This is a genomic window from Niallia yueguangensis (genome assembly GCF_052663115.1).
This window is the reverse complement of sequence record NZ_JBQTCX010000011.1, coordinates 1-57671: the sequence shown is the minus strand read 5'-3', so window position 1 is coordinate 57671 and position 57671 is coordinate 1. Positions and strand designations below refer to the sequence as shown.

Annotated in this window: 55 protein-coding genes and 2 pseudogenes (1 of these 57 running past the window's edge); 21 read left to right on the top strand and 36 right to left on the bottom strand. The window is 34.5% G+C overall.

The annotated features are described in order from the left end of the window. The 3 genes from ACTYA4_RS11985 to ACTYA4_RS11975 all read right to left on the bottom strand — a co-directional run. A protein-coding gene (locus ACTYA4_RS11985) for a sensor histidine kinase (protein WP_443481784.1) crosses the window boundary here: on the bottom strand, positions 1 to 158 show its beginning. It extends 949 nt beyond the left edge of the window; the window shows 158 of its 1107 coding nt (coding positions 1-158); it begins with the start codon at positions 156 to 158; the stop codon falls past the left edge of the window. Between the two features lie 253 nt (positions 159 to 411). Beyond that, a complete protein-coding gene (locus ACTYA4_RS11980) occupies positions 412 to 768 on the bottom strand; it encodes a YisL family protein (RefSeq protein WP_443481783.1) in 357 nt (118 codons plus the stop codon). A gap of 218 nt (positions 769 to 986) precedes the next feature. Then, on the bottom strand, positions 987 to 1301 hold the full coding sequence (locus ACTYA4_RS11975) for a hypothetical protein (RefSeq protein WP_443481782.1): 315 nt from the start codon (positions 1299 to 1301) through the stop codon (positions 987 to 989). Positions 1302 to 1642: 341 nt separating this feature from the next. On the opposite strand from ACTYA4_RS11975, the gene ACTYA4_RS11970 reads away from it, so the two are divergent. After that, positions 1643 to 2347 carry a YoaK family protein gene (locus tag ACTYA4_RS11970; protein ID WP_443481781.1) on the top strand — a complete coding sequence of 235 codons (705 nt, stop codon included), beginning with the start codon at positions 1643 to 1645 and terminating at the stop codon, positions 2345 to 2347. Between the two features lie 14 nt (positions 2348 to 2361). On the opposite strand, the gene ACTYA4_RS11965 is transcribed toward ACTYA4_RS11970, so the two are convergent. Then, on the bottom strand, positions 2362 to 3234 hold the full coding sequence (locus tag ACTYA4_RS11965) for a LysR family transcriptional regulator (protein ID WP_443481780.1): 873 nt from the start codon (positions 3232 to 3234) through the stop codon (positions 2362 to 2364). Between the two features lie 90 nt (positions 3235 to 3324). Between ACTYA4_RS11965 and ACTYA4_RS11960 the strand changes: the two genes are divergently transcribed. Next, the gene (locus tag ACTYA4_RS11960) at positions 3325 to 4236 is read left to right on the top strand and encodes a DMT family transporter (RefSeq protein ID WP_443481779.1); all 912 of its coding nucleotides are present in this window, start codon (positions 3325 to 3327) and stop codon (positions 4234 to 4236) included. A 94-nt stretch (positions 4237 to 4330) separates the two neighbouring features. On the opposite strand, the gene ACTYA4_RS11955 is transcribed toward ACTYA4_RS11960, so the two are convergent. Together ACTYA4_RS11955 and ACTYA4_RS11950 are read right to left on the bottom strand one after the other, a co-directional pair. Further along, a complete protein-coding gene (locus tag ACTYA4_RS11955) occupies positions 4331 to 5701 on the bottom strand; it encodes a DUF4179 domain-containing protein (protein ID WP_443481778.1) in 1371 nt (456 codons plus the stop codon). After that, the gene (locus ACTYA4_RS11950) at positions 5670 to 6215 is read right to left on the bottom strand and encodes a sigma-70 family RNA polymerase sigma factor (RefSeq protein ID WP_443481777.1); all 546 of its coding nucleotides are present in this window, start codon (positions 6213 to 6215) and stop codon (positions 5670 to 5672) included. Before ACTYA4_RS11950 ends, ACTYA4_RS11955 begins: the two co-directional genes overlap by 32 nt. A 270-nt stretch (positions 6216 to 6485) precedes the next feature. Here ACTYA4_RS11950 and ACTYA4_RS11945 point away from each other — a divergent pair, with 270 nt between their 5' ends. Next, the gene (locus ACTYA4_RS11945; protein ID WP_443481776.1) at positions 6486 to 7358 is read left to right on the top strand and encodes an AraC family transcriptional regulator; all 873 of its coding nucleotides are present in this window, start codon (positions 6486 to 6488) and stop codon (positions 7356 to 7358) included. A gap of 491 nt (positions 7359 to 7849) precedes the next feature. Here the strand turns inward: ACTYA4_RS11945 and ACTYA4_RS11940 are convergent, their stop codons facing one another. The 3 genes from ACTYA4_RS11940 to ACTYA4_RS11930 are packed head-to-tail and all read right to left on the bottom strand — an operon-like array spanning position 7850 to position 9428. Next, complete coding sequence (locus tag ACTYA4_RS11940) at positions 7850 to 8098, bottom strand: hypothetical protein (RefSeq protein ID WP_445505663.1); 249 nt, start codon at positions 8096 to 8098, stop codon at positions 7850 to 7852. Further along, positions 8095 to 8838: a TPM domain-containing protein gene (locus ACTYA4_RS11935; protein ID WP_443481774.1), complete on the bottom strand. Its 744-nt coding sequence runs from the start codon at positions 8836 to 8838 to the stop codon at positions 8095 to 8097. Before ACTYA4_RS11935 ends, ACTYA4_RS11940 begins: the two co-directional genes overlap by 4 nt. Further along, positions 8838 to 9428 (bottom strand): LemA family protein, encoded by a 591-nt coding sequence (locus tag ACTYA4_RS11930; RefSeq protein ID WP_443481773.1) that lies wholly within the window; start codon positions 9426 to 9428, stop codon positions 8838 to 8840. The genes ACTYA4_RS11935 and ACTYA4_RS11930 overlap by 1 nt, the downstream gene beginning before the upstream one ends. 521 nt (positions 9429 to 9949) lie before the next feature. Between ACTYA4_RS11930 and ACTYA4_RS11925 the strand changes: the two genes are divergently transcribed. The 6 genes from ACTYA4_RS11925 to ACTYA4_RS11900 all read left to right on the top strand — a co-directional run bounded on the left by ACTYA4_RS11925 (position 9950) and on the right by ACTYA4_RS11900 (position 11992). Next, a complete protein-coding gene (locus ACTYA4_RS11925; RefSeq protein WP_443481772.1) occupies positions 9950 to 10171 on the top strand; it encodes a spore germination protein in 222 nt (73 codons plus the stop codon). A gap of 112 nt (positions 10172 to 10283) precedes the next feature. Further along, positions 10284 to 10511: a spore germination protein GerPB gene (locus ACTYA4_RS11920; RefSeq protein WP_443481771.1), complete on the top strand. Its 228-nt coding sequence runs from the start codon at positions 10284 to 10286 to the stop codon at positions 10509 to 10511. A 17-nt stretch (positions 10512 to 10528) separates the two neighbouring features. Continuing rightward, complete coding sequence (gene gerPC, locus ACTYA4_RS11915) at positions 10529 to 11134, top strand: spore germination protein GerPC (RefSeq protein WP_443481770.1); 606 nt, start codon at positions 10529 to 10531, stop codon at positions 11132 to 11134. A gap of 5 nt (positions 11135 to 11139) precedes the next feature. Further along, positions 11140 to 11319, top strand: a complete 180-nt coding sequence (locus tag ACTYA4_RS11910) for a spore germination protein GerPD (protein ID WP_443481769.1) — start codon at positions 11140 to 11142, stop codon at positions 11317 to 11319. Between the two features lie 2 nt (positions 11320 to 11321). Next, complete coding sequence (locus tag ACTYA4_RS11905) at positions 11322 to 11750, top strand: spore germination protein GerPE (protein ID WP_443481768.1); 429 nt, start codon at positions 11322 to 11324, stop codon at positions 11748 to 11750. Between the two features lie 23 nt (positions 11751 to 11773). Beyond that, positions 11774 to 11992: a spore germination protein gene (locus ACTYA4_RS11900; RefSeq protein WP_443481767.1), complete on the top strand. Its 219-nt coding sequence runs from the start codon at positions 11774 to 11776 to the stop codon at positions 11990 to 11992. A 301-nt stretch (positions 11993 to 12293) separates the two neighbouring features. Here the strand turns inward: ACTYA4_RS11900 and ACTYA4_RS11895 are convergent, their stop codons facing one another. Beyond that, positions 12294 to 12761 (bottom strand): hypothetical protein, encoded by a 468-nt coding sequence (locus tag ACTYA4_RS11895; RefSeq protein ID WP_443481766.1) that lies wholly within the window; start codon positions 12759 to 12761, stop codon positions 12294 to 12296. 116 nt (positions 12762 to 12877) lie between these two features. Between ACTYA4_RS11895 and ACTYA4_RS11890 the strand changes: the two genes are divergently transcribed. Then, on the top strand, positions 12878 to 13507 hold the full coding sequence (locus ACTYA4_RS11890; RefSeq protein ID WP_443481765.1) for a YqxI family protein: 630 nt from the start codon (positions 12878 to 12880) through the stop codon (positions 13505 to 13507). Positions 13508 to 13890: 383 nt separating this feature from the next. Beyond that, positions 13891 to 14727, top strand: a complete 837-nt coding sequence (locus tag ACTYA4_RS11885) for a S8 family peptidase (protein WP_443481764.1) — start codon at positions 13891 to 13893, stop codon at positions 14725 to 14727. A gap of 127 nt (positions 14728 to 14854) precedes the next feature. Here ACTYA4_RS11885 and addA read toward each other — a convergent pair whose 3' ends face one another. From addA to ACTYA4_RS11855, 6 genes are all read right to left on the bottom strand, one after another. Continuing rightward, a complete protein-coding gene (gene addA / locus ACTYA4_RS11880) occupies positions 14855 to 18601 on the bottom strand; it encodes a helicase-exonuclease AddAB subunit AddA (RefSeq protein ID WP_445505662.1) in 3747 nt (1248 codons plus the stop codon). Further along, the gene (gene addB / locus ACTYA4_RS11875) at positions 18588 to 22085 is read right to left on the bottom strand and encodes a helicase-exonuclease AddAB subunit AddB (RefSeq protein WP_443481762.1); all 3498 of its coding nucleotides are present in this window, start codon (positions 22083 to 22085) and stop codon (positions 18588 to 18590) included. The genes addA and addB overlap by 14 nt, the downstream gene beginning before the upstream one ends. A gap of 351 nt (positions 22086 to 22436) precedes the next feature. After that, on the bottom strand, positions 22437 to 22991 hold the full coding sequence (gene lepB, locus ACTYA4_RS11870; protein WP_443481761.1) for a signal peptidase I: 555 nt from the start codon (positions 22989 to 22991) through the stop codon (positions 22437 to 22439). A 257-nt stretch (positions 22992 to 23248) separates the two neighbouring features. Beyond that, a complete protein-coding gene (locus ACTYA4_RS11865) occupies positions 23249 to 23875 on the bottom strand; it encodes a TVP38/TMEM64 family protein (protein ID WP_443481760.1) in 627 nt (208 codons plus the stop codon). Positions 23876 to 23939: 64 nt separating this feature from the next. After that, positions 23940 to 24884, bottom strand: a complete 945-nt coding sequence (locus ACTYA4_RS11860) for an LCP family protein (RefSeq protein WP_443481759.1) — start codon at positions 24882 to 24884, stop codon at positions 23940 to 23942. 345 nt (positions 24885 to 25229) lie between these two features. Continuing rightward, entirely contained in the window at positions 25230 to 27215 is a 1986-nt protein-coding gene (locus ACTYA4_RS11855) for a S9 family peptidase (protein ID WP_443481758.1), read from the bottom strand. Positions 27216 to 27745: 530 nt separating this feature from the next. On the opposite strand from ACTYA4_RS11855, the gene ACTYA4_RS11850 reads away from it, so the two are divergent. Next, a complete protein-coding gene (locus tag ACTYA4_RS11850) occupies positions 27746 to 28132 on the top strand; it encodes a YhjD family protein (protein ID WP_443481757.1) in 387 nt (128 codons plus the stop codon). On the opposite strand, the gene ACTYA4_RS11845 is transcribed toward ACTYA4_RS11850, so the two are convergent. Further along, entirely contained in the window at positions 28129 to 28683 is a 555-nt protein-coding gene (locus tag ACTYA4_RS11845; RefSeq protein ID WP_443481756.1) for a competence protein ComK, read from the bottom strand. The genes ACTYA4_RS11850 and ACTYA4_RS11845 overlap by 4 nt on opposite strands. 186 nt (positions 28684 to 28869) lie before the next feature. Here ACTYA4_RS11845 and ACTYA4_RS11840 point away from each other — a divergent pair, with 186 nt between their 5' ends. Then, a complete protein-coding gene (locus ACTYA4_RS11840; RefSeq protein ID WP_443481755.1) occupies positions 28870 to 29103 on the top strand; it encodes an IDEAL domain-containing protein in 234 nt (77 codons plus the stop codon). 600 nt (positions 29104 to 29703) lie between these two features. Here ACTYA4_RS11840 and ACTYA4_RS11835 read toward each other — a convergent pair. From ACTYA4_RS11835 to hemE, 6 genes are all read right to left on the bottom strand, one after another. Beyond that, positions 29704 to 30981 carry a M48 family metallopeptidase gene (locus ACTYA4_RS11835; RefSeq protein ID WP_443481754.1) on the bottom strand — a complete coding sequence of 426 codons (1278 nt, stop codon included), beginning with the start codon at positions 30979 to 30981 and terminating at the stop codon, positions 29704 to 29706. A gap of 238 nt (positions 30982 to 31219) precedes the next feature. Continuing rightward, entirely contained in the window at positions 31220 to 32209 is a 990-nt protein-coding gene (gene lplA / locus ACTYA4_RS11830; protein WP_443481753.1) for a lipoate--protein ligase, read from the bottom strand. A 788-nt stretch (positions 32210 to 32997) separates the two neighbouring features. Next, positions 32998 to 35205, bottom strand: a complete 2208-nt coding sequence (locus ACTYA4_RS11825; protein ID WP_443481752.1) for a YhgE/Pip family protein — start codon at positions 35203 to 35205, stop codon at positions 32998 to 33000. Positions 35206 to 35275: 70 nt separating this feature from the next. Further along, a complete protein-coding gene (locus ACTYA4_RS11820) occupies positions 35276 to 35848 on the bottom strand; it encodes a TetR/AcrR family transcriptional regulator (RefSeq protein ID WP_443481751.1) in 573 nt (190 codons plus the stop codon). 293 nt (positions 35849 to 36141) lie between these two features. Further along, complete coding sequence (gene hemH, locus ACTYA4_RS11815) at positions 36142 to 37083, bottom strand: ferrochelatase (protein WP_443481750.1); 942 nt, start codon at positions 37081 to 37083, stop codon at positions 36142 to 36144. 30 nt (positions 37084 to 37113) lie between these two features. Next, the gene (gene hemE / locus ACTYA4_RS11810) at positions 37114 to 38163 is read right to left on the bottom strand and encodes a uroporphyrinogen decarboxylase (protein ID WP_445505661.1); all 1050 of its coding nucleotides are present in this window, start codon (positions 38161 to 38163) and stop codon (positions 37114 to 37116) included. 373 nt (positions 38164 to 38536) lie between these two features. On the opposite strand from hemE, the gene ACTYA4_RS11805 reads away from it, so the two are divergent. Then, positions 38537 to 39055 (top strand): antibiotic biosynthesis monooxygenase family protein, encoded by a 519-nt coding sequence (locus tag ACTYA4_RS11805; RefSeq protein WP_443481748.1) that lies wholly within the window; start codon positions 38537 to 38539, stop codon positions 39053 to 39055. 305 nt (positions 39056 to 39360) lie between these two features. On the opposite strand, the gene ACTYA4_RS11800 is transcribed toward ACTYA4_RS11805, so the two are convergent. The 3 genes from ACTYA4_RS11800 to liaF are packed head-to-tail and all read right to left on the bottom strand — an operon-like array spanning position 39361 to position 41777. Further along, positions 39361 to 40008, bottom strand: a complete 648-nt coding sequence (locus ACTYA4_RS11800) for a response regulator (protein WP_443481747.1) — start codon at positions 40006 to 40008, stop codon at positions 39361 to 39363. A gap of 5 nt (positions 40009 to 40013) precedes the next feature. Next, on the bottom strand, positions 40014 to 41048 hold the full coding sequence (locus ACTYA4_RS11795; protein WP_443481746.1) for a sensor histidine kinase: 1035 nt from the start codon (positions 41046 to 41048) through the stop codon (positions 40014 to 40016). 9 nt (positions 41049 to 41057) lie between these two features. After that, a complete protein-coding gene (gene liaF, locus ACTYA4_RS11790; protein WP_443481745.1) occupies positions 41058 to 41777 on the bottom strand; it encodes a cell wall-active antibiotics response protein LiaF in 720 nt (239 codons plus the stop codon). A 282-nt stretch (positions 41778 to 42059) separates the two neighbouring features. Between liaF and ACTYA4_RS11785 the strand changes: the two are divergent. After that, positions 42060 to 42512 (top strand): annotated as a pseudogene (locus ACTYA4_RS11785) (hypothetical protein); the annotation flags it as partial. Positions 42513 to 42924: 412 nt separating this feature from the next. Here the strand turns inward: ACTYA4_RS11785 and ACTYA4_RS11780 are convergent. The 5 genes from ACTYA4_RS11780 to ACTYA4_RS11760 all read right to left on the bottom strand — a co-directional run bounded on the left by ACTYA4_RS11780 (position 42925) and on the right by ACTYA4_RS11760 (position 46749). Continuing rightward, positions 42925 to 43164 (bottom strand): hypothetical protein, encoded by a 240-nt coding sequence (locus ACTYA4_RS11780; protein ID WP_445505660.1) that lies wholly within the window; start codon positions 43162 to 43164, stop codon positions 42925 to 42927. A gap of 44 nt (positions 43165 to 43208) precedes the next feature. After that, positions 43209 to 43946 (bottom strand): hypothetical protein, encoded by a 738-nt coding sequence (locus ACTYA4_RS11775; RefSeq protein WP_443481743.1) that lies wholly within the window; start codon positions 43944 to 43946, stop codon positions 43209 to 43211. Between the two features lie 65 nt (positions 43947 to 44011). Beyond that, positions 44012 to 45166 carry a UvrD-helicase domain-containing protein gene (locus ACTYA4_RS11770; RefSeq protein ID WP_445505659.1) on the bottom strand — a complete coding sequence of 385 codons (1155 nt, stop codon included), beginning with the start codon at positions 45164 to 45166 and terminating at the stop codon, positions 44012 to 44014. 132 nt (positions 45167 to 45298) lie between these two features. Further along, the gene (locus ACTYA4_RS11765) at positions 45299 to 46402 is read right to left on the bottom strand and encodes an ATP-dependent nuclease (RefSeq protein ID WP_443481740.1); all 1104 of its coding nucleotides are present in this window, start codon (positions 46400 to 46402) and stop codon (positions 45299 to 45301) included. 29 nt (positions 46403 to 46431) lie between these two features. Then, positions 46432 to 46749: an AAA family ATPase gene (locus ACTYA4_RS11760; RefSeq protein WP_443481739.1), complete on the bottom strand. Its 318-nt coding sequence runs from the start codon at positions 46747 to 46749 to the stop codon at positions 46432 to 46434. 372 nt (positions 46750 to 47121) lie between these two features. Between ACTYA4_RS11760 and ACTYA4_RS11755 the strand changes: the two genes are divergently transcribed. The 6 genes from ACTYA4_RS11755 (at position 47122) to ACTYA4_RS11730 (ending at position 52201) form a co-directional block, all read left to right on the top strand. Next, a complete protein-coding gene (locus ACTYA4_RS11755; RefSeq protein ID WP_443481738.1) occupies positions 47122 to 47568 on the top strand; it encodes a DUF2712 domain-containing protein in 447 nt (148 codons plus the stop codon). A 126-nt stretch (positions 47569 to 47694) separates the two neighbouring features. Next, positions 47695 to 48459, top strand: a complete 765-nt coding sequence (locus ACTYA4_RS11750; protein WP_443481737.1) for a DUF2705 family protein — start codon at positions 47695 to 47697, stop codon at positions 48457 to 48459. Continuing rightward, entirely contained in the window at positions 48449 to 49159 is a 711-nt protein-coding gene (locus ACTYA4_RS11745) for a WxPxxD family membrane protein (protein ID WP_443481736.1), read from the top strand. The genes ACTYA4_RS11750 and ACTYA4_RS11745 overlap by 11 nt, the downstream gene beginning before the upstream one ends. Continuing rightward, entirely contained in the window at positions 49149 to 49880 is a 732-nt protein-coding gene (locus tag ACTYA4_RS11740; RefSeq protein WP_443481735.1) for a DUF2705 family protein, read from the top strand. Before ACTYA4_RS11745 ends, ACTYA4_RS11740 begins: the two co-directional genes overlap by 11 nt. A 10-nt stretch (positions 49881 to 49890) precedes the next feature. Further along, on the top strand, positions 49891 to 50526 hold the full coding sequence (locus ACTYA4_RS11735) for an ATP-binding cassette domain-containing protein (protein WP_443481734.1): 636 nt from the start codon (positions 49891 to 49893) through the stop codon (positions 50524 to 50526). 469 nt (positions 50527 to 50995) lie between these two features. Next, on the top strand, positions 50996 to 52201 hold the full coding sequence (locus ACTYA4_RS11730) for a M20 family metallopeptidase (RefSeq protein WP_443481733.1): 1206 nt from the start codon (positions 50996 to 50998) through the stop codon (positions 52199 to 52201). 22 nt (positions 52202 to 52223) lie between these two features. Here ACTYA4_RS11730 and ACTYA4_RS11725 read toward each other — a convergent pair whose 3' ends face one another. The 5 genes and pseudogenes from ACTYA4_RS11725 to ACTYA4_RS11705 all read right to left on the bottom strand — a co-directional run bounded on the left by ACTYA4_RS11725 (position 52224) and on the right by ACTYA4_RS11705 (position 56550). Then, positions 52224 to 52955, bottom strand: a complete 732-nt coding sequence (locus ACTYA4_RS11725) for an EcsC family protein (protein WP_443481732.1) — start codon at positions 52953 to 52955, stop codon at positions 52224 to 52226. A gap of 172 nt (positions 52956 to 53127) precedes the next feature. Continuing rightward, positions 53128 to 54234: an RNA-guided endonuclease InsQ/TnpB family protein gene (locus tag ACTYA4_RS11720; RefSeq protein WP_443481731.1), complete on the bottom strand. Its 1107-nt coding sequence runs from the start codon at positions 54232 to 54234 to the stop codon at positions 53128 to 53130. 17 nt (positions 54235 to 54251) lie between these two features. After that, positions 54252 to 54359, bottom strand: a pseudogene (locus ACTYA4_RS11715) (IS607 family transposase); the annotation flags it as partial. A 240-nt stretch (positions 54360 to 54599) separates the two neighbouring features. Next, positions 54600 to 55817, bottom strand: a complete 1218-nt coding sequence (locus ACTYA4_RS11710) for an ABC transporter permease (protein WP_443481730.1) — start codon at positions 55815 to 55817, stop codon at positions 54600 to 54602. Next, entirely contained in the window at positions 55810 to 56550 is a 741-nt protein-coding gene (locus tag ACTYA4_RS11705) for an ABC transporter ATP-binding protein (protein ID WP_443481729.1), read from the bottom strand. Before ACTYA4_RS11705 ends, ACTYA4_RS11710 begins: the two co-directional genes overlap by 8 nt. Between the last annotated feature and the right edge of the window lie 1121 nt (positions 56551 to 57671).

Sequence of the window (57671 nt, the reverse complement as noted above, 5' to 3'; positions counted from 1 at the left end):
GTTTTTTTCTGTACAATCGGAATAAGAAAATACAGGCCAAGAATACAAGTGAAAAAGAATAGAAGTGTGATAAATGAAACGGTATGTATATAAGAAGCATACAGTGCTCCGGTCATGAAAAGTAATAATAATAGTAATTTTATATAGTAGGACTGCAATGTACGTTCTCTCCATTTCTATATATAAACTGATTTTAACGTATCAAATTGGATATAATTGGTCAATGATATTTTTCTAATAAGGGGTGAGGTGAATATTGTCGATTTTTGCAAAAAAATAGCTATATCTGAAAAATTGCAACAATATTCGGGAAAACTGCAACAATACCAGCAAAAAATGCAACAAAATCAAGAAAAACTGCAACCATTCTTTTAAACAAAGAAAAAGAGAAGGATTTTCTCCCCCTCCTTCTTAAAAACTCCACATTCCCATCGGAAGTGTCATACCTAAATACAGAACAAGCACCAAAGCGATAACAAATTGCGTCCATAATATCGTTGTTTTTCTGCCTTTTTTCGTTCGAACTAAAATCATTTCCAACGCAGCAATTACCCATAATCCAGCCAATGTTTTTAAAATATACATTGGTGGGAAGCTGCCTAAACGATACAGCCACCATATCCCCGTTCCAATGACGAATAAATAGATTAAACGAAGTATCATATGTACTATTTTACTGCCCTTTTCTTTTCCACTTTTATGTAATGCAAATGCAATCACAAACAGTATAAGAGCAAGCAGCCATGAAGTGATGTGAGCATGTGACAAAATTTTCTGCCTCCTTTCCTTTACATATCTTATTATAATGCAAAACACGTGATATTGCTTTTAATATTCCGCTGCCGTAAAATCACGATGGATTAAAGCCGCTTGTCTCCCTTATGTATATTATAAACTTTTAGATATTTTATTGAAAATGTTTCGTATTTCCTTCAAACAAAAGCAGACTAACCAATTAACCTTTAATCGGTTAGTCAAAAGATGGATTATCTGCCTTCCAATGCATCTAGCCGCTGAATTACTCTTTGGAGTCTGCGTTGAAGTTGGTTAATTTCTCTATCTTGCTGATCATTTTGCCGTTCTAACTGATCTACTCTGCGTTCAAGCTGAGTTGTTCTACGTTCCAGCTGATTTATTCTTCTTTCAAGCTGATTTACCCTGCGTTCAAGCTGCTGCCATTGGGGCTGTTGAAACAACTGCGATAGTTGTATTTGTCTGTTGGGATCGTATTGAGCATGCTGTACATATGAATTATAGTCGAACTGAACTTGTGGAATTTGATAATTTCCATAAGGATACATCTGGGCATCTCTCCTTTTAATACGTGTTCAAAAAGGTAACAAATTAGAAGCAAGAAGGTCGAGGCGGCGTAGCTTTGAGCAACGGAACGTATGCATTTAGATACGTGAGTAGCGGAAAAGCAAGCCAACGAAGAGATTCGCCGCTTATCATTTGATGCCTTTTTGAACATCCTCTTTTAGGTTAATCCCCTATAGATTATGTAGGCATTTGCAATGTGAAACGGCGCATACCCAGTGACTTCGATGTTTTAAATATAAAATTAGCCTCTTAAAATCAATTAGAAAAGATGTATAATATATTTGTAGCTTAAATTTAATCATTGTTACAAGGAGATTATCGTATGACAGTGAAACAAAAAACGCTCCCCTCATTATCTTCAAATTCAGTTCGTTTAGGGATTTTATTAGCAATAGTTGGAGGGTTTTTAGATGCCTACACATTCATCAGCAGAGACGGAGTGTTTGCCAATGCACAAACAGGAAATATCGTCCTATTCGCTGTAGAAGCAGCTAATGGGGAATGGAAAGATGCTATGCTTTATATCCCACCCATTATAGCTTTTATATTAGGTGTTTTAGTATCAGAAATAGTTAAGATTCCCCATATTAGACATTTATTGCACAGCTATAGACGGTCTATTCTTATATTAGAATGCATAGTTTTAATTATTGTCGGAATCTTGCCAACAAGTGTACCTAACTTAGTAGTAACAGTATGTATATCATTTGTATCCTCTTTACAGATTTCTACTTTTAATAAATTAGATAAGTGGGCCTATAATTCAACAATGACAACAGGAAATCTGCGAACTGCAGCCCAAGCTGCCTATTGTGCATTTATAGAACATAATCAGGAAGCGAAAAAACAATTTAATGAATTTTTTGGCATCATTGCTTCTTTTTTATTTGGTGCGTTGATGGGGACGTTTTCCACCACTTATATAGGGAATTCCTCTGTATGGATCGCTTCCGGATTTTTAGTTATTGCACTTATCTTGTATCATCGGGACAAAGGGTTTTTGAGAAGATCGATCATGTTGAAATAATCGGCTTCGTTTAGCTAAGACTTATGGGATTGAACCATGACGTTGATAAATTCCTTCGTTGCAGGTGTTGCTTCATTAAAAGAATGTGCAATGATGCCAATTTGACGAGTTATCCGTGGACTAATATCTTTTATGATTAAATGATGAGACACAGAAGAGAGTGTAAATTTTGAAATAATCCCTATACCTAAGTTATTTTGAACCATGCTAATTAAGGTTTCAGCGTTTTGAACCGTTAAGCTTTCTTTAAAATTAATATTATTTGTTTGGAATGTTTTTGAAATGGCAATTTCGTGCCCTCCTTTACAAAAAATAATATCATCCTGCTGTTCTTCCAAATTCACAATTTTTTCTTGATTTAATCTATGGTTAGAAGGAATTATCGCAACCATATAATCATCGTTGAGTATTTTATATTCATATGGCTCAAAAGGAGATGCAACGATACCTATATCAACCGTTCGATCCTCTACCCATTTCTTAATTTGATTCGAAGTCGCCTCTATTAATTCTATATTTACTAGCGGATATTTTTCTCTAAATAATGCAATGGCTTTAGGTAAAATATTTGTCGATGTAGCTGGAAAAGAACCAACCTTCACTTTGCCACTGAGAAGTTTATTTTCCCGATTTGCAACTTGATATATTTTGTTCTCGACGCCTTTCATTTGCCTAGCTAATATTAGAATTTCCTTTCCTACTTCAGTAAGCATTAATCCATTCTTTTTATCCCTAATAAACAATTTAATTTCCAGATAGTTTTCTAAACTTTTTACCGCTTTGCTAACTGCCGGCTGTGATATAAATAAATCATTGGCAGCTTCCGTAATGCTCATATTATCTGCGACTTTCATAAATATTTCTAAGTTGTTCATATTCATAACCATTTAGTTATCACCTCAATAAAAATTATGTATTTGAGTTATATTAAATAGTACCATACTATTTAATTACATTAAAAGAAGGGAGATTATATTATGTTTAAAGTTTTCATGGGTATCATTTCTGTTACGCTTATTTGGGGATATACATGGGTTACAATGAAAATTGCAATTAGCGACATTCCCCCTTTTTTATTTTCATCTTTACGTTTATTTATTGGGGCAGTTCCTTTATTTATCATTCTCATATTTCAACGGAAAAGACTTTTTATAGGGAAAGAAAATGTGAATAACTACCTTATCATGAGTCTATTCATGTCATTTGGATATATGGCAATATTGACATATGGAATGCAATTTGTAGATTCAGGAAAAACGTCTGTTTTAGTTTACACAATGCCTATATTTGTCACCATTATCAGCCACTTTAAATTAAATGAAAAGATGAACATATATAAAATGGTTGGATTAATAATTGGTCTATTAGGTCTTTTATTTATTTTAGGATTAGAAATAATTAATTTTGATTTAAAAGTAGTATTCGGAGAATGTTTAATATTAATTTCAGCCATTAGTTGGGGATTGGCGAATATTTTTAGCAAAATAAAATTTAAACATATAGATGTTATTCATATGAACGCCTGGCAGCTTATTATAGGAGCATTATTATTATTTATTTTCTCTTCCCTCTTAGAACCAAACCATTCAACAAATTGGTCCAGTCCATCACTTTTATCCTTACTGTTTAATGGTTTGTTTTCAACCTCCTTCACATTTGTCGTTTGGTTTTGGGTGCTAAAAAAAATAAATGCTTCAAAAGCATCCATGGCATTAATGTTTGTTCCCATACTAGGCATTATATTTGGATGGCTGCAGCTTGGGGAGAAGATAACCGTTAGTATTATGATTGGATCATTTTTGATATGCATTGGGATCTTTATGAATACGTACAATTTTACAAGTATTAGAAGAACAGGAGAACAGAAGAAGCAGCAGCTGAATCGCTAAATACAAAATGGAATTTAGTATTTACATGGGGAAGAGAAAGTACTACTCTCTCTTCCCTAGCTAATGACTGGTACGGTGGATTCAGTTAATTTGTTTAGTTTAAGTCAACCTTCACGTTCTCTAATTCAACAATACTCGAATTTAAGCTTATAGGCACTCTTAATATATAGTTATCCTTATTAAAATCATCCAAGTTGCTAATATCAAAAGTGCTTCTAAAGCGTAGATTATCTTTATCAATAGTTTTTACAGTGTGTTTTATATATCTCATTCCATATATATCTTTTTCTGATTCTTTGACTAGATTCACACTACCATGAACAAAATTAGATTTAATATTTGTAAAGCCCCAACCCTTTTCATCACCATTGTTCACTTGAATGTCAACAATACACCGGTTATCTTCCACGAGTATTTTTTCGATTTTTACAACGAAATTCTGCCGTTTAGCCTTCAGTTCCACGGGCATTTTCTTATTCAATTTAACAAATTGAGCTTCTTCACTTATTGCTACTTTTGGATGGATATCTAAATAGCTCGCTGCCCCAATTAACCCTTGAGGAATGATATCTCTCATTTTTTTAATGAATTGACCATTTATTTCAGAACTATCTAGATCACCACTTATGGAAGTATATAGCTTTTCTCCCTGATCGTTATATACATCTAACGTTACATCATCATAATTTTTTCTTTCAATAGGAAAAGCAGTTGTATAGTTAATCGCAGTCGATGCTTTTCCAAAAATAATGGAATTCAAATGAACTTTTCCCTCTCCATCTCCTTTTTGCAAAGCAGTTTCTTTATTTATTTGGACTGTTTCATATGGCAGCTGATTAATAGGTACATCAAATTTCCAGCTTCCTTCCTTCCCTCCAATACTTGTGAATTCAAGTGGAAAAGTAGTATTTGAAGGTAAAACTGCATAAGGATAGTTTAATTGAATATGTCCCATGTATCCGTGATCTGAAGGCTCCATATGAACCCATTCTTTACTGTCTGAAATCCAATCTTGCCCGCCAAATATTTCATAAAACCCTGGAACTGTACCATTTTCAGTCGGCTTTACATCTCCTTTTACTTCAAAAGTAACACCTACAACTACTCCATCATAATAAGACTCTTTCATGACAACATCAATGCCTTTACTGCTAGCTGTTTCGTTTAATGATGTGATTAATTTTTGCGAATGCAAACTTCGACCAATCGCGTCATTAAAAGCGGTATAAACATTCCCCAATAAAGGCACTTCCGCCATTACATGGGATATGGAAGGAGAAATAAAGCTGGATGCAGCAAAAATAATGGCTGCTGCAGCTGTTGACCACATAATTGTTTTTATCTTTTTGCTGCTTTTTGGCATAACAGCATCAGCTCGTTTAGTCCCTGCCTTAATAGCATATAAAACATCCTCTTTCGGTACTTCAATTTCCTCATATGCTTTTTGAAGTAATTTCTTTTCCATTATAATTCCTCCCTCCTAATAACTTTTTTAACCGTTCTTTTCCTCGACTCAAATATGTTTTCACTGTATTTTCTGGGATGTTCATAACTTTAGCGACTTCATTAATTGGGAGATCCTGAAAATAAAAAAGAATAATAGCATTTTTATAGTTTTCATTTAACTGATTGATTGCCTCCAATAAATCTAAACGCTCCTCGCCTTTTTCCTTTCCCTCCGAAGCCAACTCCATCATTTTGTCGATGGGAATTTCTTGTTTTTTCTTTTTTAACACATCATAGGAACAATGAATTAGAATTTTTGTTAACCAGGTTAAAAAGTAATGTTCATTTTTTAATTGAGCAATTGCTAACATTGCTTTAAAAGCTGTCTCTTGCACCACATCTAAAGCATCTTCACGATTTCCAACATATAAGTACGCCGATCGATACAATTGATCACTATGTATAACAAGAAGTTTTTCAAAAGCCTTTTTATTTCCCTTCATTGCCTTTTTAATAAGCTTTATTTCATTCATGTTTTAACCTCCTTTCGCTTATTAGAGCGAATGCCTGGTGAAAAAGTTTCAAATTTTTTTAATTTCATTATTTCTGATTAGTTTACTACATAAGTCTTCTAATGAGACTCTCATATAAATTGAATATTAGCGATGATGCTTCATTTTTTTGAAATACTGTAAGTTAGTGCATTAAAATAATTAATAACCATCCAACCTACATAATTTGGCATGAAATGTCGGATGGAACTACTCTATAGCTGCTATTCTATTGATGAAGGAGGTCATATGATGGATTTGCTTAAGAACATGAATGGGGCAATACAATATATAGAAGAAAACCTGACGAACGATATTAACTTTAAAGAAGTGGCAAGGATCGCTGTCTGCTCTGAATATCATTTTAAAAGGATGTTTTCCTTCCTTGCAGGCATTTCACTATCCGAATATATCCGCCGCAGACGACTTACGCTTGCTGCATTTGAGCTTAAAGATAGGAACATAAAAGTGATTGATATTGCGATAAAATATGGATACAACTCAGCAGATTCTTTCGCAAGAGCTTTTCAACATTTGCATGGCTTAACACCTTCAGAAGCAAGAAATAACAGCCATTCACTCAAAGCATACCCACGAATGACGTTCCAGTTATCGATTAAAGGAGGCAGTGAAATGAACTATCGAATAGAAGAAAAAGAGGCGTTTCGTATCATTGGAATAAAGCAAAGAGTACCGATTATTTTCAATGGGGTTAATCCAGAGATTGCTTCAATGTGGAAAAGCTTAGATGATGAAACAATCCATCACCTGAAACAACTTTCTAATGTTGAGCCTATCGGACTGCTTAGTGCATCCACGAACTTTTCTGAAGGCCGAATGGAAGAAAAAGGAGAACTTGATCACTATATTGGTGTTGCAACAACAAAGGAATGTCCGGAACACCTTACACTGCTTGAAGTTCCTGCCTCTACATGGGCAGTATTCGAGGCGGTTGGGCCATTTCCTGATACGCTGCAAAATGTTTGGGGACGCATTTATTCGGAGTGGTTTCCATCTTCCAATTATGAACAAAGTGAAGGTCCTGAAATCTTGTGGAATCAAGATAAAGACGTAACTTCATCGACTTTTAAAAGTGAAATATGGATACCGATTGTAAAAAGATAAGAGTGAAAAATGAGAAAAGATCCATGGAGATGTTTCTGTGCCTCCATGGATCTTTCTTTATCATTAAAAAACTCTCCCTTTGACATTTCATTTAACGCTTAACAAAAAGAACGATAATAATCACAAACACAATCCCAATCATTATAAAAGGACCAACACCAGAACTATACACAATATAGATTTTAATGTGGCGTATCGCATTCACAATAAGAAATATTAATAAGAAAATACAAGACAACATGATTAGAGGCATATTTTTATTTCGATTCAAGTTGACCAGCCCCTTCATAGAATCTTATGTACAGATAACCATTACAGGAACCAACTATACAATTAATGTAATAATTTGCAGGATAACAGCTACTATCGTTTTTTGTCCACGCAATATAACACTATGTTCATCCTATCTTGTATTATTCATCTATCTTCATAAGCTTTCTCAAAGACAAAAACTGGTTCTTTTTCCTTTGTTTTGTCCTTCATAAGTCGTCTCAAAGACAAAACTTGACTCTTTTTCCCTTGTTTTGTCCTTCATAAGCTTTCTCAAGGACAAAACTGGTTCTTTTTCCTTTATTTTGTCCTTCATAAGCTTTCTCAAGGACAAAACTGGTTCTTTTTCCTTTATTTTGTCCTTCATTAGCTATCTCAAAGACAAAACTTAGTTCTTTTCCTTTATTTTGTCCACGATTAGAAAAGACCAAATCAAATTGATTTGGTCCGCTAATAAATAAAAATGTCACCAACCCCTACTCGCACCGCCGCCTCCTGAAGATCCACCTCCACCACCTTGTGGACCTCCGCCACCCCCGCCTCTTCCGCCACCGCGGGAAAGGATGGAAAGAATCATGTAAGAGAATGCTCCTCCAAAAAATTTAATATCGATAAACAACACAATTATCACGATTATAATAATGAGCCACATTGGAAAATCATTCGTTTCAGCTGGCTTTTCCGCTTTCAATTGCTGATCATCTATGCCGTATTCGGCGTATACTTCCTTCACGAGCACTTTATATGTTTCTGTTATTGCTTTATTTGGCTCCTGATTTTTTAAATAAGGCAATGTATATTCATCTAAAATTCTTCCGGCTTTTCCATCGGGAATTCTTCCTTCCAACCCATAGCCTACTTCTATTCTTACCTTCTTATCTTCCGTTGCCAGTACAAGCAAAACACCATTGTTTTTTTGTTTATTGCCAATTCCATATTGGCGAAAAGCTTCATTTGCAAATTCTTCTATTGTTTTTTCTTCTGTTGTTTGTACGGTTAAAATAGCTACTTGTGCCGTTGTTTGTTCTTCCAGCGATCGCCCGATATGGTTTAATTCCTGCTTTTCTGCCTTGCTTAATAGATTCGCAAAATCTTGAACATATATGTCGCCTATTGGTTTTGGAATTTCGTTGCTTGCTGCTAATACATTTCCACTAATGCAGCAAAAAAAGACGATGGAAAGAAAAGCGGAAAATAACTTAGAAGTCATTATCCATTGCCTCCAAAATCGACTTTTGGTGTTTTTTCTGCTTCTGGATTCGCCTTAAAGTATTCCTTTTCATCAAAGCCAGTTATTCTTGCCATAATGACACCTGGGAATCTTTTCACTTTTTTATTATAAGATGCAACTTGTTCATTATAATCTTTTCTCGCAACAGCAATTCTGTTTTCTGTTCCTGATAATTCATCCATTAACTGCGTAAACTGTTGATCTGCTTTCAAATTCGGATAGTTTTCAACAACAACTAATAACCGGCTTAAGGCGTTCGATAAGTCAGCATTTGCCGTTGCTTCTTCTTGAGGAGAATCTGCTCCAGCCAATCTTGCACGGGCATCCGAAATAGAGGCAATGACTTCTTTTTCATGGGAAGCATACCCTTTCACCGTACTCACAAGATTCGGAATTAAATCTAGTCTTCTTTGAAGCTGGTTTTCGATTTGGGCATACGACTGATCTACATTCTCTTCTGCATTTACAAACCCGTTATAACTCGACATAATGATAATTACTAACACAACAAGTATTACGAGAGCAATGACCATTCCACTAAATTTTTTCTTCAAGTTGAACACTCCCATTCCTTTCTCTATTTGCTTTATATGTAATGAGATAAAAATATAGACTACCTTTTTCTGCTTATTAAATATTTATCATTATTCCCCTTTTTTACTATTCCCACACAACTGTCTTTTTCTTTCTTCTATTTCATCGTGCAAATTTTCTATTAAACCTCTTTCATAAACGCTCTTTTCGTATAGATTGTTGTTATTTACCCCGCAGCCTGAATACACTTCGCTTTCCGCGGACGAGTGCCGATCCTCCTCGTCGCTATGCTCCTGTGGGGTCTCGTCTTTCTCGCTTTTCCTGCAGGAGTCTACGTGTATTCAGACTGCTCAGTGCTTCAGTCATGTTTATTATTTTATTCAAAAACAACAAACTTTTAGAAAACAACTTTCATAAAATACCTTCTTTTTGTAATAGTCCAAGCTTTTCATTGAATAAGCTTAACTTGAGAACATAATTTGATTTAGGCGAATGTATCACCACTCTAGATGCTCAACATAGTATGTAGAAGAATCTTATGTAAAGGATGTTGATCATGCCAGCTATTGTTGGAGTGGCTCAAGTAATTTCCGTTGGGAGCAGTTCTATTTTTAATATTGGAGACGTCTATAAAATGATGCCCATCTCTAACGCCAAAACGTTTTCCGGATCTGGTTCTTTTAATACGGGAGATGGATTAAATATAACCAATTATCAAAGCTCAACCAATACATTTGATAATGATGGAGTCGATCAAGGCAACTATTTGAACGCTTAATAAGGATGTTTAAATAGTCACCAAATAATAAGCGGCGAATCTCTTCGTTGGCTTGCTTCTAATTTGTTCCCTTTTTGAACACATATTAATAAAAGAATTAAAGGTGATGTGGATGAATTATTTTATACAACAGTCAATTACGATCAATACGATTAAAATTGGCGGGATAACGAACTCTTCTGTTTTTCAAGTAGGCAGTGCAGGGATTATTAAGCCAGCTTCTTATTTATATAATACAGGAGGTTTTACCGAGGCAGCTCCTGAATATCCTGGAGAAGTTGAACCCGGGGCCGAACAAGGTTTAATGTATGCACCTTCTGTTCCTTTACAAGCACCGTAACAAAGGAGGTCTCCTTTATGTCCCAAGATTTTTACCAATACAGTGAAAAGATGCGTTCCTACTTACAATACCTTGAAGGAAGGATAAAGAAGTTAGAACAAACCGTTGCTGCATTAACGAATGAGCTAACATTGATAAAAGAAAAACCTTCTGTTCATATTGATCGGATTGATTATAGCTTTGATCAGTTAAAAGTTGAAACGTTAGAAGGAACATTAAACATTGGCCTCAACCCTGCAGATTTAGAGAAAATTGAAGAGTTAACTGTTAATCAAAAAGGTTCCTATTATCCATCACCTGATCCGAAACAAGTACTGACCCGTTCCATGGAAATAGAAGAAGCCATGCATCAATTTATTCAATTGGAATTGCCTGAAATTATTATCAATAAACAGAAAGAACTTGGGCTGGAAGCGGATGAAGCGTATATCACTTTTATTCAAGAAGATATTACAAAACAATTGCAAACGAGAATAACCTATTATCTTCAACAGCAGCAACGATCAAATGAAGAAGATCCAAAGATATTTTCTGAAAAAATTATTGCCTCATTAAAGGAAGAGATGATCAATGGGGTTCATTTATTTTTAAGTAATATTCCAGAAAACATGAAGGGGAGATAAGACGAATGAACTTTCAAGTTTATAATCGAGATTTACAAGTTGGAGAGATTCGAATTGTCGGGGTTTCCAGTTCGTCCATCTGTTTAATTGGCGATACACAAACGATTCAACTTGCTTCCACTTTTGATACTCCTGCTGAATCGTTAATTATCGGTCCATTTGTTCCGTTGTTCCCGAAAGGATAATTATGTTAGAAAGAACTTCTGTTGTCGATCATATAAACTTAAACATTCTTTCTTTTTCTTCTTTTTTTGAGATCGGGGATGCCTCCTACTTTCAGGCATCTTCTCGGGCATTAGCAGTACAAAGGCAAAAAAAACTATTTTACGGGATAGAAGGCTCGTTTAATGACTACCCCGTTTTTTTTGAACCAATCCCACTTCCACCTATACAGGAAGATATTCAATGTCAATTTGAAAATAAGAAGCCTATTATTAAAGTAAAACATATTAATATTATTGCTGTATCTGCTTCTTCTTTATTGCAAATTGGCAATTGTGCGAATATATATGCAGAAACAAGAATCAAACATATTAGGCAGCTATCAAATCCACAAGCAGAGCCAGATGGGGATTCCCTAATAAAACTGCAAGCTGCTAATGGGCAGCTTAATTAACTTTTTTACAAGGAGGAATTATTTTGCCAGCTATAGTAGGTCCGGTACAAATTGTGAATGTTACAGATGGAGTAGTACAGTTTGGAGACTCCCTATTTATTTCACCAAAAGGAAATTCGAAAGCTACATTAGGGTCTGGAACATCTAACACAGGAGCATTCATCATTACAAATAATGGTATAAGTGCAAGCAATTATATTGATACTAGTCTTCTTGATCAGCCGAATGTTGCCAATAACTAATTGGAAAAAGGGGCAGAGCTACACCTGCCATATAATGTGCGGATAAAATTTACCTGCTATGTAACTTGCTTTTTATCCTTATATTAAGAAGAAATAACTTCGTTTACACCTCCGTTACGTATTTAGGGCTTACTTCTCAACTAAGAGAAGTAAGCCCTATTTGGCGTGGATTAGTAGACTTCAGTATTTGATTTAAGCAAGATAGAATTATATATTTATCGTACTAAATTATTAAGAATCTCCATCTAGTTATCTAGTTTGGTCAACTTTTGTTATGAATAAGAGCCAACAGTACTTTTAATTATTTCTTCACCATAATGGTATGAAGTTTTTTAGATAATATATACACAACATGAATTAACAAATATAAAACCAATAAAAAAGCTGAAACATACAAGTAACCTTTGCCTTTGATTATGATGTCATTAAATACAAGAGTATAAACAATAACATATAGATAAAAAAATGCAAACATTAAAAGTGTTTCAGATATATATCCCCAAAATCCTTTTTTTAAATTTAATATTTTAGAAAATATAGTATCTACTATTCCAGTTACTACCACTGTAACAGCGAAGAATTGAAAGATGATTTTTATAGTTGAAAATGTACTTAATGCATCTATATATACATCTGACGTTAATGACACTGTATATATTACTAAGTAAAAAAACAAAAAAGGTACCAAAATGATAGCTAAACACATTAAAGACACAGTTGTGATTGCAAAAATATGATCTGTAAGAGAATGTTTTTTCTTTTTACTCATAATTACAAACGAACTCCTTTTAACCTTTTTTTTACAATATCTTCACTTACAAAAAAAGAATATTTGGTAATATGTTACTTGTGTTTAACATACTATAATATTTAGGAGGTTTCAAGATGACTAGACAAAATTTAATAAAGGGAGTTGTTTTAACGACTTCTCTAGCAGTTCTAGGCAGTAGTTTTGCACCAGTTTCATCTGCTTTTGCAGCTGAAACTAATCAACCTATTACTAGTACAAGTACTGAAGTTCAAACAGGTATTGAAACACCAGAATCTTTAATTGAGTACATAGAAGAGGAAAAAGCTATACAGGAAGAAATTTTAGAAGAAGACCTTTCAACTGAAGAGTTTTTAAGTGCAGAAGTACCTTCTGATGTTCAAGATACAAAAGATTTTATTCAATATGCTACGACTACAGATGAATTTCAAGTTTATATAGGTGAAGAAGTTGATCCGAATCAAGGTGAAACTGCTGAAGCGTCAGGTGTAATTGGTGGTACTTTAAAAGGTATTAAAGCCTTTGGATGGATTTGTAGAGTAGGTGGGAAAACATTAAAATATGCTATTAAACCTCTCTCTCCTTCAAAAGCCAAGTTAGTAGATCATTATGCTAGAAAAATAGCTTATGCAACTGAAAGACTTGAAAGTGGTACGAAAGGAGCTTTAATAAAAGCTTTAGAAAAAGCTGGAGTTCCTGGAAAATCCGCTCAATCATTGGCGGAAATTATTTTATGGTTAATATAAAAATAGGTAAAGATGCTATCTTTTTAAAGTCATCTTTTTTACAATGGCTCTTTTCGTATAGTATAGGTTGTTGTTAATTAAACCGCAGCCTGAATACACTTCGCTTTCCGCGGACGAGTGCCGAGCCTCCTCGTCGCTATGCTCCTGTGGGGCCCGAGTCTTTCTCGTTTTCCCGCAGGAGTCTACGTGTATTCAGGCTGCTCCGTTTCTTTTTTTACTCACAAACAACAAACTTTTAGAAAACAGCCTTTACAATAAAGAGGTGAAACACTATAAAAACAAGAATTTTCAACATAATACTGCCTATCGTTCTAATATTATCTTTAATTGTTATCCTTTATATAATTGTAAAAGACACTTCAAAAAACGAATCTGTAGTTCATTTGCAAGGAAAGTCTAATAAAATAGAAGAAAGCCAAAAAGAAACTTGGGGATTTAAAGATACGGTGATTAATTCTAATGCAACAAATAATAGAGTCAAAATAGCGATATTGGACAGTGGGATTAATAAACAACACCCTGATTTAAAAGGACAAATTTATAAAGAGTTTAATGCTGTAAATTCTCAAGAACCAGCTGCAGATCATTTTAATCATGGAACATCTATAGCTGGTATTATCGCTGCAAAAGATAATGTAATTGGTATTAAAGGTATTTCTCCTAAATCAGAAATATATTCTGTTAAAGTTTTAGATGATAATGGAAAGGGATCTATTGACACTATTATTAAAGGAATTGAATGGTCTATTAATGAAAAAGTTGACATTATAAATATAAGTTTTGGGATGAAAAATAATAATCAAACATTACATAATGTTATTAATAAAGCCGTTAACAATGGAATAATAGTTGTAGCATCTAGTGGAAATAACTACATTGGCGATATTGATTATCCAGCTAAATACAGTAATGTCATTTCAGTTGGTTCTGTAGATCGAAACCATAAGCGAGTCAAATTCTCACCTAAAGGCAAAATTGATATTGTAGCCCCGGGAAGAGAAATTCTTTCTACCAATAACTTCAATGGTTATTCAACATTTGAAGGCACATCCTATTCAACTGCTTATGTAACAGGTTTAATCTCATTATACATTTCCCAGAGTCCTAATAAAAATTTAAAACCAGAAGCTGTATTTAAGCTGTTGAAAAATAAATCTTTAGATCTAGGAACTAAAGGGAAAGATGACGTATACGGATATGGTCTGCTGCAATACAAGTAACTTATGAAGTTAAGGTACTAAAAATCTATTAAACTTGTACATATGGATACTACTAGGAGTACTGCCACATCACCGTCCCTCTAAAAAAATGCTGCCCAACATTTTCGATTGTTGTAGCAGCATTTTCTTATTTTCCTTCCATTTTTAATATATGGGCTCCATCAAAGAGAAATAAATATTTTTCTGTGATTTTTCGTTTCAGCATTTTTTCTAACGCTTCTGTATATAGTTGTATTTGCTTTTGATATCTTGCTTCTAATACTGGTTTTGCTTCTTCATATCCACCTTTAAATTTTCCGGTAATCGTATCTGTTTTATAATCAAGCAGAACGGAACCTTCGTCATCCTCAAAGTAAACATCGATGATGCCTTGAACAAGGATAGGCTCATCTTCTTCGGTCCAATCTGGATATACTTCGCTTGCCCGGTAGGAAATATTAAACGGAATCTCTCGCACTAGTTTCGTTGCACGAAGCATTCTTTGGCCAATTGTTGATGCAAAAAACGATACAATCGCCGTCGGATCGATTGCTTCTGCCTGCTCTACTGTTAATAATTCCTTTTTTGTCATCTCTCCCAACAGCTCGGCAATCGATTGTTCCGTGATTTCTGTTTGCAGCGGAATATGCTGCATCACCATATGCATCGCTGTTCCTTTTTCAGCAGGACTTAATTTTTTTTCTTGCATAAACCTCGGTCTGTTCCATATCGGTTTGCTCCATTTTTTAACAATCTCTGTTCCACTTTCTTCCTCTTGTCGTTCCCTCTGTCTTTTCAACTCCGAAACAGATTGTTTGGCACGATACACCGTGCTGTCTATATGGGCATACTTCCATGCAAAGGTTTGCTCAAGCTGATCCTTATAAGGCGATGTGCTCGCTACTTTTTGACCGCTCGTTACTTTTTCCAACCAGTTTTCTTGCTCTTCCTCTTGATTTATGGTAAAACTGAGCACCTCTTCTTTTGAAACAATCTTTACTTCCCAAGAAGAAGAATGTCCTGCTATTTGGTCATACTCCCTCCAGTTGTCTAAGTGCAGCAGGCTGCATTCTTTATGCCTTACTAATGCTGGACCAATCCAATCTAAATACGAATTGGCAGATGCTCGGTCAAATTCATTTAACAGCCAGTTCCCATGCCCTGTTGCTTGCGCCCATTTTTGCTTCGCTTTTTCCGTATCTTTTACCGTGCCAATTAATAGTAACTTTTCTTTTGCACGAGTTAACGCTACATACAATACGCGCATTTCTTCCGCCAATAGCTCCATTTTCTGCTTTTTCTTAAAAGCAATTTGCGCAAGAGAAGAGTAGGATATACGATTTTTTATATTTATATATTTTGTTGCAAATCCCAACTCTTTGTCCAACAAAAACGATTTTTTTAAATCCATCGTATTAAAATTTCTGCCGATTCCAGCTAAAAATACAACTGGAAATTCCAAGCCTTTACTGCTGTGAATCGTCATAATGCGGATAACATCTTCCTGTTCCGTTAATGCCCTTGCAGCACCTAAATCATTGCCTCTATCTCTCATTCTTTCGATAAAGCGCAAAAATCGAAACAGGCCGCGAAAAGAGGTTTCTTCATATTGTCGTGCCCGGTCATATAGTGCACGCAAATTCGCTTGGCGCTGGTTTCCACCCGGCAATCCTCCAACAAAATCGTAAAAATGCGTGTCGCGATATACTTTCCAAATCAGTTCAGATAGTGCACCTTGCCTTGCCTGCGTGCGCCAATCTCCTAGAAGATCGAAAAATGGTTTTATTTTATCATATAAAGCTTCCTCTTTATTAGCTGGTTGATGAAGATAGCTTTGCGCTGCTTCATAAAAAGAACCTTGTTTTTTCGAAATTCTAATTGTACTTAGTTCTTCCTCATTAAGCCCAACAACGGGTGAGCGTAAAACAGACGCCAATGGAATATCTTGATACGGATTATCGATTACTTTTAAAAGGGACATCATAATCGTTACTTCCGTTGATTCAAAATATCCTGTCGTTAAATTAGCATAGGTCGGAATATTATATTGCTTTAACTCTTCCATTATTTGCGGTGCCCATGTCATCGACCGAAGCAAAATGACCATATCTTTATACATAATCGGCCGGTACGTTTTCGTTTTAGGGTCATATACTCCGTGTTTTTTTTCTAACAGCTCGTTTACCTGCTTAGCAATCACCCTTGCTTCTAACTGCGATTGCTCCAGATCCTGTGCGTCATATTCTTCATTACCTTCTTGATCTTCTGCAACTTCCGCTTTTTGATTAATGAGCAGCACTTCAATTGGATAGGAAGTTTCTTCTGGATAAGCAGCTCCCTTCACAAGCTCGGCGCTTTCATCGTATTCGATTTCGCCGACTTTTTCGCCCATTATTTGTTTAAATAAAAAATTAGTGCCGTGGAGTACCTCTTTCCTGCTTCTGAAGTTTTTCGCTAAATCAATTTTAAAGCCTGCATCATCGCGCTCCTGAAAACGAAGATATTTAGATAAAAATAAATTAGGTTCTGCCAACCGAAATCGATAGATCGACTGCTTAACATCGCCGACCATGAATAGATTACCGGTTGCTTCATCCTCTTTCGTTACTAGCTGAAGAATCGATTCTTGCACTAAATTCACATCTTGGTACTCATCTATTAACACTTCTTTAAACTGCTCCCGATACTCTAGTGCGGCAGGAGATGGCATTAATAAACTTTCTCTTTTTGCAGATGGATCATTTAATATTTCCAGACAATAATGCTCTAAATCTGCAAAATCGACTAAGCTTTTTTCTGCTTTTGCTGTTTGAAAACGATCAGAAAACGCTTGAACAAGTCCAACAAGTGTTTCGACATACTGCTTCATTTCTTTCATATCTTTTAAAAAGCTTTGCGGCATTCTCGAAAATAATTCGCTTTGCATTTCCTGAAGAATTTTTTTTGCCCGCTCTCTTACTCGTTGTCCTTCTTCAATTAAAGAGGGATCATATTCATCCCCTTTACAAGGTTTCGCTCGGGAAAACTTTAATGATTGCATCGCTTCATACAAAGTCTGCCAGCCATCCTGTTTCGCCTGAATCAACACTTCTATCAGTACGAGATCATCAGAAAAATTTACTGCCCTTGGTGCAGGACCACCCGGAAGCTTCGTCAGCTCTAGGCCGTACTGTAACAGCTGCTTTGCTCCTTCTAATTGAAGCTCTATATCCATCAGCAGCTCTTTTGCAAAAGGCAATTCCTCCACTTTGTAGTCTTCTTCGATTTCATACATGTTAATCACTGATGTTAAGTAATGACTCGGTGACGGATTTGCCCGGGAAAAATCATATACTTCCTGAATAATTCTTTGCAAAGCATCATCGCTACGGTCGCTTGTAAATGCATCAACAAGGTCAAAAAAAGCATCATTTCCGCTTTTTCCATATTCTTCTTCAAATAAATTTTCTAAGCATTCATCCCGAAGCAACTGTGCTTCTGTTTCATCCGCAATTCGAAAACCTGGATCAAGATCGATGACATAATAATATTTTCTAATTACTTCTAAACAAAAAGAATGAATCGTAGATATATGTGCTTTATTTAGCAGCGCCAATTGTTTTTTTAAATGCATAGAGCTTGGATTAGCGTTAATTTCTTTTTCCAACACTTCTCCAATTCGATGCTTCATCTCCGCTGCTGACGCATTCGTAAAGGTAACGACTAATAATTCATCAACATTTATAGGCGTTTCTGCTACAATTTTCCGAATCATTCTTTCTACTAAAACGGCGGTTTTTCCCGATCCAGCTGCTGCTGCAACTAATATATCCTGTCCGCTTGACATAATGGCATTCCACTGATCATCTGTCCATGTCACATCACTTGGTTTTACAGGAATTTTAGCCCTTTTCATGCCTGTTCGCCTCCTTCTTCATTAATTCAAGCGCTTCTTCTTTTGAGTAGGTTGCCAATTGTCGAAATTGGTTGGACTCCATTGCTTCATCAAACTGGCATACAGGTTTAAATGAACAAAAAGTACAAGGCGTTTTTTCCTTTAATTTATATGGGGAAATGTCGACCGTTCCACCCGTGATTTTGTTGCCAGCTTCTACATACTTATGACGAACAAATTGTTGTAAATAGTGGAATTCTTCTTTCGATGCCACTTTTGAACGTTTTGTTAATGTTCCATCTGTTTTCATTCCAGCTGGGACAATGGCAGAATCTCCTTTTTCTAGGCTTGCATCCATCAAACGAATGACATTTTCTTCTCCGAGCATTAAACCATTCATTTTGAACTTTTTTAATAACTCTTCTTCGATTTCTTCTAATGTTAATATCTTTTTGCTTGTCAGCATCGGATTATGAACATGGAAATAAAGCACTCCAGCCGGATTCGCTTTTTTATCGACAAGCAATTGGCTGTTTGTAACGATTAAATCTAAATACGTAAGCATTTGCAGGGATAGCCCATAATACACTTCATTCATATTTAATTCATGTGCACTTGACTTATAATCGATGACACGCAAAAATACTTCGTTATCGACTTCGCCTTTGTCGACACGGTCAATTCTGCCAACTAAGTCCATTTTATTTCCGTTTTTTAATGGAAAAGAAAGAGAAGGAAGCTTCCCTTTTGGACCAAACTCCAATTCTAAATCAATTGGTGCAAAGCCGCTGAATTTCGCATGCTCACTTAAAATATACGAAGCCTTGCTGATGATTTGTTCGAGCTTTCTTTTAATATAATGATGTCGGTTTGTACTTAATAAAATTTCATTTTGCAGCTTTGGAGCCAGCATATCTACTGCATCCTTCGCCAAGCTTTCACATTGTTCTCTTGTTAAATCAGACCATAATAATTTTTCATGCAGAACGGTTTCGGCAATAAATTTTAAGGCAGCATGAAATAAATCGCCAATGGCCGGCGCCTCTAACCGAAATACTTGCCGCTCCCGAAGTTTTAAACCGTGATTGGCAAAATGAGAAAATGGACAGGACTGAAACAACTCCATTCTTGATACACTTGCCGTTATCGCTTCTCCATATAGCTCTGTACTTGTGTTTTCTGCTAATGTTTTCGTTGTATTTTGATACGTTAAACTAGAAAAAACCTTTGTTGCTGTATCTTTCCATTGGTGATTATCCATGTAGGCATTATAAACATCCCACCAAAAATCATAAATGTGATAATTTCGTTTCTTTAATTGCAGCTGTCCGGTTAAATAAGATAAACTTGTTTTCCATTGGACAGCATAATCCAACTGCCCTGCTTCTGCCAATTCTTTTGGATCTGCCATAAAATACAACGTATCGGCCTGCGGAAAAAGCTCTCTTATTCTTTTTACATAAACAGATGCTAATAATGACTTTCCTTCATCATTTGCTAATGGATACGTTAAATAAAGCCGATCTGATGGTGTTGTAAATGCTTTATAAGCGAGAAATTCTTCATCTAATAATTTTCTTTTACTTGTTGAGGCAATTTTCATGCCACTATTAATCAAACTTTCCCTATCACTATCAGCAAAGATCCCTTCATCAGCAAATTTAGACGGAAATACCCCCTCATTTAAGCCAATCACAAAAGCGACCTTTATATTGTCTAAACGGGATTTCTCCAAATCTGCAATCAACACTTGGTCGATGGCCGGTGGAACTAGTGAAAATCTAAGGGTATCGAGTCCAGCATCCAAAATGGCAGCAAACTGCTTGTTCGTTAATGGATCCTCTCCAAGCATTTCTACAAACTGGTCCAGTAAATCAACCACACTATTCCATGCTTGATCATGCTCACTCGCTTTCACTAACTCTCCCTTTTGCTCTAAATCCACCTTCCATTGCTCTAATTTTGTGGGCACTTCCAGTTCTTCTAAAAATAAATATAATGCTTCACATTTAGACCGACCTGACTTTGCTCGCTTTAATCTATTTCCTAACCGGTTTAATGGCGCAGTTAATAAAAGTCGTGTTTCATTTAACTCATTTTCTATTTTTCTTTCCTGATCTGTCTGTACACCTTGCTCCCAATCCAATCCGTAAAACCTTCTATATTTCCACCGTTCCTTTTTTGTCCACTTATCGCCTTTGATTCCGTAAGCTAAACAATAGTTTTCTAGATGATCGACCTTTTCCCGCAAGGCATCTTTTGCTTCATGCAAAGGAAACAACAATTCTGTTTTCATTGCCCGGAATACTGGCTCATATCTCCAGTTTGTCTCGAAAATCTCTAAAGTGGAACGAATCAATTCTATTAAAGGATGAAAATGCATCGTTCTTTTTTGGTCAATAAAAAAAGGAATTTGATAGTCTGTGAAAATAGTTTCTATTATATTTTGATATTCAGACATATTGCGTGAGAGCAAACTAAAATCCCGATAACGATAACCCTTTTGACGAATCAGCTTTAAGATTTCCCTCGCAATTCCTTCCACTTCCGCCCTCGGATTTACACTTTCTGCAAAATGAACAGCACCTTCCTCTTTATATGCTACGGATGGTCTGCTATCAAAATAAGCCTCTAAATGATGTAAAGATTTCTCGCTGCTTCTTTTTACCTCTTTAAGGACTATTTCTTCTACTTCAATCCCGAATTGTTTTGCCATCATATAAATCGTCTGAAACGTTTCTCCGCACATCCGAAATAAATCCAGTTCATTTGGTATTTCATCTTTATAAGGTTTATCTAAAGTAAATGTAATCGTTACATTTCTGCAAGTAGTCATTAATTGTTGAATAATTAAATATTCTTGTGGTGTAAAGCTGTAAAAACCGTCAATATACACTTCTGCCTTTTGTAAATAATCAGAAGCTGCTATATTTTCTGCGAGCAATCGAAAATAATCTTCACCATCAATATATTTTCCAATCACATGCTGCTCGAATTTTTCATAAATCAGCTCTAAGTCATGAAGCTTGTCCTCAAGCACTTTATGGAAACCTTCCTGATTGGATAACTCTTGCTGTTTAGCTGTTAATTCTTCCGGTGTTACACAATATCTTCTAAATTCTGTTACAAGCTGCTCTACTTGAGCTATAAAGCCATTTTTGTCTGCTACTTTTTTAAATAATGTTAAGTTCTCTTTATTTTCTTCAATAATTTTTCGAATTAGCATGCTGATGCCAACGCTATTTATGTGATAACGGCTAATTCCGCCTGTTTCTTGTAAAATTCTCCATGCCAGCCTTGTAAAACTGTATGTTTGTGCACGGAACATTCCTTCAACTTCAGCACTTGTAACTAAGCGTTGATCCGATAGAAAAGTCATTTGATCTGGCACTAAATAAATAATAGGATTGCCTTCTGGGTTTGCTAACAGCTTCTCACGAATTCCTTCTATACAACGAGTCGTTTTCCCACTACCAGCGCGACCAACTAATAAATGTACGGACATACTAACTCCTCTCCCATAACTTTTATACTTATTTATATTATATCATATCATACAAACGTACGTTCTATATCAATAAAAGACGTCCGTCTTATAGAAGAATGGCTATACAAAAAAAGAACCCGACTGAGTTCTTTCTTTTAGGCTGTTTTCGTATAGATTGTTGCGTTTAAACTCGCAGCCTGAATACACTTCGTCCGTTTAGCGAGCGTCGAGCCTCCTCGTCGTATACGCTCTGCTTAAGTCTCGTCTTTCTCGCTTCCCACAGGAGTCTACGTGTATTCAGTCTGCTGAGTACTTCTTCTCCCATTTTTTATGTAAAAAACAATAAACTTTGAGAAAACAGCTTTTCTTTTAAAAGGAAACTTGAAATTCATCCAACGGCCAATACCTCATGCTTACTTTTCCCACCACTTGATCGATTGGAATAAAGCCAAAATGCCTGCTGTCCCAGCTGCCTAAACGATTGTCCCCTAATACAAACAACATGTCTTTAGGAACCATTTTTTTGCCTGTGATTTCCTTTAGAGTGAAATCACCTGTCAATCTCCCTGCAGACACTTGACTTCGATAAGGATCTAAATAAGTCTCCTTATACATTTTCCCATTTATATATAAATGATCATCTTTGTATTCCATTTTATCTCCTGGAAGACCAATCACTCTTTTTACATAATCTTCTTGCTTATTTGCGTGAAAGACTATGACATCAAAATGCTTAAAATTACCAATTTTATAACCCATTTTATTAACAACTAATTTATTTCCATCCTGTAATGTAGGCATCATAGATTCGCCTTCTACTTCATAGTTGGAGAAGAAAAATGCACGAATAATGATAAAGATGATCCCCCCGATAGCAAGCGCCTTCAGCCATTCTATGCTTTCCTTCTTAAATGTTTCTTTCAAAAACGATCTCCTCCAAACCAATAAACTAATCCTGAATTTAAGTATGTGTTCAAAAGGCAACAAATTAGAAGCAAGAAGGTCGAGGCGGCGTAGCTTTGAGCAACAGCCTTCCACAGGATGTGGTGACTTCAACGTTGCTTACAGGACGTGAGCGTTTTTAGTTGAAGTTCCTTTCTAATTAGATACGTGAGTAGCGGAAAAGCAAGCCAACGAAGAGATTCGCCGCTTATCATTTGGTGCCTTTTTGAACTTCCTCTTTAAGCCTTTTCTCGTTCCTTTTCTTTTTCCTCACTAGCATGATTCATTTTTAGTTCCACTCGTTTTCCCACATACCAAAGTATAAATATCCCAATTGCTACCGGGATTGTACGCAATGGCTGTGCAATCATCGATTGTAAATCATATCCAATAAAACTAATGGTAAAAATCATCACTAGTTTTCCCGCAATGATTGCAAGAACATATTGACCGATTCCAATTCTAGATAATCCTGCGACAATATTGACAAGTGCAGATGGTGTAAAAGGAAAACATAAAAGAATAAACAATGGACCAAAACCATGCTTTTCAATCCAAACCATTAGCTTTTGCACCTTCTGATGATTTCGAATAAAACGCAACAGTCGTTTTTGACCATATTTTCTTACTAATAAGAATACTAATAATGCTCCTCCACATGTACCAATCCAAGAATAAAGAAAACCGAGCCAAAAACCAAATGCATTAACATTCGCCATAATAAATAAAAACAGTGGCAGAAACGGAATAAACGCTTCAAGCATTGGCAATAAAATTCCCGGAAATGGTCCAAAAGAACGATAGCTGTCAATTAACTGCATAATATTTTCAAGTGTAAACCATTGCTTAATTGTTTCTATATCCATAAATAAAAACTCCTTGCCACTCTTTACATAATCATTTGTGTATACTGGAATGCAAAAAATGCGTTCACTCTGCTAGAAATGCTTCTATCGCTTGTCTGTTTTGCTCTAAATCAACACTTAATACAGCCGCACCATTTACTGTTGTATTTTGAAATGTGCCATCTACAGGTATTCTTAACGATTCAACCTCTACATCCCTTTTTGTAATTAACTTATTTCCTACAACTATTAAATCTTTCGTATCCATGTCTGTGTTAATATAAGGCATCATAACACCTACAAGCTTTGGAAATTTGGCAACAGTTTGTACACTTGAAACCTGTGATGCTAGTGCTTTTAATGTTTTTTGCTGTCTTTCTACCCTTCCGAAGTCTGAGATGGCGTCATGGCGGAAGCGAACATATCCAAGCAATTGCTTTCCATTCAAGTTTTGCAAACCTGGTTCTAACGTAACACCTATATTTTTCGACATTTTCTTTTCTACATCTATCTCTACTCCATCTGGAAAAGCTTCATTAATCAATTCTTCAAATCCCTTAAAATTAACAATGGCATAATACTGCAAATCAATATTTAAATTTTCTTTTATCGTCTTTCTTAACAATTCGGGACCTTCTATACTAAATGCAGAGTTAATGCGACCTTGTCCATGTCCAGGAATATTTACATACATATCCCTCATTAAAGAAATAATTTTATATGTACCTTTGTCTGGATGATATTGTGCAATCATGATTGTGTCTGTTCGCGAATGTTTGTCTCCTTCACGTGCATCACTTCCTAACAAAAGGATATTCGTTCCACCATACTGGTCTTTTTCCCCATTAAATTCATAGTTGACCTTTTTACCGGCTCCATTCGCCATCGATTGCTTAACACCTTGTTTATATTGAAAATAACTATATGCTGCTGTCACCATTAAGAAGAAAATAACAAGTACAAAGAACACTCTCCCTTTTCTCAGCCTTCTTTTTTTACGCTTGCTTTTCTTATATTCTACTCTCTCCATCCCCATTTTTTTCCTTTCTTAATTCTTATTCTATTTATATAAGATCATTTATTGACCGAGTATATTTTTCATCCTGTTATAAACAATTCTTACCTTTACTTAACGTAAATACACTTTTTTTCTTCTCGAAAACCAAATTTATTTCTATTCGCATAAAAATAAATTGAATAGTTCTTTTTACTATCATATCAGAAAATACTCTTGACATCATTTTTTCTTCCTTTCCTTTAATAAAAAGGGCTGTCTAAAAGCCCTTAAAAATTGAAAAATCCACAGGAAAATAATTTTCCACGTGGATTTTTTTGTTTATATATTTGCATCCTTGTCACTTAAGGAAAGGGAGTGTCAGAAATACTCTTTAAACCAATTATTAATATAGTTTAACCTACTGATGCGCAGTGTTGGTTTTCCGCTTCTTGACAACTCATGGTTTGACTCAGGAAAACGAATAAATTTAGTTATTTTCTTTTGCCTTTTTAGCGCAATAAATAATTGTTCTGCCTGCTCAATTGGACAACGATAATCTTTTTCTCCATGCAAAATTAATAGCGGTGTTTCCATTTGATCGATATAGGCAAGGGGTGAATGTTTCCATAATGTTTCAATATCATTTAAATCTGCTTTTATTTGCCATTCGGAAAAATAATAGCCAATATCACTTACCCCATAAAAACTAATCCAATTTGAAATAGAACGTTGTGTGACAGCTGCTTTGAAACGATTCGTTTTCCCTATAATCCAATTTGTCATAAAGCCGCCATAACTTCCACCCGTCACTCCTAAACGTGTTTCGTCAATAAAATCATAGTTTGCTACTACATAATCTACTGCAGCCATCACATCTTCATAATCTTTTCCGCCATAATCACCTCTAACGGCATCAACAAACTGCTGACCATATCCATGACTTCCTCGTGGATTCATATATAAAACAGCATAGCCATTAGCAGTCAATGTTTGAAACTCATGAAAATAAGTGTTTGCATACATTGCATGGGGGCCACCATGAATTTCAAGGACAAGAGGATACTTTTCTCCCTCTTTAAAACCAACTGGCTTCATGAGCCATCCATTTAATTGCCAACCATCATTTGCATGGAACTGGATAGGTTCTGTATCAGCAAGGCTATATTCTTCTAAAAATTCACTATTAACATCTGTTAATTGTGTTAGTTCACCAGTTTCTAAGTTTAATAAAAATAAGTCTCCCGGATAGGTTGGTTTGCTGATTGCAACAACTGCTTGCTTTAAGCTTCCGCCTGTCGAAAGTCCATATACATGCTGGTTATCCATTAAAGACGGATAAACAGCGCCTGACACATTTCCAAAATAGACGATTGTATTTCCATGATCGCTGGCTATAAATGTAAAGCTCTCATTATCCGCCCCCCATAATATACCTGGCGTCACACTTCCTTGTTGGAAATCACCAACTACCGAATCTCCAACCTGTACATCCCATTCAGCTGTTAAGCATTGTAACTCGTCTATTTCTACATCGTATAGCCATAATTTAGACAATGTTGCATTCTCATACTCTCTTTCGTTGCCAATCAACCCGATTTTTTGACTATTTGGCGACCATGTTGCATCTTTAAAATACCCTGTACCACTCGTTATTTTTTTCCACACTTTTGTTTCCACTTCGTATAAATACACATCAGAAACAAAACTGAAGTCTTTTTCTTTACTTAAATTCGCAGAAACCGCTAAATATTTCCCATTCGGTGACCAGCTTTGTAACAAATAATCATTTTCTCCAGATGTAATTTCCTTTACCTCACCTGAATGAATATCTACAACAGCTATATGCTGAAAGCTTCCATCCCAAAATCCTGTACCGTCTGATTTGTATTTCATTTTGTCCACTTCTAAAGGAACGAATTTTTTTTCTGCTTCTTTTTTACTTTCTTTATCTTGTATACTATCATTTTTGCCAATTGTTGTTTGGAAGGCAATCTCCCTGCCGTTTGGTGACCAAACAGGATTTGTTGCACCATTCTTCACAAAAGTGAGTTGTTTCGCTTCCCCACCATTGCGGTTTAATATATACAGCTGGTTTTTTCCTGTCCGATTGGAAACAAAAACAATTTGTTTCCCGTCTGGCGACCATTTTGGTGAGTGGTTTCGAGCTTCACCAAATGTCCACTGAACTGCTTCTTCTTTTTTTTCTATATTTTTATAATAAATATTTGAATAATATGCATCCTTTTCTTCCGAGATAGATGTCACAACAAACAAACATTCTTTCCCATCAGCAGTTACTTGTGGATCAACAACTGATTTTAGATGATATAAATTCTCTGCAGCAATTTTCTTTTTTTCGCTCATCCCATTCTTCCTTCCATATGTATGTTACCTATTATTTCGACAATTGAAATAATATCCCTTCACATCTCTTGAATTTTCTTTTAAAAATAGGCTGTTTTCGTATAAATTGTTGCTTTTAAACGCGCAGCCTGCATACACTTCGCTTTCCGTGGGCGAGCGTCGAGCCTCCTCGTCGCATACGCTCCTGTGGGGTCTCGTCTTTCTCGCATTCCCACAGGAGTCTACGTGTATTCAGTCTGCTGAGTACTTCTGCTCCCATTTTTTTACGTATAAAACAACAAACTTTGAGAAAACAGCCTAAAAATATCACTATACTAATGTTGCATACAAAACTCCCATGAAGACTCGTGCCTTGTCTCCACCATCTAACAAGAAAAAGGCAGATTCTAACCTAATAAAGGCGGCGTGAGAGGAAACTGGATGCCGGTTCCAATTACCACATATTGCCTACTTGAAAGAGAAAAAGAATTCATGTATCATATAAACAGAACATTTGTTCTGAATGTGATAAAAAGGAGTTGATTGATGTTATGACTCGCATCCCTGAAAAAGAAAGACATATTATGGAACAAGCAATTTATCTGCCAATGCTTTTAACTATACTTAATCGCGATCTTCTTGTTATAGAAAACAGCAGCTTTAAATTAAAACAGCCCTATATTGAACTTGTAGAAATCACGATGAAGACGATACAAACGGAGTTAAAAAAAACGAAGGCTTATATGAAAAATCACAATATGAAGATTCAAGAAACGAAACGGGATGATGCTTTTACGATGTTTTTATTCTTATACAATGGATATGAAGAATACCATAATTATTTTAATCCCCGCCTACGAAATAAGGTACAAGAATTATTGCAATTCTATTTATATAAACGATATACCATGGATACGATGCCAGAGATTATTACTTAATAAAGCTTATCTTTCTCAGATTTTTTGTAGTCATTTTCATTATTTTCGTAAAGAAATAATGTCTTTTGTATTTTATTCTGATTATAATTGATTACATTTTGCAAAGAGTTTGCTCTCATCATTTGATTATTAAGTGAATGCATCGAGATGCTAACGGATATTTGTTGTTGATTTCTAAAGATGACAAGAGTTTTTAATGGCGCAATTTTCTTCTTAGCTAAAATGTTATGTAAGGAAATCCAAACACAAGAAGAATTTGATGGCGAATGTGTAGGAAAAAAATAAATCGAATGGAGGGAGTCAATAACAATTGGTAGTTTATAATTATAGTTCATTAAGGCCCGAGTAGCATCCCTTCTTCCATCGTATGAAGAACCTAAAAACATACAACTTCTTTTTACAATGGTAGTAGGACATAAGATACAAAAAAATATATTCGGTCCTTCATATATTTTTGAATAAATTTTACCTTCCTGTGTAATAAAAGGCTCAATGGCAAGCGTATGAAAGTTGATTTCATACATTATTAAAATGTCTTTTAAATCCTCCATATTAAAGTCAACTCCTTTTTTTAATATGCAAACATAATAGCACTAAACTCCCAATAAATGTGTAATAGCACTAAATTTTCTCAATTTATTCATACTTTATTATTATTTTCTAAATATTTTTAAAATTAAATTGATATTTTTTTCATTCTTCCATATAATATTAAAAAGGTATCAGGGGTGAGTTTTATGAATGAAAAGTCGTACACTGAGTTAACGAAGTTAAGTACTATGAAAAAAAGCAAAGCAAAAGAAACTTATGTGATGGACCTCTACATTGATATGCTGCTTTCAGAAATCCAATTAAACATGGAAAAAGCAAGTTTAATGACCCTCATTGATAAAGCCATCGACGAACGCAACAAAGAAAAATTTAGTGAATTAAGCTTCCAGTTCAATCAATTATGTAAGCGCTTTGGATAATAAGAAAAACGGAAGCGCCCTGCTTAAACCTCTTGTCTCAAAAAGTGCTCTTTACTTTTAGAGACAAGAGGTTATCTTCACAGGAGCTAGACAGTTATCTAACTTTCAAAATTTTATGCTTTCTTATCTTCTAAAAAAGAAGGTGCCCTTTTACCAAGTGATTGATAACTTGATAAAAGGACACCTTCTTTTTTATAGGCTACCCTGAAAATAAGCTTTGTTAAAAGGGGTTTTCCGAAGCTTATCGCTCGCTTTCCGCGGGGCGAGCGCCGAGCCTCCTCGTCACTTTGCTCCTGCGGGGTCTCGCCTGTCTCGCTAATCCCGCAGGAGTCGAGCGAACGCTTCTCCAAACCAACATCATTCTTAGCTCTAACTCCTTCTATCTTCACGCTGAATGAACACTACTTATTTTCATCCCACATGGTGCGAATTTTGGGTGTCTCTGTTAAACGATAATGTTTTTTATAGGAAGGGAATCTACTAGACTCCTGCGGAAAAACGGGCTGGCAAGACCCCGCCGGAAAGGGAGTGGATTCCCTACCTTTTGAAAATCAACCATGGAATTTAACAGAGCCTTTTTATAAGCAAAATAACCAAATATTATTTGCTGCTGTTTTTTTGTAAAATACTCGCTTCTTCTAAAGTAGTAATTCTTTCTAGCATGGTTGGGTGATTATAACGAAATACTTTTACTAAAAACGGAGGATTCACTTCACTTAATCCAGACTTCGTTAACTTTTGAAAAGTTGATATACCTGCATCCGTATCTTTTGTTAAAGAAATAGCATATTGATCTGCTCTTTTTTCCTCGTATCTTGATATAGTGTTGGTGACAGGGCTTACTAAAAAAAAGAGCAGCGAAATTAATGCCAGCATTAATGGCAAAGAATGTATCTGTTCTACTTTCCTTATTTTTAAAGCTTTTCCCCATTTTTCTACAATGATGTGCATGAGTTTATAAATAACATATAAACCAATAAAAGATAAGCTTAAGGAAAGAGCAATTCCTATATAAATATGTTTTTCCACATAATGCGCCATTTCATGTGCCATCACAAACAGGATTTCTTTATCTTTTAATTTCGTTAATGTTGTATCCCAGAGAACAATTCTAGCATTGCTGCCAATCCCTGTAACATAAGCATTTAATGCATTTGTTTTATCAGACATATTTACTTCAAAAACATGTTCTGCCGGTATATTAGACTGTTTTGCCAAAGCTAGTATTTTTGTTTCGAGCTCCTTATTTTTTAAAGGCGTAAAATCATTATATAGCGGATCAATTACCACCGGCTGAATAAACATAATAAATAAAGTAAATGGAACAGAAAGCAGCCAGGCATATAACCACCAGCGTTTCGTACTTTTATTCATCAGCCAATAAAGAACCAATACAATAATAAATAAAAACCCAAAGTTCACCCAAAAATCAATCAACTCATCTTTTATCCAGGAGGTAAAGCTTTGCGTCGAAATGTTATATGTCTTTGCTAATGTATAACTACAGTAACTTAACGGAAAGCTTACAATAAATGCCGTTACACTCAGCCAAAATAAATAAATTCCCTTTTGCAGAAATGGAAATTTAACTGAAGCCTCTCCCCATTTTTGAAAAGATTTGGACAATCCAAACAATAAAATAAATATATAAAGAACCCAATCAAACGGAGTAGATATAAAGAATAGAAAGTTGCGTATTTTCGAGTACTCTTCACTAAGCGTGAGTTCTCTGCTATTTAAAAAAGTCGCTGGATCTGCTGCTGATCCCTGATATTCAAATGGCAGCGTGATGTGAGAATGGTAAAAAAGGTACCAATAAAAAAATAAACCGTACACCACATAAAATAAAGCGGTATAAAACCCAATTTTTCTAGCCATTCTTTCCCTCCTAACCTGAACAACCTCTATTAATTATTAGTCCAAAATTTTCTGTTTAGAACTAGAAATTGTCAAAATGCCAAGAAAGAACATCAGAACAAAAGCGCAAGCGTGTTGAACAGCTCTGAAGCTAGACAATTGTCAGACTTCAGAATTACATTAAGCTGATCACAACTCGTAACAATATCTAAAGCACTCCTTCTAGCTAGTAATCCAACCAATGGACAAAAAAAATTACTTAATAAATAAGATGCAAAAAGTCTTCTCTCGATACATTACCAAAATAATGTTTGATAGGTGTTTCCTCTAATGCCTTTTCTAACTCTGTCCGATCATAACGAATTCCAACTAACCTATTTTCTATATCTGCAACATTCCCGGCACCAAAGAAATCCCCATAAATTTTACAGTTTTTTATTACTCCTCGTGTTACCTCAAAACGTACATCAATTTGTCCAATAGGAAAACGATGAGAGTGCTGCAAATTAAATTTAGGAGATTTCCCATAGTTCCAATCCCAAATTTGGTAGCGTTCTTTAGAAAGGGCATAGATTTTTTCCCAATCCTCATCTGTCAATATATATTCTTGAATATTTTCTTCTCCTTCAAAAATATGAATTAAGATTAACTTACGAAATTCTTCAATAGTAATTTTTCTAGTAAGAAATTCCGTAATATTAGCCACACGGCCTCTTACTGATTTAATACCTTTTGATTCAATTTTGTCTTTTTTTACTTTCAGCGCAGAAACAATATGATCCATCTTTGAGTCAAAAAGCAGTGTGCCATGACTAAACATTCTCCCTCTTGTTGCAAATTGAGCGTTCCCTGATATTTTTTTTCCTTCAACAAGCAAATCATTACGGCCGCTTAATTCTGCATTGACCCCCATGCTTTGTAAAGCGTTTACTACAGGTTCTGTAAACTTTCTAAAGTTATGAAAACTGTCGCCATCATCTTTTGTAATAAAACTAAAATTTAAATTACCTAAATCATGATAAACCGCTCCACCGCCTGATAACCTTCTTACTACATGGATTCCATTGGCTTCCACATATTCTGTATTAATTTCTTCAATCGTATTTTGATTTTTTCCGATGATAATAGACGGTTCATTAATATAAAATAGTAGATAACTCTCATTAATATCTAAATTTTTTACTGCATATTCTTCTATCGCTAAATTAATACGTGGATCCGTGATTCCTTTATTATCTATAAAAAGCATTTTGGCACCCCTCTTATCCATGTTTCAAGTCTCTTAGCTCTAATAGTAACATAACTCTATTAATAGAGGTTGTTCAAAAAGTACGGGAACCATTTCTGTCGAATCTCTTCGTTACGTCGTTCCTTCAGTTCTCATGTAATAAACTGCCTATGTTCCGGGCTCCGCCCCAATGTCATCAAGCTAAATTTCAAAAAACAGGAAAATAAGCATCTAATTAGGAAGTAAGGGTTTCCGTTCTGTTCTCCAAGGCTTTCCACGGGGCGAGCGCCGAGCCTCCTCGTCGCTTTGCTCCTGTGGGGTCTCGTCTGTCTCGCTAATCCCGTAGGAGTCGAGCGGACGCCTCTCCAAACAAATTGGGTATTTCTTTTACATAAAGGGTATCTAATTCCATGATATTTCATAGTTTGAAGTTTATGGAATCTTAAGTTGATGACATCGGGCTCCGATCTTCTCCGCTCTGATTAACTCCTATTCAAATACACTTATCGGAATATTCTTACTTTTTTTACTATAACGGATTTTATAATGCTGCTTCACTTTATTACGATTATTTCATAAAATCGACAATATTTATAAGAAAAGCGGAAGCGCCTTGAACAGCTCTGAAGAAAAATGTTCACATGACTCAAAAAGTGCTTTTTACTTTTAGAGGCATGGGGTTATTTTTCACAAGGGCTAGGCGCTGAAGCTAGACACCCGTCAGATTTCAGTAAATTTATGCTTTCTTATTTCGTCAAAAAGAGCCAGACCTGTATAAAAAAGTCTGACCCTTTAACAAATAGTTTATTCTAGTCCACAGCAAGCTCCCCATATTTACGTCTAAAAGATACGACAAAGTAAGAAATAGTGCCAATAATAAATACAATTGGATAAATGGCAAGAATAGAAGCATTATGCCACATAAACGTGAAATCTCCGCTTGAAATAACCGCTTTTAAGCCTGCAACTGAATAAGACATTGGCAATATGGCATGCACATGCTGCAAGGTATTAGGAATTAATTCAAGTGGGAATGTACCAGCACTTGTTGTTAATTGAAAAATTAATAAAAGTATAACAAGAAACCGGCCTGGATTTCCGAGTAATGTCACACAAAATTGAATAATCGAGAAAAACACCATACTAACAATAATTGTAAATAAAATAAACAGCGGAACACTTTGCACTTCTATTCCCAATACTTCTAGTAAAACAAAGGAGGCAACAAGCGCCTGTAAAGTTCCAACTACTATCAATATTACGGTTTTACTTAAAAACCAGTTTATTCCGTTTTTTGGTATTCCTTCTGGTTCGTTAAAGGAGAATACAATCGATAGCATTAAAGCACCGACAAATAATCCTAAAGAGATAAAATATGGAGCTAATCCAGTACCATAGTTTGGCACATCCGTTAACTTTTCATCACTGACTTTTACTGGTTCTGCCATCATATTATACGTTTTATCATCAGAATGAATAGAACTTGCATCATTCGCTCCATCGGTAAGTTTGCCAGAAAGTTCTTTACTGCCATCCAACAAAGAACTCGTGCCTTGTGATAATTCTTTTGAACCATTTTTTAATTGGTTAGTTCCATTTGATAAAGCATTAGATCCCGTTTCCAAGGTATTCATGCCTGTTAATAGAGACTGCATCCCACCCACAAGATCTTTTGAACCTACCGTTGCTTTTGAAAATTCTGATGTGTACTTGTTCATGCCAGCAACAAATTGTTTCTGTCCTGCCACTTGCTGCTGTGAGCCGTCTTTCAGCTGAGCGCTGCCATCTGCCAATTGGTTAACACCAGTCTGCAGTTTTTCATGTCCTTGATTCAGCTCTGTTAGTCCGGAAGATAGGCTTTCCCCACCAGCAGCCAACTGATTGGCACCTTGAGCAAGCTCCTCTGTATTATTTGAAATAGATGCACTTCCATCAACAAGCCCTTGAATAGCTGCCATTAATTCATTTTGTTTATCTTCTGGCAATCCTTGCAATAAAGGCAGCATCGATTGAATCGTTTCCTGCAGCTGTTTTGTACCAGCATTTAACTGTTTTGCTCCTTCTGCTAACTCCGCTGATTTACTGCTCCAATTTTTCAAGTTTTCTGAAAGAGAATCCGAGCCTTGTTTTAATGAATTTGTTCCACCTATTAGCGACGGAATACTGCCTTTTAATGTATTTATCCCCTCATTTGTTTGAGAAATGCCATTTAAAATAGCTTGATCTCCATCTTGTAATTTTGTGGAAGCATTAGCAAGGTTCTGTTGACCATTTTGCAGCTGGCCTAAGCCTCCTGCTAAGTTTTCAGCACCATTTAAGAGTTTTTTTGCACCTGAATTTGCAGAAGAAACCCCTTGGTTAAACTCAATAGATTTTTCAGCAAGTGTGGCAAGATTATCATAAACCTCTTTAGAACCAGCATTTACTTTTGATGTTCCTTGTTCTAATTCTTTGGCACCTGTACTTGCATTTTTAAGTCCATCTGCCATTTCACCAATATGATCAAAAACGGACTTAGCGTATGTCTTTGTTATTTCTTTACTTACACTCTCCTTTATTCTTTCCATCGCTGAATTTCCAATTTGTGAGGAAATAAAATTATATCCTGGATTAGAAACATAAACTAAATCTAATTTTTTCGGATCATCATCTAAAAGTGTTGTCGCGTTTTTAGAAAAATCTTTTGGAATTTCAATAAGCATGTAGTACTTTTGATTTTTTAAATTTTGATAGCCTTCTTTTTTATTCACAAATGTAAAGGCAAATTCATCATTCTCTTTTAAATTTTCCACTAAATCCTTCCCAAGCTCCAGCTTCTCGTTATTCATTTCTGCGCCGCTGTCTTCATTTACTACAGCAACTGGAAGCTTTTCTAAATTACCGTATGGATCCCAAAATGCCCATAAATAAACGCCTGAATAAAGAATTGGAATAAAAATAATAGCCATAATAGAGATAAGCTTCATTCTATTTTTAAGAATCGAAGATAGTTCTGCTTTTAATAAACTTTGTTTCATTTCCTTCCACTCCGTTTCTATTGACCGAATTGGTCGAATAGTCATTTTTATTTATTAAAAGAGGATTATCTTAAACGGACAATCCTTTCAATAACGTATTTTCAAATAGCACTGCAATTTCTTCTGCATCAAGAGGGGAATGATTCCTCTCCCAATCAAAAATAAGCGCCACATATAATTTAAAGATCATAAAAGCGATTACCTCAGTATCACACTGTTTTAATTCTCCTTTATCAATCGCTTCCTGAACACGCATTTTAATATACTGAATAACAGCATTTCCCAGTCGCTCTAATACTTCTTTTACTTCCAATGTCCCCATCTCATTTTGCTCCTGAAAAAGCTTGATAGTCAGCTGATGTTGTCTGCGAAACTCCAGCATTTTTATTACGGCAGTATGCATATTTTCTATAAAACGATGCTCTGGATGAAAAGATTCATCTGCCGCTTCTTTCATTTCTTGTATCAATCCTGTAATAATTTCGGAAAAAAGCTCTTCCTTATTTTTAAAAAAAGTATAAATGGTACCCTTACCAACATTTGCGATTTTAGCAACTTGATCCATCGTTGTCGCTTTATAGCCAAACATCGTAAAAGATTTAGCTGCTGCATCAATAATTTGCTTCCTGCGATCCACCGCCAAAAAAATCACCTCCGAAAATAGAAAAGTGGAAAATACCTATTGTCTCATTCCTATTATGCTTAATAAATGTATTTTTAAAAAATGACCAAAATACCATTTCAGTCATTTAGTACAAATAAAAATATACTATATCCTTTTCTCTCTTGCAAGAAGAAAAGGCGGCATTCAATAAATTTAGAAAATGTTAGATACAAACATCATAAATCCAACAATAAAATGCCCAAAAGATTTCTATATAAAATCCCTTGGGCATTGTTCATTGCTTTATTGTTCGCACTTCTAAAGTAAAGCTGTTAATTAGCATGTACTGTTAATTTATTGAAAACAACGGTAGAAAGCACCTTAATAAATTCCGGCTGGGCATTTGGCATTGCTGGTCTGTAATATTTAGCACCAACCTCTTTTGCTGCCGCCAAGCATTCATAGTCATTATCATAAAGAACCTCTAAATGGTCGGATACAAATCCAGCAGGTACATATACAAAAGCTTTATATCCGTGTTTTTTATGCAAATCTTTTGTTAAATCCTGAACATCAGGTCCAAGCCATGGATCTGGTGTATTCCCTGCACTTTGCCAGCCAATATAATAAGCAGATACACCAGCTTCTTTTGCAATAAGATCTGCCGTTTCTTTTAACTGATTTGGATAAGGATCCCCAGATTGAAGAATTTTCTCTGGCAAACTATGTGCCGACACAATTAAAGCAGCGTTTTCTCTTTCCTCCATTGGCATGTTGCGATAAACTTCTTTTACTTTTTCCGCCCAGTAATGAATAAATTTCGGCTCCTTATACCAGCTTTCAATACTATGAATCGTAAGTCCACCTAATTTATCTGCCATTTCTTTCGCACGGCCGTTGTAAGATTTAATGCTGAATGTCGAGAAATGAGGAGCAAGCACAATGCTGACTGCTTCTGTAATACCGTCTTCATGCATACTTGTAACAGCGTCCTCCACAAAAGGCTCTATATGTTTTAACCCTAAATACATTTTAAATTCGATTTCATCTTGCATCTCATTTAAATAGGATTCTAAGCTTTTGGCTTGTTCCAACGTAATTTTAGCTAAAGGAGAAATACCACCGATTGCTTCATAACGGCTTTTCAAATCATTTAGCATCTCATCGGTAGGTCTTCTGCCGTGGCGAATATGTGTATAATATCTTTCTATATCTTCCTCCTTATACGGAGTACCATATGCCATCACTAAAAGCCCAACTTGTTTTTTGCTCATATTATCACTCTTTCAGTAGTCAGTTTATACTTATTTCTTCTTTATAGCTTCTGCTGAATATTCATGTACAAATGCAGTTAATCTTTTTAAAACTGCAGGATTCACATCAGGGAATACACCATGTCCTAAATTAAAAATAAATCCTTTTTGTTGTATCCCTTGATCTATAATATCCTTGGCTCTTTCTTCAATTACTTCCCAAGGTGCCAAAAGAACAGCAGGATCTAAATTCCCTTGTACCGCTTTTGTTATTCCTTTTTCCTTTGCTTCTTTAATGGATAAACGCCAATCTAACCCAACAACGTCTAAAGGCAAGTCATTCCATTCCAGCGCTAAGTGACTTGCACCTACTCCATGCATGATTAAAGGAACTTGCTCTTCTTTTAATGCTGAAAAAATCTTTGCCATAATTGGTTTAATAAAAATGCGGTAATCTTCGACATTTAATGCACCAACCCATGAATCAAAAATTTGAATAGCATTCGCTCCGGCTTTAATTTGTGCTTTTGCATAAGTGACTACCATATCGCCCAGTTTTTCCATAAGAGCAAACCATGCTTCTGGTTCAGCATACATAAATGCTTTTGTTTTATGATAGTTTTTCGACGGACCTCCCTCAATCATATAACTCGCAAGTGTAAATGGAGCTCCCGAAAAACCTATCAAAGGTACCGTAAGCTGTTCTGTTGTTAATAGTTTTATTGTATCCAATACGTAAGCAATATCCTTCTCTGGCTGCAGCACCCCTAATTTCTCTACATCTTGAAAAGATTGTATCGGGTTCGCAATAACAGGTCCGATTCCTGATTGTATTTCGACATCGACGCCAATTGCAGGCAGTGGTGTCATAATATCTTTATACAAGACGGCTGCGTCCACATCATATTGATCAACAGGAAGCTTTGTAACGTAGGCGCAAAGCTCTGGCTGATGGGTAATTTCAAAAAGGGAGTATTTTTCCTTAATTGCTCGATATTCTGGCTGAGACCGTCCAGCTTGACGCATATACCAAACAGGAACAAATTCAGTTTCTTCTCCCTTGGCTGCTTTTAAAAATGTATGTTGAAATTTTTTGCTCATATTTAATATGTCCACCTTTCCGATGCATATAGTGATATTGTATTATATAAAATCTGAAATAAAAAACAAGAACATTGTAATCATTACTAAATTATAATATTTATAAATAAAATTGCAAATAAAAAAGAATGTCTTATGGATGAGACACCCTGTAAAAACGTTTACTATTATACAAAATTGTATAGTTAAAAGATATATCAACTATATATCCTTTCTACTATCGTTGTATAGATAACCTTCAATTTTGTCACAAAATAGACGCATTTATCTGTTGAAACTTTATGAAAAAAGGATAAATATACATTTATAGCAAGATAAGACACTTTTTTCACAAAAACTACTTATACTACTAATAATAAAGGAGGTATATTTTATGCAAATTTTTATTGCAAATGGAACGTACGATTTTTTAGAAAAAAAATATGAAAAATACTTCTCTGCAGAAAACATGCTGCTTATGCAAAGCACAAATCAAGATCAAGCAACATTAGTACATGAATCTGATGGCAAAAGCTTTTTCAAGACGCCAAGAAAATTCGATATTTTATATTCATTTGGACAATTAGAAAATAAGGGATATGTAGTAATCAATCATTTTTCTTTAGAAGATATATCAAAACCGATTTTTGAACATAAAACAGTCCAAAAGTTAGAAATAAGCAGCAAACCGTATGCAGCCGTCCGTTTTCTGCGTTCAGTAAAAGGAGATGCTTATCTAGTATTATCATTATGGAGAGACCCGGATTCCTTCAAACAATGGGAAAGTTTCGCTTCTCCCCAAACATTCCCAATTGCAGGTCCGATTCCAGATGAGTGGAAAATTCAACAAAACAATATGTTCTATAGCAAATCATATGTAACCTACCATATCATCCCAGAAGAGAAAAAATAATAACAAAATTAAGGCTAATCAAAAGTCGCCTTCGATTAGCCTTAAAGTTTTGAACTATTTTTCTTTAAGGCTGTTTTCTCAAAGTTAGTTGTTTTTTACATAATACATTTGGAAAAGTGTTTCTTAGCAGCCTGCATACACGTAGACTCCTGTGGGAATGCGAGAAAGACGAGACCCCGCAGGAGCGTATGCGACGAGGAGGCTCGACGCTCGCCCACGGAAAGAGAAGTGTATTCAGGCTGCGAGTTTAAAAACAACAATCTATACGAAAACAACCTTTTTTAAAAAGAATGTTCCGAAGCAGATTAATTCTCTTTCTTGAAAGATTTTACCACTCCGTTCCTATTGGCATACACCGCTGCCTGTGTACGATCTGATACGTCCAACTTCGCAAGAATATTGCTTACATGCGTTTTCACTGTTTTAACCCCGATATATAATTCTTCACTAATTGTTTGATTGGTCATGCCTTCCCCGATGCACATAAGCACTTCTAGTTCTCTTTCAGTTAGATCATCATGAGGTTTTTTTTCTGAAGGACGAAGCTTTTTTAACATTACATTGGCTACTTTCGGCTCAATCACCGTTTCACCGGCAAACGCTTTATGAATAGCATCTACTACTTCCCGAGCGGTTGCTGTTTTCAGCAAATAACTAAATGCACCCGCTTCAATTGCTGGTATTACTTGTGTTTCATCATAAAAGCTTGTAATAATAATGACCTTACATTGGGGGAAATTTTTTAAAATCGCCTTCGTTGCCTCGATGCCATTTCCTTTTTCCATTAATAAGTCCATTAATACTACATCAGGCTTTTCCTCTGCTACAACCTCTATTGCATGATAGCCACCATTTGCCTCTCCTACCGCTTTTATAGTAGGTTCGGTTGCTAAATACGAAACAATTCCCTTTCTTACCATTTCATGATCATCTACGACAACCACTTTAATCATTCTTATCACCCCTTTATCGGTATACGGATGTCTATATACGTTCCCTCTCCGACTTTTGATCGAATTTCTATCATCCCACCAATTTCTTCACAGCGTTCCCGCATTGTTTTTAATCCATAGGAAGCTTTTCTTTCAACCGTTGGGTCAAACCCCATTCCATCATCATTTATATGTAAATAAGCATATGCATCTTTCTCCTCTAATGTCATCTTCACTTTTTTTGCATGTGAATGACGGAGAACATTGGATAATGCTTCTTGAACAATCCGAAACAAGTGCTCCTGTACTGCAGATGATAAAGACTCAATTTCATCAATACTTGCAGTAAAATGTAAATGTGTTTTTTCTTTTAGTTCTTGGATCAATTTGATTATTCCGTCGCATAAACTGTCATTGCTTAATTCAATTGGGCGCAAATGCAGCAATAATGCACGCATTTCTCCTTGTGCTTTTCCTGCAATCTCTACAATTTCCTTTAATTGTATTTTTGCCTGCTCTGGATTGGTGTCAAAAATTCTATAGGCAGCCGATGACATCATATTTAATGCAAAAAGCTGTTGACTGACAACATCATGCAAATCTCTTGCCAAACGCTGTCTTTCTTCCATGACAGCTGCTGTATGCGCTGTTTTTGCGAGTGTTGTTTTTTCATTCGCAAGCCTTTGCAATGATTGGACTAATTCTTGTAAATAAGTAGCAAGCTGGTTCAATTCTTCACTTATATGTCCAATCATTTCTTTATTGGACACATCCATTCTTTCTGCAAATTTGCCTCTTCTTAATGTAGATACAAACAATAATACATCTCCTAACTGGTTGCTTAAAACTCCACTTTCCTTCAAAGCAAAATACAAACCAACTAGCAACGTAACAAGCAGACTGTTGATAAAAAGCCAAAATGACGTTTTTGTCGTAAAAACTGGATTATTATAAAAATACAAATAGACTTGCGTCCCAATAAATAGAAGCAATGAACTAATGATGCTTGTCATAAAAAAACTTTGAAAATACCAATAGCGAATTCCTTTTGTTTTCTTCACAACACACCTCTATACTCTTTCAATTCGAATATCACCAATTTTTAAATAGATTTGCAGATTGATTTTTTTCACTGCTTGATCATAATCAGGAGATTTATAGGCTAATCTGTTCTTTATCCCATCTTTAGAGGAATGGAAAATTCGCAGATCCCCTATTTTCACTTCACCTTCAATATTTACAGGCAAGTCATCTGGAATTAATATTTTTATATCGCCGATCCAACCATTTATTTCAATCGTTGTTTCTTTTTCCGGAATATAGGCTTTGCTGAAATCAATAAAATAATCACCGATGCTATTATATAATTCCATCGGTTCCACTGCCCAATTATCATGATTCAGCTTAACATCTCCAATGGAAAAATCCTTTGATAATCTGACTTCTTTTTTTGTATATCCAAATAGAAATCTTATTGCACTAAATATAATAATAAGAGGCCATAGTTTCCAAAACTCAACAAATTGAAAGCTAATCACATGCAATCGATCAAGCACTAAAAAGCTCGAAAAGATAATAATGAATAAAGAAAAGAAATAATTACTTGTTCTATTTATTATATTGCCGGCAAAAGAAATCAATCCGTACACTAATAACAGAAATGGATAAGATACGACAAAAAGCTGTTTTATTTCCAAGGAAATGACACCAATATTTACGAGCAATATAGCTACTCCAACTGCTAATAAGCAGATGGCAAACATAATTTGATATAATGATTTGCTACGCAAATTCTTTCTCCTTTCCTCTTCCTCACCTTTTTTATTCAACATAAAAATTCAACTATTTTCTTATTTTAGTTTACTATTTTTTCAGCTCTGTTTGTTCATTCCATAGATGATTTTTTATCCATCTTGAGAAGGAGTTATCCGCTATTCATACTATCTTCATTTTTTAAAGAGAAATTGTTTTTCCCTATCACCAAATACAACTCCATTCATACGCTGTATTAATCCGAATCGTGGCAAATGCCTATACGTTTTCTTAAGCGGATTAGAAGGGAGTAATATAATATGGGTATAGAATTAACAGCACTTCACTGGATATATGTTTTATTTATACTTTTTATTATCGGATTTATGGTGATGAAGCGTGATACTACTTTCATTTGTATAGTTGGAATATTTTTATTGGCAATTACAGCTACTGGATCATTAAGCAGTTCGATAAGCAGTATTTTCACCAGCTTTATCTTTGCTATTACCGAATTGCTGCCTACTATATTAGTTATTTCCATTATTGTTGCAATGAGCAAAATATTAACACAAACAGGAATTAATGATGTCATGATATCCCCTTTTGCGAAATTAATCCGGTCACCAGGATTAGCTTATTGGATTATCGGCATCCTGATGATGCTTATTTCCTTCTTTTTCTGGCCATCACCAGCTGTTGCCTTAATCGGAGCTGTTCTGCTGCCCGTTGCCGTAAGAGTTGGATTGCCAGCAATTGGAGTAGGGAAAGCCAGCAAAAGAATCTTTAGAATTATTTTTTACATATTTCTTATTATAAAAATTCTAAAAAACATCAGTTCTATACGCACCTTAGCCCCAAAAAATTGTACTGGGGATATAACCACGGACTTTTAAATCATACCGCCCATGAGGTTGAAAAGTGAAACATCTTTAACAACATTTAATAAAATGGCGTTAAATCAACGTTTTAAGACTTTTATAATGTAACATCTTGAACGAAAAATTACGCCCATTTCTTAGATGGCGTTAGCAAAATGTTAGCATTTCGTTAACTGATAACTATTTATGATAAGGTTCACCGTAATTATTTAAGAGGAAAAAAGCATGGAGAAAATGATTTTCTCCATGCTTTTTTCTAGATACTAAGTTTTATCAAACAGATTGAATCTTAGTATACAATCCATTACTTGCTTTTCATTTCTGTATGGATGGAATTAAGTTTTTGGTTAGTTTCTTTTTTTATCTTTTCCCTTTTCTCTAATTCACTATTTTCTTTAAGAATTAATACTATTGATTCTTTTAAAGAATCATAATTTGCTAAACACTCTTTTTCTGTAAGTTGGTGTAAACCTTTACTAAGTATTCCATAAATAAATGTCTTATTTTCATTTAAATAATCTGGAATTAACCCTAGTTCATGCAATTGTTGTACCTTCTCTTGCATTTTTTTCTTTTCAAATTCTTCTTTTATAAGTAACCCTTCGGATTAGCTGTTTCAGCTTTATTAAAAATTAACCTTTCAAAGATTCTTCTTAAATAAAGGTAACCCGCCACTCCGTAATTGTGAGTTTTTAATATTGTAGCAGTTCTAAAATCTTTCTTGGATTTGATGTCTTTACCAAAAATGTCATCTAAACCGTTAAATTTTTCAAAGTCCATTATAGAAGGATATTGCCCTGTTTTGATTAAGTAACCATCTTCTGTTATTTGAAAAATAACATACATTTTATGTTGATGTTTAGATGTACAATGGAAAGTTATTTGAGCAGTATTAGTTTCACCAAATACTTTTTCAAAAAAAACTTTCGCACGACTCTTTAATTTTTCATTTACGTACTGCTCATGTGCCTCATTTTCGTCCGCAGACCTAATATTTGTTCCTACTGTTAATATATCATCATCTGGATCAATGTCGTAAAGCTTCTCATGTTTAGAGCTTACAATATAGGTATCTCTTTTACACATAGGACAATAATGATAAATATTATGTTCCTTTAAGAAGATGGTCTTTAAAAATTTAAAATCCTTTCCTTCAACAAATTCCGTGTGATTAAGGATTGTGGGGCCGAATTCTTCATTATAGTCTAAAACTTCAAGTTCTTCCCTTGTTTCAACTGCTAAATCATACTTAATATTTGTATACATAGGAAAATTAAAAAGTAATGAGGCTCCCTTGCCAACAAAATCAGTAATTTTCACTTCCAAGTCAAAACCTTCTTTCTAAAAAAGTTTATGTAATCACATCATAGACTTAATGTATGCATAGGCTATTATGAAATAATGAAAATAGTAATATCATATTTTAACACTTCCTCTTGACTGATTATTTCCCATTTATTCAAAAAGTCAAAGTAAGAAGGTTTTTCTGTTAAAATCGCAACATTATTTTTGCTTCTTGTAATGGCTACATAAAACTGAGCTATTACTGAATTCGACATTTTGTGTCTACCATTTATAATGTGATATTCCATTTCTTTTGTGGGAAGTATTAAAACATTATCAAAGCTTAACCCCTTTGATTTGCCAAAAGTTATTGATTCAAAGTTACATTCTTCATCGAGGAAGGATCTGAACTTTCTAAGCGCTCTTATATCATAGTAGGAGTACTGTTGGCTTATAATGTTTAAAAACAAGGATATATTATCCATACTGACCAGAAATGTTCCCGCATCTTCCTTCTCAACTTTCTTTGCTGATTGCATATTAAGGTCACTATACAAGATGTTTGCTAAATCACAAACTATCTGTGGACAACGGTGGCATACTTCTAAGGTTTCTAGATTATCGTGCTTTAACACTTCCGTAAAGAAATTAAAGATATTAACCCCTCTATATTTGCTAAGAAAAGGTCCAAAGTTTGTTGAATATGTTGCTTGTCTGTGGTCTCCTACAACTACAAGATTTAGGCTAGACCGGTAAATAGCCTCGATTATTTTTAAATCGTATCCTCCCATGTCTTGAATCTCATCTATAAGAATCGTGGAATAAATTTTTTCGAGTCTATCAATGATTGCTCCAACAGAAGCTTCTAATATTACATAGCAAAATTGAGCCAGCCTTTCATAATATAGTCTTCCTTGGAAGTCGTAATAATACCTCCAATTAGTAGCTGTTACACCTTTTAACCGTGGTATCTCCCCTAACGAACAAAAATTAATCCCTTCTATTTCCGGTCCTCCCATAACCTTTCGATATGGCCTAGCACCCTCATTAAGCAAAAACTCTGTCCATGTCTTACATTTTATGTTCGAGGGTATAACTCCTACTGAGTCCATAAGATCATACTTCATAGAGTTTAAATTTGCATTCGTATATGTAAGGTACAGTACTTTTCCTTCGTTATAGTTTCTTACTGCTTCTCCTATTAATAACGTAGTCTTTCCTGTTCCAGCAGCAGCCTTAATGATTCTCTTATTGGATGGCATAACTTATGTACTCCGGAAAATTTAAATGTATTTCGTTGTTCAAAAATACTTTTAATGCCCAATCAGTTTTGTTTTTAAGCATAAATTCTAGCAACTCTTCTTCAGACTTATCATGTTTTCCTAGTATTGTTTTTAATTGCCACTATCACACTTTAAGACCTGTGGTTCTAATGTATTCAGCTCATTATTTATGCTAAAACACACTTTAATGGCACCTTCCATGTAGTCCTTATATTTATTAATTATATTCTTTTCAAAATCATGATCGTTATCTGTAACTACTACAGTATTTATATTTAGCAACTTTGCTATGTCTAGAAATCTTTTAAAAGAAAGCCCGTTAACTGATATGACATCTATCCCATCATCTAACGGAAGTTTATTATATTTTTGATAATAGGCTTTTTGAATAATTAAATCGTCTGCTGGTCCCTCTACCAATATTACCCTTTTAGATAAAATAAATCTTAAAGGGTCATAGTTCGGTAGTTTTTGGAAATAATCCCTTGTGTCCTTTGGCAACTGATTTAACTTCCCACTTCTATTATCACCAAAAAGGATAACAGTTTCCATTGCCATTTTATTTAATACATACGAACTATGGGTAGTAATAAGTAATTGTTGATCAGAATATTCGGATGTGATTTTATCTAATAAAATTCTCATGTTTGAAAATGAAAGATGACTCTTCGGTTCCTCTATTAATATTAAACTTCTTTCAGGCTTTCTGTTTCCAATAGAAAGTGTTATCTTTATAACATTTTGTTCACCTTTACCAATATAATCGAAAGGGATATCGTCTAAGAAAGCAGCAATTGCTGATTCCCAAGTAGCCTTTTGAGTCACATCTAGAGATATTGATAAGTTCCTTGTGTCGTCTAACATGAGATTTTTCTTCTCATTCATTATAGAGGATATATTTGGATTCCCACCGAATTTTTCTTTATAGCTTCGGTAGAGTACCGCTAAATTAGCTTTTTGTTTTTCATCTAGGACATCTGAGATTATCTTCATAATATACTTTTGAGAACTAGCAGCTAGGCTTGTAGTCGTAGAGTCAATTAAATGGGATTTTATTGGAATCGATCTTGTAGTTATCGTCGCTCCCGCGAAACTTTTCCATTCTACTGTATAGTACTCAGTAGGGATATGTATAAAATTTTCATTTTCAATATATTGCTGATATTCTTCCCGATAATGCTCATTAAATTTAATAGAAAATACGAATCCCGGCACATTAATATTTTCGCTATTCTCTATACCTATTAATTTTCATTAAGGTCAGAATCTTCCGACTCGGAGAAGTATAATTCTATTTTTGTTTCTGGAAGAGTTTTCTTATTATCAACTTTTACTTCTTCTATGAAATGGTTTACTATTTTCCTGTTAAATATATAGGGTGATAATTCATAAAAGATTGGTTTACCATTGATTGTTCTTGTTAAGGCCAAGTGGATAGCTTCCAATAGCGTTGATTTTCCAACCCCATTATTTCCTATCATTACAGAAAAGTTATTATTAAACTCTAAGGTAAAGTCTTCAAATTTTTTGTAATTATAAATTTTTAACTTCTTTAATAACATTTACTTTTACCCCCATTTATCGAGTTATTAAGCGGCAATTATCAGTTTAACTTCATGTGTTTCTAACTTTTTTTGCCAATATCCATTGAAAGAAATATTCTTCGCTTTGAACTTCAGGCAATGTATACCGTAGTGCCTTGTTACCTAAAGGTAGGTACTTCTCAAGGGAGTAAAGTCCCTGTCTTTTTAGAATTGAAAAACCAGCACCTTCAATTATGTTTACCAAATCAGTCTGGGGATAAAACTTGCAAGTTTCTTGAAATTCCGACAACTTTTTGAACATCTAGAATAACAACGTGGAAACTATTGTAAGTAATTTAGAAGAATAATACAATTAAACATGAGAGCAAATAAAATTTTTAGGAGGTTAATATGAAAAAGTCAACAAAACGTAAGTTGGGGCAATTAGGATTAGCATTAGGTATCGGAGTGGGTGTTTTGGGTTCACCTCTAGTTTCTCATGCAACAGATAATTTTGATAATGATTATTTATTCCATATTCTTTCATACCAGTTGAATACAAGAGAATATGAAGAAAGTGCATATAGGCAAACTACTAGTATTGATAATCCATGGAAAGTACAAATGACTTGGTCTGAGGAATCAGATTCGTCAAATACAATTACTCGTTTTTGGTTAGAAAAAGAAAACGAGACTAATGTATCTGCGCCGGTAGACAAATTGGAGGGAGATCCTGCCTCATATGTAAAACCATACTCTACAGCAAATCAGACAACTGTTTACTTAACAGCAGAAAATAATAATTACAATCTGGATCAGTATCTAGTAGAAGGAATTTGGGATGAGGAAACATGGTAAATAGAAAGTGAGTGAGAAAAAGGTTGGCTCTCGCTCTGTTCTTACTTCTTTTATTCCATAAGTTGTGAATGATTCATTATTTCATTCTTACTTATAATTTTATTGTGCTTGATTAGGAGGATATATGTGAAAAGTTCTTTTTTACGAATTTATAAAAACAGAAAAAGTATGATTTTCTTTTGGATCATTATTTTTGTACCGTTAATTGAAGTGTGTTTTTTGTATATAAATAAGATAAAATGGGGAACAGATTATCATCCGGCCATTGCTTTTTTTCTTTCTGGATCGGGAGGGCATATAACTCAAATTTTACTTTTTTGGTTTCTGCCAATATATTTTTTAATAATATGCTCAGATGATTATATTCAAGATGTAAAGTATGGATATAATGCGATTATAATTTCAAAAGTGGGGAAAAAAATTTACATAAGGAATAAGTTTATTATGTCTTTTTTAGTTCCATTTATTACAATGCTTACAGCTTTAGTTTTAAATTTAATTCTTTCTTATATTCTTTTTGCTGGGGGAACGTTTTCGTTTGGATTATTTGAAATGAGTTTTGGTGATGATTTATTACATGAATTTAGCTTAAATAATCCTTTTTTAACTGCTCTTTCTTTTTTATTAAATGTAAGTATTTTTTCTGGATTAGCTGGAGCATTGGGAGCAAGTGTCAGTATGATTTTTAAAAACAGTAAATACTCTTACCCTGCTGCATTTTTTATATGGTTTACCTTAATTATTCTTAATAATTCACTCATGAATTTATTTCAGCCTTTTACAGAATACGGGTTTGATGATATTATTCCTGCTGAAATACAGTATTTACTTTTATTAGTCTTGTTACCAATTTTCACATTTTTATATAGGGTAAAAACGGATGAAATATAAATTAAAAAAATACGTTATTTCAGTTTTGATTGTACTGCTGTTTTTCTCTATTATATGGTATATGCAAAACGATACATTTATTTCCAGTTCAAATGACAATATACTGTTAATTATGAATGGAAGTTTACAAGGCTATAGTTCACTAAGGGTATTAACCATCTTATCCTTAGTATTTTTACTATTTATGAATATTCTTGCAATAAAAGAGGAAACTTCCTATCTTACTCGAAAATCAGATAGAGTAAAATTATTTCACGGCCATATAGCCAATATCTTCTTTTCCTCCTTACTTTTTGTTGGATCATTTTTAATAGTAAATGTAGTATTTACTTTTATTTTTATTGGAAATGATATAATGTTAGATCATAATTTTTACATAATCACCTTCTTAAATGGTGTTGCCATGGTATTTTTATATTGGTGGATAGGAATATTAGATAAAATCCTTGAGGACTGGTTTCATTCAAAAAATATTGCTATTGTCATAACATTTATTTTAGTTGCTTTAAGTTATTTTATTGAAACTCCGTTTTGGGTCCCTATCGAGGATATACGTATATATGAAATGTTATTAAGTGACGTGTGGGACTTCACTATTTTAAGTTTTATCTATATTCGCCAGCTAGGATTAGCTATTATTTTATATATTGTAGGTAAAATAATATTTAATGAAAAGGACTTCATATTTTATGAAAGGTAGAAGCCTATTTTTTATCATTTTAATTGCTTTTACATTGCAATGTTGGATGTATGGGCCAATTATAGCTAAATGGTATCCTGAGATTCCTGATGGTTTAAACTTTTTCATGGGGATACCTCTATTAGCTGATTACAGGTTGTTAATGTTTTGGTATCTCTCATTTGTAAGTATCAGTTTTTATTTTTCAGGAAATGTAAAAGAAGTACTTAATGGGTACGGACAATATTTAATGGTACGGAATTACAATAGGGTAAAGTGGATAATATTGCGTTATTTTTGGGTTGCTATTAAATTGATGGCATTAATCTTCATACAAAGTGTTGTTTCATACTATATTACCTTTTTTTTCTATAGTAATTCAGAGTTTATAGTTAATATATTAATATTAAAAGCTATTCTGATGTATTATATTACTTTCCTTTTTCTATTAATCTTACAGTTATATTTAGAATTATATTTTAGTCCCCAGATAGCATTTTTAAGCATTAACACATACGTTGTAGGAGCCATTATTGGAGCTGATCTAATGTTTAAATACAATATAAAGGGATTTTTTATATATTTATTAATTCCAAACTATGCAATGGGGTCTCGTCTGAATATTTTTTCTAACAGTTTAGTTATTATTCACTATATCCCTGCACTAATAACAATAATCACTTTAATAGGAATAGTTTTGATATTTTCAGTAAAAAGAATAAAATCAATTGATTTTTTATAGGGGGCAAATGATGACAAATATAAGTGTTCAGAATTTATTTAAAGTAATTAAAAGGCGACAAGTACTGACTAATATTAATTATAACTTTAGAGACGGACAGATTTATGGTATATATGGTAGGAATGGATCTGGTAAAACAATGTTGCTAAGAGCGCTTTCAGGATTGATTCATCCAACAAACGGTTCAATTTACATTGGTGATAAAAAATTACATGAGGATATTTCCTTTCCTTCTAGCATAGGAGTAATTATTGAAAATACTGATTTATTACCTCAGTTTGATGCTTATACCAATTTAAAAATACTAAGTAAAATTAAAAAAGTGGCTACAGATGAGGATATAAAAGCCGCAATAAATAGAGTAGGGCTTGATAGTAACAGTAAGTTAAAAGTAAAAAAATTTTCGTTAGGGATGAAACAAAGATTAAGTATTGCACAAGCTATCTTTGAAAAACCAAGTATTATTTTATTAGATGAACCCACTAATGCACTTGATGAAAACGGAATAGAACTTGTACGTAAAATGTTATTAGAAGAAAGAGAAAGGGGAGCACTTATAATTATTGCTAGTCACAACAAAGAAGATTTAGAAATTCTCGCTGACCATAGAATTCAGATGGTAGAAGGAACAATCATTACTGACTAAATTTATTAACTTTTCTCTTTTTAGTTTTAATGGGAGTCTACGTGTATTCAGTCTGCTGAGTACTTCTACTCTCATTTTTTTGTATGAAAAAGGCTATTTTGTAAGCAAGGCAAATTATCTATTTTATCCAATAATAATTTGCACTATACAAAAATGGAACAATTATTCCTTTTTCATGTTAGATGGTGGAGACGAGGGACGAGTCTCCATGGGAGTTTTACGTGAAAAACAACAAACTTTGAGAAAACAGCCTATTAAAAAAAACAGATAAAATCCTTCCTATCATGAAATCCATACATCAAAATAATACTTTTTGGTGTATATTTCCTATTACTTTGCATAATAAGCATCGTTTATTATAATTGTCAATTTAGACTTCTCCCCACTAAACAAAATTATTCCCTATCATTTAATTTATCGTGATATAATATAAAAATAAATATTCTGAACTTTCTACGGGGTGAATTGGATGATCGAAACTCTTTTTCAAGATTTAGAAAGCGGTTATGAGGAGATGGTATCCATTAGAAGATACCTCCATCAATATCCAGAGCTTTCTTACGCGGAACATAAAACAGCGCAATACATCATTTCTTATTATGAAAAATTAGGGATAGAAGTAAAAGGGAATATAGGAGGAAACGGAGTAATCGCAAAAGTATATGGCGGCAAACCAGGAAAAACTGTTGCGCTCCGAGCCGATTTTGATGCATTACCAATCCAAGATGAAAAAGATGTCCCTTATCAATCAAAAGTCGCTGGTGTTATGCATGCATGCGGACATGATGGACATACTGCGACTTTATTAATGTTAGCTAAAGTATTAGAAAAAAATAAAGAGTCTTTATCTGGAACGTTTGTATTTATTCATCAACATGCAGAAGAGATGTCGCCCGGCGGTGCTAAACCAATGATTGAAGCAGGCTGCTTAGAAGGAGTCGATGTTATATTCGGCACACATTTATGGGCAACGATTCCAACTGGTACAGTTGCTTACCGCAGCGGTCCAATGATGGCGGCGGCAGACGGTTTTAAAATAACGATCCAAGGCCAAGGCGGACATGGTGCCCAGCCTCATAAAACAAAAGATTCGATTGTTACGGCCTCGCAATTAGTTGTAAATCTTCAACAAATAGTCAGCAGAAAAGTTAATCCAATTGATTCTGCGGTATTAACGATTGGCACCTTTCAATCTGGTACAGCCAATAATGTCATTGCAGATACTGCTGTTTTAACTGGTACCGTTCGTACATATAAGGAAGAAGCTCAAAACCTTATTGTAGAGGAAATGGAACGAGTAATTAAAGGTACATGCTACACAGCAAACAGTACGTATACTTTTCAATATGAAAAAGGCTATCCTGCTGTCGTGAATCATCCTAGCGAAACACAGTATCTTGCTGAATGTGCTGCAGCCATTTCTGGTGTCGATGCATTGGAATGCGATCCTGATTTAACTGGTGAAGATTTTTCTTATTATCTGAACCATATAAAAGGGACCTTCTTCTTTACAGGTGCCAAACCAGATACAGATGGTCCAACGTATCCACATCATCATCCAAAATTTGATATAAATGAAAAATCGATGTTAATTGCTGCCAAAACACTATGTTCTGCAGCCGTACAATATCACAGTGCATTTTCTGAGGATGCAGCGTTATCTGCCATCAAATAATTGGTACTTCCATCTATTGAGGTTATTCCCCCTCAACAGATGGAAGTTTTTTTAAATCTCTTATCCGATACACATTTTTTGCTACTTCCCCTAATTGATCAATTAAATTATAATTGGCATACGCTCCAACAGCCGCCCCAATTCCTGGAACAAGCTGAAGCATTTTAACAAAATCGATATAATCTCGATACTCTTGCTGCAATTCTTTCCAATCAAGCTGCAGCACTTCTGACTTCCGCTCCTCCCAATTTTCAACAATATCAAAAATCACTTTTCTTTTCTCTTCACTTGAAAAAGCTAGCTGAAAAATATAAAGCAAAAATACTCGTTCTTCATATTGATCTGTATCATATCCATATAAAGAAGCTGCCTCCATTAGGAACTTCATCTTAATAGACAATAACAAAGGAAAATCCGCTAATCCTAAAAGGATGCCTCCTGCACCAGTGCCGGCACCTTCTACACTTGCAGTTTTTTTGTAAATATCGATTTTTTTATCCATTAATTCATCTTTTTCTATTAAAGTAAGATTCAGATGCTGATTTTTTTTCGTTAATTTATTTGATCCCGCTAAAGTGGTGTTTATCATTTGCTTTATGGCTTCTGTAATCACTTCATGTATTTTAGCAGGAATAATCGCATTCATTTTATTTTGGGCTTTTTTTGACATTCGATTGAACATAGATGATCGTTTTAACACCTTTCGTTTCCATTCAGAAACTTCTATGTAAACTTTTTTTTCATATGCATTCATGCTTATTCCGTTGCCAATACCTTATAAAAATCTATAAAATATGTTTATTTCCCTGTTCTTCGTGTCCGATTTTGCCAAAGCTACTCTCGTTTGATATGACACTCCTAGGGCGTAAATTCGGATACAACGAATCCTACATATTAGCAATAACGTTTAGGTGTTAATTTGCTAATTAATAATGTGATAAGTTGATAGACGCGTTCAAATCCCTATCTACCATAAGACCACAATCACATTGATATATTCGGTCAGATAGCTTTAGGTCTTCTTTAATAGCCCCACAACATGAACACATTTTAGAAGATGGATACCATTTATCAGCTTCAACAAATTCAATGCCATGTTTCTCACATTTATACTGGATTTGTCGTTTGAATTCATATAGCTTTTGTTTTGCGATGGCTTTTGACAAATGTTTGTTCTTCATCATTCCTTTGATGCTTAAGGTTTCTATTACAATTCGATATGGTTTGGTTCTCACGATATCGTTTGTAGTTTGATGAAGATGATTGGCTCTAATATTTGTCAATCTTCTATATAGTCGTTGAATCTGTTTCTCGATTTTTATAATATTGCTTGTTTTGACGAAACGGACTCCCTCCTTGTTCATTTGATATTTTCGAGAAACTTGACGCTGCAACCGACGAAGGCGTTTCTCTGCCTTTTTTACTACTTTTGTCTTGTTAATGTTTTTAAACTTTCTACCATCTGAACATATCGCTAGTTCTTTCACACCAACATCAATTCCTAGCGAAACATCTGATAATTCCGTTGATTGCATTTCTTCTTCAATCCCAACAGACAGGTACCAGTACTTACCATCAAAGCTTATTCTTGGATTAGAGTACTTTACGCCCATCAGCAAATGTTCAGACGTTTTAATCCAACCAACTTTTTCAATTAACACCTTATTCTTTTTGATTTTTAGCTTGATAGGGTCATTGTAAAAAGACGGTTTTGATTTCTTTCTGCTTTTGAAACGTGGTTTGTTTGCTTGTTTCTTAAAGAATTTCTTATACGCATCACAAGCATCTTTGATAGCTTGCTTTGTGATATTATTCGATACCTTATACAACCAAGCATATTCTTTCGTTTGTTTCAAAGCAGTCAATTCTTTACGAAGATCATTATTAGAAATAAATTTGCCACCGTTTTTGTAGTTTCCTTCTTGCTTTCCCAATGTCCAGTTATATGCCCAGCGAGCTGTTCCTGCTGATTTCCAAAGCTGATGTTCCTGTTCTTTCGTTGGTTTTATCCTTATTTTCTTTGCAAGGATCACTTTCCATCAACTTCTTCATCTGTCACATGTTGTAGTTTAAAAGTATTTTGTTTATTCCAATTTCTTAATGTTTGTGTTGTTTTTCCTATCCATTCAGCAAATGCACTTATTGAATAATATCTCATTAATATCACCTCTTAGTTTTATTATAAAAATAAAGATAATAATAAAATAAGAAGTTTTTATGAACCTTTATAAACTACTTTTACTTTAAATTGTCCTTTCCCTCACTTATTATTGTATACATACGCAAAACAAACCATTATGTTCCCGAATTTTTTACTGTGAAAGTATCTGAATGAATAGAATACGTTTTTTTTATTTAAAGCGAGTGTTGTCGACAGCCTAAAAACGCCTTTCCTATACTAGGAAAGACGCTTCTTATTCAAATAAAAATTAACAAATAAATACGTAAAAACAAAGCTTGCGGATATAGAATATACAGCAATTAATACCTCACCTTTAAAAAATAGAGCTAGCGATAACAACATTCCCTGCAGCAATAAAACAGTAGAAATAAGGTTTTTAAACGATTTAATCTTTAACGTAGTTGGCAGCGGATATAAATCTATCCAAATTTTGTCTTGATACGCATTCCATAACGGAATAAGCTGCAAACCAGTTAAAAACAAAAATAATATCACAAGCAGCACCTGTCCTAGCCCAAATGATAAGAAAAATAACGTCAATGCCCCTATTACAGTTAATCTTATTGTTAATCCTAAATAGTCGCCAGATCGAAAATATGTTCTCCAAAATAAATGTGTAAACGTTTTATTTCCATCAAACTTAATCAGGCGGACAAATAAATCCAATAACTTCCTTCTTTTTATACGATTCTTTAACTTAGGAACATCTGTAAACATATTGGCAAATAGGTAAAAGGATGCTAATCGTTTTTCATCTTGGGCAATTAAATACTCCCACTTTACCCCTTTCATTTTTGTTGCATATTGAAAATAAATCCATAAAAATACAAGCAGTAAGAACGGGATAATAATAAAAATGGGATTCGAATTTATAAATAAAAAATATAATAAAACTGCATTCACACAAAATCGAATGATACTGTCTATGTAATGATAAGTTGTATTAATAAAATATTGAATGTGCCAGCGAATGACCAAATTTAATCCTTTGCTTCCAAATAAAACAACAAGAAAATACCAAAATGAATGGAATTTTTGATTGTTCATTTGTGCATACATTGGCATTAAAATGCCTAGTCCAATAATTAATAAATAAGCTTGAATGATAAAACTAACCATCATGCATTTCTTAAAATAACTCGTCATTTTTGTTTCAATAGGAATTAAAAATATTTTATCTGCCTCTTTTAAATAAGTATAAGTAGGACTTTTTGTGACAAGCAGCGCTAATAGGATGCTCATAATCATTCCAGCTGGAAAATTTTCAGGCAAATGCTGCAGCCAGGCTTGATAATAATAAGCGGCTGTCCCTAATAAAAACACGAAAACGAGGACAAGATGTCCATTAAATATATATTTTAAGTACTGTATATATTCTTTTGCTGTTTGACCAATTCGATCTTTCCATAGCTGCTTTTCATTAAACTCAAACATAATCTTCTTCCTTTGTTAATTGAATATATAGATCATCAAGGGTCGCATTCGGCATATTAAATTCTTTGCGCAGCTCATCCATTGTACCGGCACATTTTATGTTTCCTTCATGAAGAATGATAATTCGGTCACAATATCTTTCTGCCGTTGCTAAAATATGTGTAGACATTAAAATCCCTGCACCATCCTCTTTCATCTTTTTCATCAAATCTAACAAGGACTGAATGCCTAATGGATCTAATCCAACAAATGGTTCATCCACAATATAAAGGGAAGGCTGTACTAAAAAAGCGCACATAATCATTACTTTTTGCTTCATTCCTTTAGAAAAATGTGCTGGAAACCATTTTAGCCTTTTTTCCATCCGAAATTCTTTTAACAATATATTCAATCGTTCTTTATACTGTTGTTCCGTTAAGCCGTAAGCCATTGCTGTTATTTTCAAATGCTCTTCTAACGTTAATTCATCATAAAGAATAGGTGTTTCAGGTACAAAGGTAAATTTTTTCCGATAAGCTTCCTTATTTTTTTCAAAAGAAAGTCCATCTATCGTGATTTCGCCTTTTTGCGGTTCCATTAATCCAATAATATGACGGATAGTTGTACTTTTCCCTGCACCATTTAAACCAATTAATCCGACTATTTCATTTGCATTGATCGAAAAGGATATATCCTTTAATACAGGATTTCTTGTATATCCTCCCGTAACATTTTTTATTTCTAATAGCGTCATTAGACGTAACCTCCAGATAATAAGTAGTTATAGTGTAACAACAATCTTAATGAAATAAAAATAATTCCTCATCTTTTTTATTTATTTTGTATATATTCTTTTCACTTGGACATTCTATTTATTGAAGGGGAGCACCATTAAATATTATTGAAACAAAAACTTCAATAATGAGGTGTTTGCTAAAGATTATTCTAATAATCCTATTAGTGTATTATTCAAAAAGAAGGACAAAAAAAGCCCAGAAGTTCAAGAAAGTTTAGTTTAAGCCACCAAAGCGTATGCTATTCATACGTGAAGAGCTAAAAACTATGCTGACAAGAAAATCTACAGCTATTTTTCCCAGACTTTTTAAAAAAACACTATATATGTAAACTTCATTCGTTCCTGTAAGAAAAGCGAAAGCGCCCTTGCTTATCGACGGAAAAAGCTGAGTTCCACAGGATGTGGATCACACAATCGTTGCCACACGACGTGGCGCTTTTAGATTGTGTACCTTACACAGATAAAGGAAACACGAAGAGCGCAAGCGTCGATGTTGACTTATCGTAGACGAGGTGAGGGAAGCATTGAAGTCGATAGGGCGCTGGAGCTAGACAGTTATCTAACTTCAGATGTAAATTCTGGATTAGATAAATAAGGGGATGGTTACCTTGCACAGAGTGATAAGTGTAACATAAAGATCAGTAACACCATATGTTGCTTAACGCAATAATGTCATTTCCACTTTGAAATGAGGTGTTTGTCGCAGACTATCATCCAATCTTTATACGTTAAACTAACATATAAAGCAATAAGGGGATGGTTCGCTTGAACAATGATCACGATTTCTCATCGAAAACAAATCATTATTAAATGAGGTGTTTGTCAAAGAGAATAACCTTAGAACGTTTTGATAGAAGTTCCCCTTCAATTAGGCAGGATTCCATTTGGATCCTGCCTTCTTTGGTGTAAGAAAAGTGTTTTTTACATCAAAAATGGGAGAAGAGTACTTAGCAGCCTGCATACACGTAGACTCCTGTGGGAATGCGAGAAAGACGAGACCCCGCAGGAGCGAATGCGACGAGTTATCATGAACAAAACTAGCTCCTTACTCGTAAATTCGTAGATTAATTTGGTAATAC

Coding starts and splice junctions, on each gene's coding strand:
- ACTYA4_RS11975 (WP_443481782.1), bottom strand. CDS start 1,301: ATGTATCCTTATGGAAATTATCAAATTCCACAAGTTCAGTTCGACTAT.
- ACTYA4_RS11970 (WP_443481781.1), top strand. CDS start 1,643: ATGACAGTGAAACAAAAAACGCTCCCCTCATTATCTTCAAATTCAGTT.
- ACTYA4_RS11965 (WP_443481780.1), bottom strand. CDS start 3,234: ATGGTTATGAATATGAACAACTTAGAAATATTTATGAAAGTCGCAGAT.
- ACTYA4_RS11960 (WP_443481779.1), top strand. CDS start 3,325: ATGTTTAAAGTTTTCATGGGTATCATTTCTGTTACGCTTATTTGGGGA.
- ACTYA4_RS11955 (WP_443481778.1), bottom strand. CDS start 5,701: ATGGAAAAGAAATTACTTCAAAAAGCATATGAGGAAATTGAAGTACCG.
- ACTYA4_RS11950 (WP_443481777.1), bottom strand. CDS start 6,215: ATGAATGAAATAAAGCTTATTAAAAAGGCAATGAAGGGAAATAAAAAG.
- ACTYA4_RS11945 (WP_443481776.1), top strand. CDS start 6,486: ATGGATTTGCTTAAGAACATGAATGGGGCAATACAATATATAGAAGAA.
- ACTYA4_RS11935 (WP_443481774.1), bottom strand. CDS start 8,838: ATGACTTCTAAGTTATTTTCCGCTTTTCTTTCCATCGTCTTTTTTTGC.
- ACTYA4_RS11930 (WP_443481773.1), bottom strand. CDS start 9,428: ATGGGAGTGTTCAACTTGAAGAAAAAATTTAGTGGAATGGTCATTGCT.
- ACTYA4_RS11925 (WP_443481772.1), top strand. CDS start 9,950: ATGCCAGCTATTGTTGGAGTGGCTCAAGTAATTTCCGTTGGGAGCAGT.
- ACTYA4_RS11920 (WP_443481771.1), top strand. CDS start 10,284: ATGAATTATTTTATACAACAGTCAATTACGATCAATACGATTAAAATT.
- gerPC (WP_443481770.1), top strand. CDS start 10,529: ATGTCCCAAGATTTTTACCAATACAGTGAAAAGATGCGTTCCTACTTA.
- ACTYA4_RS11910 (WP_443481769.1), top strand. CDS start 11,140: ATGAACTTTCAAGTTTATAATCGAGATTTACAAGTTGGAGAGATTCGA.
- ACTYA4_RS11905 (WP_443481768.1), top strand. CDS start 11,322: ATGTTAGAAAGAACTTCTGTTGTCGATCATATAAACTTAAACATTCTT.
- ACTYA4_RS11895 (WP_443481766.1), bottom strand. CDS start 12,761: ATGAGTAAAAAGAAAAAACATTCTCTTACAGATCATATTTTTGCAATC.
- ACTYA4_RS11890 (WP_443481765.1), top strand. CDS start 12,878: ATGACTAGACAAAATTTAATAAAGGGAGTTGTTTTAACGACTTCTCTA.
- addA (WP_445505662.1), bottom strand. CDS start 18,601: ATGAAAAGGGCTAAAATTCCTGTAAAACCAAGTGATGTGACATGGACA.
- addB (WP_443481762.1), bottom strand. CDS start 22,085: ATGTCCGTACATTTATTAGTTGGTCGCGCTGGTAGTGGGAAAACGACT.
- ACTYA4_RS11865 (WP_443481760.1), bottom strand. CDS start 23,875: ATGGATATAGAAACAATTAAGCAATGGTTTACACTTGAAAATATTATG.
- ACTYA4_RS11860 (WP_443481759.1), bottom strand. CDS start 24,884: ATGGAGAGAGTAGAATATAAGAAAAGCAAGCGTAAAAAAAGAAGGCTG.
- ACTYA4_RS11855 (WP_443481758.1), bottom strand. CDS start 27,215: ATGAGCGAAAAAAAGAAAATTGCTGCAGAGAATTTATATCATCTAAAA.
- ACTYA4_RS11850 (WP_443481757.1), top strand. CDS start 27,746: ATGACTCGCATCCCTGAAAAAGAAAGACATATTATGGAACAAGCAATT.
- ACTYA4_RS11845 (WP_443481756.1), bottom strand. CDS start 28,683: ATGGAGGATTTAAAAGACATTTTAATAATGTATGAAATCAACTTTCAT.
- ACTYA4_RS11840 (WP_443481755.1), top strand. CDS start 28,870: ATGAATGAAAAGTCGTACACTGAGTTAACGAAGTTAAGTACTATGAAA.
- ACTYA4_RS11835 (WP_443481754.1), bottom strand. CDS start 30,981: ATGGCTAGAAAAATTGGGTTTTATACCGCTTTATTTTATGTGGTGTAC.
- lplA (WP_443481753.1), bottom strand. CDS start 32,209: ATGCTTTTTATAGATAATAAAGGAATCACGGATCCACGTATTAATTTA.
- ACTYA4_RS11825 (WP_443481752.1), bottom strand. CDS start 35,205: ATGAAACAAAGTTTATTAAAAGCAGAACTATCTTCGATTCTTAAAAAT.
- hemH (WP_443481750.1), bottom strand. CDS start 37,083: ATGAGCAAAAAACAAGTTGGGCTTTTAGTGATGGCATATGGTACTCCG.
- hemE (WP_445505661.1), bottom strand. CDS start 38,163: ATGAGCAAAAAATTTCAACATACATTTTTAAAAGCAGCCAAGGGAGAA.
- ACTYA4_RS11805 (WP_443481748.1), top strand. CDS start 38,537: ATGCAAATTTTTATTGCAAATGGAACGTACGATTTTTTAGAAAAAAAA.
- ACTYA4_RS11800 (WP_443481747.1), bottom strand. CDS start 40,008: ATGATTAAAGTGGTTGTCGTAGATGATCATGAAATGGTAAGAAAGGGA.
- ACTYA4_RS11770 (WP_445505659.1), bottom strand. CDS start 45,166: ATGCCATCCAATAAGAGAATCATTAAGGCTGCTGCTGGAACAGGAAAG.
- ACTYA4_RS11760 (WP_443481739.1), bottom strand. CDS start 46,749: ATGTTATTAAAGAAGTTAAAAATTTATAATTACAAAAAATTTGAAGAC.
- ACTYA4_RS11755 (WP_443481738.1), top strand. CDS start 47,122: ATGAAAAAGTCAACAAAACGTAAGTTGGGGCAATTAGGATTAGCATTA.
- ACTYA4_RS11745 (WP_443481736.1), top strand. CDS start 48,449: ATGAAATATAAATTAAAAAAATACGTTATTTCAGTTTTGATTGTACTG.
- ACTYA4_RS11740 (WP_443481735.1), top strand. CDS start 49,149: ATGAAAGGTAGAAGCCTATTTTTTATCATTTTAATTGCTTTTACATTG.
- ACTYA4_RS11735 (WP_443481734.1), top strand. CDS start 49,891: ATGACAAATATAAGTGTTCAGAATTTATTTAAAGTAATTAAAAGGCGA.
- ACTYA4_RS11730 (WP_443481733.1), top strand. CDS start 50,996: ATGATCGAAACTCTTTTTCAAGATTTAGAAAGCGGTTATGAGGAGATG.
- ACTYA4_RS11725 (WP_443481732.1), bottom strand. CDS start 52,955: ATGAATGCATATGAAAAAAAAGTTTACATAGAAGTTTCTGAATGGAAA.
- ACTYA4_RS11710 (WP_443481730.1), bottom strand. CDS start 55,817: ATGTTTGAGTTTAATGAAAAGCAGCTATGGAAAGATCGAATTGGTCAA.
- ACTYA4_RS11705 (WP_443481729.1), bottom strand. CDS start 56,550: ATGACGCTATTAGAAATAAAAAATGTTACGGGAGGATATACAAGAAAT.